Below are 57,671 nucleotides of genomic sequence, written 5' to 3' on the forward strand. Positions count from 1 at the left end.
CGACCAATACGACACACGTTAATTTAGATGCGTGTTCCATCCGCCTCACTTTGACGAGCCTCCGGAGCCAACGGCGGATTTGCCGCAGGAGGCTGCTCGATAACTACACCTGGCTCGTTCGCCATCGCATCCTGCATAATGATCTGTCCATCTTCTATATGCACCAATCTGTCCGCCAATTCCATCACGCGCCGGTCGTGGGTGGAAAAAATAAAAGTGGTCTTGAATTCGACGTTAATATTCTTCATTAATTGGAGAATGCCTTCACCGGTCTTATGGTCAAGATTGGCGGTCGGCTCGTCAGCCAACACAATCTTTGGTTGTGTCGCCAGCGCACGCGCAATCGCTACTCGCTGTCGCTGTCCGCCACTCAGTTGGTTCGGACGATGACGAGTAAATGAAGACAGCCCTACGATGGCGAGGTATTTCGCCACCCGGGCGCGACGCTCTGTTGCGCTCAGCTCCTTGAATTGCAATAGGGGATATTCGACGTTTTCTTCAGCCGAAAGAACCGGCAGGAGGTTGAATGTCTGAAAAATAAAACCAAGCGTTCGAGCCCGGAGATCGGAAAGCTCGTCAGGTTTCTTGCCACTGATATCCTGGCCATTGATGAATATTTTTCCGGATGAGGGGGTATCGATGCAACCGATAAGGTTGAGCAGCGTGGATTTGCCGCTGCCGGAGGGACCGGCGATGGCAAGAAAGGCACCATCCTCAATATTCAGGGTAATGTCCCTGAGCGCCTGGACTTGTTGTTCCCCGAGGGTGTAGTCTTTGAAAACATTTTCGAGGTGTACAATGCTCATGAGAAACTCCATAAATATTTAACCCCACCGCGGTAACGGCATCTCGCGACAGGAACTGAAATGCAAGTAAAAACTTTGCAATACCTGCTTATGGTGATTTTCATGTTTTTCACTATGGCATCGATCGCGTCCGAGGATGCGGAATTAGCTCAAGGCATCCTGGAAAAGGCTGACCAGATACGCTTCCCGCGTGAGAGCTTCCAGGTAGACGTCAATATCAATACGACGGCTCCTGATAAACCAGCCGATAGGCGCAAATACCAGGTTCTATCCAAGGGAAACGAGAACAGCGTGGTGATGACCACCGAGCCCGCTTCCGAGCGCGGGCAAATTTTACTGATGAAAGGGCGCGATCTGTGGATATTCATGCCGGAGATTTCGCAACCTATACGCCTTTCCATGTCGCAACGGCTAACTGGCCAGGTGGCCAATGGCGATTTGGCGCGCGCAAACTTTGCTGGCGATTATAACGCCACAATTCTGCGCACAGACGCCATTGACGGGGATAAGTATTACGTACTGGAGCTTATTGGTGTCGATCGAAGCGTTACGTATCATAAAGTCTTATACTGGGTACGGCAACCGGATTTCTGGCCCTACCGCGCCGAGTTCTACTCATTGTCGGATCGCTTGCTTAAAACCGCTCGCTACGACAACTTTCAGATGATACTGGGCAAGAAGCGGCCCACCCGCCTCGTGATGACCGATGCGTTGCGCACGGGTGAGGAATCCGTGCTTGAATATACAGAAATGAAACTCCGCGATCTACCCGACAAGATTTTTACCAAGGATTATCTGAAGAAGCTCGAATAAATGAAGTGACGAGCTGTGAACGTATTTGCAGAAAACATGGTTTGCTCCGCTGGCAAGGTCAGGAAACTGAAACCGTGCTGAACAACGCTGAGCTTAGTGCCCCCGCACAGTTTACATTCATATTCCAATTCCACATCCGGGTTCAAATCCCGGCTTGTACCCGTAGTCCTGCAATAGTGACATTTGTGTTTAATGTCGTTTTTGCATGACCAAATCCGCCTGCCTGTATTCCAATTGAGGCTCATCAATCTGAAAAGCATGAGAAGAAATAAAAGGAGTAGTTCTAAAGTTGGCATCCCGGTCTTCCGTAAATATATAGGCGGGTATGGACCCTGGGGGACTTGGCCTCGACGCTGTGCTGTTACGTAAATCCACAAAACCGGCCTCGAATCAGCTAGTAAATTCCGTCCTGTGATTCAAGGACGCGCGCGTCAATTACTTTATACTCCTACAGGAAACAATCTTATTTCCAGATATTTCTTCACCTTCCAACATCGCTCCAGCAGAGGGTCTCGGGAGATCAAACATGTTCTCATCAAAAATATTCAATCTGGGTAATGCCTTCAAGCAGCACTTCGAAATCGTACCTGCATTCTCTGACGCGCTGAAGGATGAGGTCTACCGGGTGCGCCATCAGGTTTATTGCGAAGACCTGAAATTCGAGCCCGCCAGGCCAGATAGACGCGAAACCGATGAGCACGACTCCAATTCTCTACATCTCCTGATGCGTAGCATAAAGACCGGCGAATTTATCGGTTGCACCCGTATTGTCCTGTCGCGGCCGGAGGATCCCTGCTACCAATTACCTTTCGAAAAGACTTGCGCTACCGCACTGGACCGATCGATCATCGATCCATCCAAATTACCCCGGAAAGACATCGCCGAGGTATCACGCCTCGCCGTTATCGCTGCGTTTCGCAGACGCAAAGGTGAGGCAAACAGCGCGGTTAGCATCTCGGGCAGGGATTTTGGCACGCCGGATCAGCCACGCTTTCCATTCATCCCGATTGGCCTGTACCTCGCCACGACTGAACTCGCGCGCTTGAACGGAATTGATACAGTATTCGTTCTGACGGAAAAACGGCTGGCGAGTCACTTCAGCAAGTTAGGCTTCGACCTGCAATATATTGGCAGCCCGATTGAGCACAACGGCGAGCGTATTCCCTCGATGATGAGCGTCAGCGCCACCATCAATAATATGCGGATTAATTTACATTCCCTTTACCACGCCATTGCAGTGGATATAAAACGAAATCTTCCAAAGGAAGTATTGTGCTTCGGGAAGACGAATGATCAAGAATTAGCGTAAACGTATCGTTTCTGTATTTTGAAGGAATTATCGGAATCGGATGGATGATGTGTAGTTGGCACCAAAATGCCTGCAGCCCCCAATGATGCTAAGTTCTCCAGCCATCTTCGCGTAGTCAATGTATCAATAGTAGGAAAAAGGCATCCTGGTGCTGGTGCCTGGAACTCATGCGAAACCCTTTTCTCACTTTCAAGAACTGCCTGGAGAGCCGATTGCGCGCCGTTGCGGAAAGGGTATCGTTCAGCCGGCGTGAATAAATCCATTGCCTAGTATGTTACCGGAATGATTCTCAATTAATTTTGCATCGGCTATTCGTTGCGGTTGAGGTTATAATGGAAGGGGATGTGATCCGTCTATCGAAGTAATCCGGTCTTTCAATCCTCGTTTTCTCGCTGGATGATTATGGTAATTTACAGCTTGCTCAGGTAGAAACTGGCCCTTGCCGGGATTTTTGCATCGCATGTTATCCTTTATCTATGATGAAGCCTTTTCGAGGAACATCGGCTGGCTAACCCAGCGGGAGCAGGATCAGTTGCGCCATAAACGGGTGGCGATTGCCGGTTTGGGGGGTGTCGGCGGACTGCATCTATTAACGCTTTGCCGTCTGGGCATCGGCAAGTTTCATCTGGCCGATTTCGATACATTCGATCTGGCGAACTTCAATCGTCAGGCGGGCGCGACTGTAAGCGCCTTGAGTCATTCGAAGCTTGAGGTAATGACTCAGCAAGCGCGGGACATCAATCCCGAGCTTGAAATCACGGGATTTGCCGAAGGGGTGACCGCCGGCAACCTGGATGATTTTTTGAATGGGGTCGATATTTATATCGACGGTCTGGATTTCTTTGCTTTCGAAGCTCGTCAGCAGGTTTTTGCAGCCTGTGCGGCAAGGCGCATTCCTGCTGTGACTGCCGCGCCCCTGGGTATGGGCGCCGCGGTATTGAATTTTTTGCCGGGTAGCATGAGCTTTGATGATTACTTTCGCCTGGACGACGGTCCTGAGCGAGAAAAGCCCCTGCGCTTCCTCATGGGCCTGGCGCCTGGCCGCCTGCAAATGGGCTATCTGGTCGATCCTTCGACGGTTGATCTGGCCAATCGCAAGGGACCATCCACCATTATGGCCTGCCAGTTGTGCGCGGGTGTGGCGGCGACCGAGGCTTTGAAAATCCTTCTCGAACGGGGTCCGGTCCGGGCCGCGCCCAAGGGCTATCATTTCGATGCCTATCGCAACAAATTGGCGTTGACCTCGCGGCCTGGCGGAAATCGCAATCCTCTGCAACGTCTTGCTATTGCTTTCGCAAAACGCAAATTGGGTCTTTAGATGCGCCAGATCTCCCAGTTCATCTCGAATATTCTCGAACTCGCCCGCTGGGCGCCCAGCGGGGATAATACCCAGCCTTGGCGGTTCGAAATCATTGACGAACGCCACCTCGTCATTCACGCCTTCGATACGCGCGACCATTGCATATATGATCTGGACGGGCACCCCAGTCAGATTTCGCTGGGAGCGCTACTGGAAACTCTTGCTATCGCCGCCAGTGCGCATGCTATGCGAGCTGAATTTCGGCACAACCCTGAATCGCTCGATACGCGCCCCGAGTATTTTCTGGAACTGATCCCTGACAGCCACCTGCAGCCGGATTCGTTATTGCCTCACGTCAAGCATCGTTCTGTGCAGCGGCGGCCCATGCGTACCATTGCCCTCACCAAGCCACAGAAGCAAGCGCTGCAACACGCGGTCGGGAGATCCTATACCATCCGCTGGTTCGAAGGGGGAATACAACGCTGGTGCCTGGCGAAACTGATGTTTGATAATGCCAAGCTCAGGCTTACCCTGCCGGAGGCTTATGACGTTCACCGCAAAATCATTGAATGGAATACGCGTTTCAGTGAAAACAAAGTGCCCGATCAAGCGCTGGGGCTGGATCCCATGACACTCAAATTGATGCGCTGGGTCATGGCCAATTGGCAGCGTGTCGATTTTTTTAACACTTATCTGGCGGGACACCTGGTTCCGCGAGTTGAAATGGATTTGCTGCCCGGCCTGTTCTGTGCGGCCCACTTTGCCATTCTGGCTGACAAGCCACCCGAGACTGTGGACGATTATGTTGCGGCAGGCCGCGCGGTTCAGCGCTTTTGGCTTACAGCGACGGGTCTTGGGCTGCAATTACAACCAGAGCTGACCCCTTTGATTTTTACACGCTATGTACGCGAAGGCAGACCATTCAGCCGTCTGCCCGGTGCCATGGATACCGCGATCAGGCTGGGTAATCGCCTTTCGAGGTTACTGCAGAACGATCCGGTAGAACAGGCGGTTTTTCTCGGACGCATCGGCAGCGGCAACGACGCGACCAGCCGATCCCTGCGGTTGCCCGTTGAGAGATTAATAAGTTTGGAATAAATAAAAACCACACTTCAATTCGCTGGAAATCCGGTATTTGAATCAAACGCGCCGACAGTTGTTCCCCTACTGCTTTCTTCCTCGAAAAAAAGATGGTCCAAGGTATAAGGTGTAGGGTAGTTTCATAATGAAATATATTTCAGATATTGTGCCGCAGCGCGTCCACGACCTGCAGGCGCGACGCGCGGCGCGCCGGAAGCACGGCGGCGACCACGGCCGCCAGTATGCCGGTAGCCGCCGCTATCACAAGCGTCCAGGGCACCAGGCGAATCGTTGCGGTGTAGCCAATGCTCGACCCAGGCGGGGGTGGCATGGCTATCCCGATAGCGGAGATCACGCTCGCAAGCACAACCCCCACGATCACGCCGAGCAGACTGCCAAGCAAACCCATCAGCGCGTTTTCGAGCAGTACGAGCTTGAAAATCTGGCGTTGACGCAGGCCCAGGGCGAGCAAGGTTCCGAACTCGCCGGTGCGTTCATAGATCACCATGTTGATGGTGCTGGCTACGCTCAAGACCAGCATGATCAGTATGATGGCCTGTAACGCTCCGAACTGGCGCCGGTACAATGCCTCGGTCTTTTGATAAAAATCCGCCAATTCGTGCCAAGGTTTCACTTCATAGCCGAGCGGCTCCAGCCGCGCTCTGATAATCCCGGTCACGATATCGGTTGCGCGGGTGTCATCCAGCAACACAACAACACTATGAGCCGATGGGGTAAACAGCAATTCCTGGGCGGCTGACAGCGGAATGCGTACGGCCCGGTCATCATATTCCTTGGAAAAAGTGCGGAATACGCCGACGATTTCATATTCAAGCGTGTTCAGCGCGCCTTCCGGCGTATTGACCATCAGGGTCATGAAATTGCCGGGGCGCAGATGCAGAGCGGACGCGACGCCCTCGCCGATTACCGCGCCGAATGCATCCGAGTCTCGCAATCGACGGCCATCAACGATGGCTGTTGCCGTTCCCAGTTGTGCTTCCATATCCGGTTCGATGCCTTCGCCGATTATGGATAAATCAGCGCGGCTGTTGTTGGCAAGACCGGAAAAATTCACGCGGGTCATGACGGCCTGCACATGCGGGATAGATTGTACCGAGTCAACCACGACCTTTGGCTGCGTGATCATATAATGCGCCGGCTCGTGCCGCCCGTACTCGATATAGCCGCGCCGGAAAATCTGCAGATGCCCTATACGGGAGTGAATTGTCGTCTCGCGCAGTTGCACAAACACATCCTCGACAAAGCCGCCACTGATGATGATGGCAACCACGCCAGTGACGATCGCCGCCAATGTCAGTGTCGTGCGTAAACCATTGCGGAAAATATTGCGAAAGGCGAGCCTGAACATGTGGCTTCCGAAGTTCTAAATGTTATGACGCAACGCGTCTATGATCGGCAGACGCGATGCCTTCCATGCGGGATATAAACCCGCCAGCACAGGGGTCACAAATGCGATTAGAAACGCATTCATCAACACGCTCGATGTAACCCGGATTTGCCCAGTGTAACCTTCTTCCATGCCGGGGGGCGGCGGCATGGGGATGCCGATCGCAGAAATCAGTTCGGCCAGTCCGTAACCAATCGCCAGGCCCAGGGATGCCCCGGCCAGTCCGAGTACGAGCCCTTCGATGGCGAACAGATAAAGGATTTTTGTCCGCTTGAAACCGATGGCCAGCAACGTGCCGATCTCGCCGGTGCGCTCGAGTACGTTCATCACCAGCATGTTGGAAATGCTGAGCACAATGATGCAGCCAATGATCAGCCGCAACACGTTCATCTGCTGAGAGAACAGCGCTACCGTTTTATTGTAGAAATCCGCTTGCTGGTACCATGGCACAAATTCCAGTTTGTTCTCTGGCGCGGGGAAACGGGTACGGAACTGCGCGAGATAGTCGTCAGTGCGTTCGGTATCATCGAGCAGCACGAGCCAGACATGCGCGCCGTTGACACGCAGCAGTGATTGGGCCAAATTAATGGGCAAATGCAACGCGGAATCGTCGTAAGCCTGATTGGTACTGACAAATATTCCGGCGACTTCTACTTCCACGGCATTGACGCCACCCCCGGGAGTGGTTGCCAGCAATGCGACGGTGGCGCCCGGGTGCACGTCAAGATTACGTGCCAGACCACGGCCCAGGACTACCTCTTTCGCTGATGCAGCCGCGAGATTCCGGCCTTCCGCGATACGCAAGGCCTTGCTCAGCTCCGCCTCCTTTTGTTTTTGTGGATCGACACCATCCGCCACAAATGCGACTGTTGTCTCGCCATGGCTGATAAGGCCGGTTACCGAAAGCCGCGGCGCGACCAGCTTGACGCCCGGCGTGGACTCGATCTCTCCGCGCTGCGGCAGATTCTCAGGCAACAGATAGGCGTAAGGATCGGCTGCGCCTGCGCTGAGGTAGCCGGGCCGCATTACCTGAATGTGACCTAACTGAGACTGAATGGTGGCCTCACGCATACCCCAGAAAACCCACTGGATAAAGCCATCGGCAAGTATCAGGGAGGTTGCGGCGACAGCTACCGTAAGCAGGGCTACCAGCGCCCGCCTTCGATTACGCGCCAGATTGCGCGCGGCAATCAGCAGGTCAACCATGGCACTCCAAAATCATAGAAGATTTAACCTAAATCCGGTAGTTGGACGGGGAGAAGTGTACGGCTTTTGGGGCGCAGGGCAAGGGGAGCCACGGTCACCCCGGGCCTTCCGGCTGTTGGGAACGGATGCCACAGCTCACGCATCTGTCACTCACGGCTTTCGCTCTTATTTTAACGGTTGGCCGTGGTGCATCTGTAAAACCCGCGCTAATTTTATTGCGTAGCCATGATACAAAATAATCCACGTGTTATGTTATTGCTTTCCTTGGAGTGGATGTAATGCAAATGCGAAAGCCAGTCGTTCTTCTTGTTGCCGAGGCGGTCACGCTTGCGCATTTCGCGCGAATTTCAACGCTGGCAAAGGCGCTCGATTCGCCTGCATATGAAATAGCTGTCGCGTCAGACCCTCGCTACGCCGATCTGGAACCATCCCTGGGATGCGCATTTCATCCTATTCGATCGATCCCGTCTGCCGAGTTCTCGCATGCCCTTGCCCAGGGTAAGCCGCTGTACGGTGTCGAGACGCTCACTCAGTATGTTGAAAACGACCTGGCATTGCTCGACAGCCTGAAACCCGATCTGGTCATCGGCGACTTCAGGCTATCGCTGGCTGTGAGTGCGCCCTTGCGAAAAATACCTTATGCCGCAGTGGTCAACGCCTACTGGAGTCCGTTCGCGGACACCGATTATCCAGTACCTGACCTGCCCATGACGCGAATTCTGGGTGTGCACCTGGCGCAAAAATTGTTTAATGCCGTCCGGCCTATGGCTTTTGCCCAGCATGCGCGACCCCTGAACCGGGTGCGCCGCAGCTATGGGCTACCACCGCTGGGGCCGGATCTCAGAAATGCCTACACTTGGGGCGATTACACATTGTATGCCGACATCCCGGAAATGGTGCCGACCTGCAATCTGCCGGCCCACCATCGCTATCTCGGTCCTGTGCTGTGGTCAACCCATACTCAATTGCCCGAGTGGTGGAATCACCTGCCCGACGACAAACCGGTGATTTTTCTCACCTTGGGCAGTTCGGGGCAGGCCAACCTCCTGCCCATGGCGCTCAATGCCCTGTCACGGTTACCCGCTACGATTATCGTTGCCACTGCCGGCAAAATTGCGATTGCCGATGCGCCTGCCAATGCCTACATTACCGATTACTTGCCCATGGATATCGCAACCCGGCGCTCGAGATTGGTGATCAGCAACGGTGGCAGCCTGACCACTTATCAGGCGCTAGCCCATGGTTTACCGGTTATCGGCGTGTGTTCCAACATGGATCAATTGCTGAACATGGGGGCGGTGGAACGCGCAGGCGCCGGTCTCGCGCTGCGCGGTGCAGAGATATCTTCTGATGATCTGTTTTCGGCGGCAAGTGTCATGTTGGGAAATTCTCCTCATGCTCAGGCGGCCAACCGGCTCAGTCGGTTGTTGCAGCAGTATGATGCGGGGCAGCGCTTAAGGGAAATTGTAGCGGAGATACTCGCTAAAGAGAGACAACAATCTTCATTGGATCAACTTCCGGCGTAGCAGCAGAGACGATCCGCTTTTTTATAGGTAGGCTCAAGCAATGTCGGAAAATATTACACTCGCCGCCCAGGCACTTCCGCTGAGTGCGGATGGGCCGTAGATAGCCGATGCTGAATTAAAAAAAGGCAAGGGTTTTACCCCTTGCCTTTCAAGACAGCCAATGGGAAACGCTCATGCCTGCTTGCGGCGGCGGGCGAAGAAGCTCATGCCGAGCATTCCCAATCCCACCAGCGCCAACGTCGCCGGTTCGGGCACTTTTTTATCCACGACCTGGGATTCTTGCGTGAACAGGCTGATGGTATAAGCGCCCGCACCCAACGGGTTGGTTATTGCGTCGAACCGGGTGAAAGCAGCACCAGGCGAGTAAATCGCGGCGCTACCATCGGCAATGAGATCATTGATGCTGTTGTTCAGACTCTGGCTATCTATGTTTTCCGTCCCGCCAGTTATACCCCCCGGAGAGCCGTCCGGAGCCCAGCTGAACACGACGGCGCCTGTGGCATCATTACGGATGGTGATGTTGTTATCCAGATTCGCTGCGGCCAACGAACCGGCCTCATGAATGAATGCTTCCAGGTAAGGATTTGCCTCAAACGTAAATTGTAGCGTGCCGCCGGTGGGCAGGTCTGCCGTCATTGTCAGGATCGAGTTAGAGCTGTTTTCGGCGCCCGACGTGGCGGAGCCGGGCGCGTCGTGGATATTCCCCTCGGCGGCGTTGACGACTTCGATCCGGCCGCCAGCATCGTCCTGCTCGCTGCGGGTATTGCCATCGGCCCAGGAGTATGAAGTCCCGATGCGGCCGAATGGCGTGTAGCCGTTATCAGTGATGAGAGGGGTGCCGCCGACTGTCTCGTCGAGTCTCACGGGACCCCCCTGGGTCGCAGGAAGCGCATTCGGCGCTGAGCCAATAACGAGATCTCCTGCACGGGTTACCGGCAACGGCGTCCCTGTTGTGCTGGTTGAGGAACTGGAATTAGTTAAAACGGCCGTGCCCCCCGTCACGTTGATAAAGCCGTCCCGAATATGATTATAGGAGAAGGCATAGGCGCCGGCCTGGGCTTGATCGGAAAGGACCAATCCCCCAGCCAGCAGGCTCGCCGACAGTGTAAGCAGCTTGAATTTCGTTTTCATAATTAGGACTCCTGAGTTGGGATCTGAGTTGGATAATCTTGTGAAACCGAAGCCAATCAAAAGCAAGACAGTCGCTCTAGCTCGACAATTTGTAGTCTCGCTCCCACTATTTTTGAAGCAATGTGTATGCCAGTGTAATATTATTATTTGTTTTCAGTGGCTTAGCATACCGTTTCGCAAAGCCTGGGATGAGAACGCGCCTAAACTGTAAGATAATTCGACACTATTAGTTCGCGGTACACGCCTGCAGAAGTTGGTCGGATATTGTAAGACCGCTCAGGCTGCCAATCTTGTTATCCTGCTGCCGCGCCAACTTCGTAAACTTGTAGCGCCATGGCTGCCAGGGAACATTGGTATTGGAGAAGCGTGGGAAAGCGAGCAGAAAGAAGCGCCGCGCTGTTCGCTTCACCTCAGGGAATTCCCTCAGGTAAACCCAAAATCAACAGGCGGAAACTATGCGCCCGCGTAGGATTTACGCAGAGATTTCTCCAGGATCAGCTTCAAAGGGAGCGATAGGATAAGATTGAGTTTCTGTATGAGCCAATTCCAGACCGTTGGCCTGGAATTTTTGCCTGCTTGTGAGCGCGTGCTTGTTGACCGCGCATGGGTCGCAAGGAAAGGCATGCACAATGAAAAAAGGGCAAGGATAAAACCCTTGCCCTCTAGATGCGAGTAGGAGCGCTTATACTTGCTTGCGGCGACGGGAAACGAATCCCATGCCAGCCAATCCCACGCCGAGCAGTGCAAGGGTTGCAGGCTCAGGAATTAAGGCAACCCGGCTGACAAGACTTACCCGTTCCGATTGCTCTGCTGTAACGTTATAGGTGCCCACTGGTAAAATGCCGGTGGTCATCCGGAACACTCCAAGGGGGTCATCGATTTGGTTGGATCCTGCGAGAAACTGCGAGAGCGTCTTGTTAAGGCTGTAAGGATCAGACTCAACAGTTCCGCCGATGGTACCCCCTATCGAACCATTACCGTTTGGCGCCCACGAGACGACGGTTTCTCCAGTCAGGTTATTTGTAATCGTCAACGAAGCTGTCAGAATAGCCTGAGCAAGAGAACCAGGCAGGATATCAGCGCTGAGCGCTACGCTAAGTATCGGATCAAAGGTAAACTCGAATGTTGCGGTGCCGGCCGCCGAAACTATAAAGTCGACATTGAAGAATGTTCCCGAAGAGTTATTCCCCCGCGCTTCTGCCGTACCGTTGAGGTCGATGTTGGCCTCAGCGACGTTTGCCGACTGGATGCCTTCTCCGGCCCCTATGCCGAATTGCTCCTGAGTAATCGCCGCGTCGCCTCTTGAGTAGGTGCCGATGCCCTGACCTAACGGTGTCCAGACGTTCGTTCCGGTGGCGGTACCCAGATTGGCGGTATCCGCATCCTGGAGTCCGGTTCCTACAGCGGAAAACCCGGCCGAAGGCGAGCCCGAAAGGGTCGCTGAATCGGCGGACGTGTTGACGGGGGCTCCAAATACATTCGCGGTATTGTTAGAGATAAAAAAACCATCAAGCAGGCTATTCTGCGAATAGGCGTAGGCCGCTGCCTGCGCGTTGCCGGCTAAACCCAGCCCCATTGCAAGGGCGGCTGCCGCCAACGTCGCTAATTTAAATTGTTTCATTAAAATCTCCTGGTGCGCTGCGTTAAAAATCTTGATTTACGGTCTCCGTCATCTACGGGTTCCCACTAGAGGAAAAGCACGAACCGTGCCAGGTCGTATCTATCATTATTTTCCTAGTATATACAATGACTTATCAGTATAGGCGGTCATATTATGCTCAGCCGTGTAAAGTAACCCGACAATCATCATGCTTGTGATAACAGATAACAGATAACAGTCTCATTCGATCTATACTTTTACTGCCTCTGGCGCTTGAGCAGTTTGGCCGGGACGCCTCCCCAGACTTCACCCTCTCCGATGCTGCTACCCTTGGTTACCACAGCGCCTGCCGAGACTATGGCGCCATCATGGATGGTAACCCCGGACATCACCACAGCAGTTGCGCCAATAGTCACATTGTCTCCGATATGAATTGCGGAAAGTGAAAGTCGCCTGCCTTCTATGGCATGGGAAAACAGCACTGCATCATGGCCAATAATGCAGTTGCTGCCGATATAAGTCAGCGGAGGGTCGAGGATGACTCCTGCGCTATAGGTGTTGTGGCCCAGGCGTGCACCAAGCGCAAGGTAAACCAGCCGAAGCAGCGGCACCGGCAGGAAGTGCGTTCTGATGAGAGAATTGAACAGGATAAGGTAGAACAGTATATTGACTTGCGCCGCAAACTCTTCTTGAGAACCCTCCGCAATATCGCCCTCCCGCAAGGGTAAAATGCGCAGAAACAGCCGATATACCGCAAAGGCATAAATATACACCCAGAACAGGGCCGCGCCTGTCAGCACTACACCGCGGAAATCTCCCAGCGATAGCGAACCAAAAAGCAGCCAGGTAGTACCAAAGCCAAGAGTGAGGATTAATACGAGCAACAGCAGGAAAGTGAGAATTTGACTTGGCGTGATTTGTCGCATATCGACTAAACGCGAGATGATTGGTAAGACGGCCGGTGGGAACGCGGGCTTGCACGAATGGTCGGAGGGAAATAGCTGGGCTCGGTATCTGGTGCCACGATAAACGGAAACGGCAGGTCAGCAGCCGTTGCATCGAACCGCGTTGAGCGTATCCATTGCTGCAAGCACTTTCGCTCCAACGGCGATTTCTATCGGCTTTATACTCGCTAAAGCCGGTGTAACGTTTGAATGTTCGGGATCAGCGAGACAAGCGTACGTCAAATTATAAAATTGGATTCCCCGTCTGTCTAATCCTGTGAAGAGATAACCGATACGTCCCGCTTATCCCGTTCTGACCTCATGCAAGGACCGATTCGGTAAGAGGCACAGTAAAAGCCTGAAAAAATTCGGAGTGAAGTGTGAAAAAAAGAATGCGTTTTGGCTTAACCGCACAGGGCAGCAAAATCGAAAGCGGTTGTTTTGTTAATGTAATTGATCCTCTTGGCTACTTTTTTTTCCTCATGCTCAGGTAAAAAATAGGGGTAGAGCGACCTTTCCCGGGGCTCCCGCGAGCCCGCCAAGGAGGAAACCTGGGCGTCCACGTAATCCAGTTCCAAATGCAGCAGCACGGCCGGGGCATTAACACGCTGGCAGTTGCGGGTTTCGCCGAGCTGGTTAAACCCTAGCATGCGCTTATAGTATCCTGTATGGCGTGGATTAACCTCGATAAAGAAATCCGTCGCCCTGTGAATGATGCGACCGCATATGTATGCAAGGTTGAACAGGCATGCAAGCAATTCCTTTGAACTGAACTGAGGATCGATAGCGAGCTTTGACAGTTCGCATACTTTCCTGTCCTTTGCCCGAAATGTGCTGATTTTCTCTGCGTAAAGTTCGTCAGCGAGCAGCCCATGTTCCGAATCAAACCTTAACGAGAGCGTGCCAACGAGATCTTCTCCGCTGAACGCCTCCAAGGTGGTCTGATTGGGGGAAGATACAGCAGTTTGCTCGGTGGTATTATAGCCACGCCAGGAATACATGCGCTTGATGAGCGCGCTCACCTCACTGCTTCGCCCTGGTGAATCCGCCAGGCGGATACTGTAATCGCCACGCCTCAAAACACACTGATCAGGGGTTTCATTCCGCAAGCCTTCTTTTGGGTGCGCATGTGACGCCGGCATTAATCGCAGCGCGGTGCGATTTCCACTTGTTCCCGCGGATGAGAAAGGATGAGCTCTGTTAAAGCGAGGACTTTCGTCATTATGTAATAGCATGGTAGTGTCCAAAAATTTAATCGGATTGACTCAAGTTTGAAGTACGCAACTTTTGCAGTATGGATATCGACCGGCTCTGGTCAGTCTTTTGATGTGCTGCTTAATGCAACACGTGAGATCAAGTTGAGCAATTGATGGGTCGAACGTGATGGCTTGAGATTACGTTATACGTTATGAGAACTCGTGCACGCCTGGAATAGTTAACCGGGACGAGCTTGGTTGCATTAGCACAAAGCATAATTCGTGCCAGATTATTTTAGTTGTATATAATCAAGCAATAACAAAATTTAGAAATACTTACGCTGTCGCCAAGCGCAGCCGAATATTCTTCGTAATATGATAACTTGCTGAAAATTAGAGTTTTTTTTTGTCGCTAGAAAGCGACAATTCGATCGTGGAGATTTGTTCGTGAAGACAGGAAAGCGAATGGAGAAGCTTTTGAATGAAAGCTGGCGAAAAAAGAGCCTCGGCAGAAATCATTAAACTTTTCTCTGCCCGGGTGGACGGCGTGGGACCATAAGGAATTGATACATGGCAAGAGGACGTGCGGATGGCTTCCCCCTTGGGGTCATCTTATTTCTGTGTTACTGGCTCAAGTATCTGCTTGAGCCAGTAACATGCATACCCATAACAACATCACCCTATAAGCGCGGCGTATCGCGCACATGCGGGATGCCCATACCAAGGGTGAAACCCATCAATTTACAGACATGCATCAAGTCAAGGTGAGCCTGCACATACCGGTAGCCTGCCTACCGCATCTGTTTCAGCAATGCTCTAGCCTCATCAATGCCAGGAAAATCCTTCCCTGCGCTTAGCAGTTGTTCGAGTTCCTTACGAGCGCCTGCCTTGTCGCCTGATTTGTCAAGTCCGACCGCAAGATGGTAGCGGAATTCGGCTGATTCAGGCATGAGGGACGTTGCCTTCACCAGCAGCGGCAGACCTCGTGTAGTATTGCCTTGTTCCACCAATACCCATCCCAGCGTATCCAATACCGTCGGATCGCTGGCGGTCACCCGATAAGCCTTCTCCGCATATTCCAGGGCGCGCGGGTCTTTTTCCTGTTGATAGAGCCAAGCCAGGTTATTCAGTGCGGGCATAAAATCAGGGGCTTGCTTCAAGATAATCTGATACTGCTCGATGGCGGCTGTATTCTGCCGTTCCGCCATATAGCTTTCAGCAAGGTACATGCGGGTGGCTGCGTCGGCAGGGTGTTGCTTCAGCCACGCAGCCAGCCGGGGGGTTGCTTCTTTCCCTTTTCCAGCCTCGCTAAGTGATGCATGCAATTTCGTCAATAGCGGTCCGCTCTTGCTGAGAGCGAACGCCTGCTCGTACGCCTTCGCAGCAGCGGCGGGATCCTTTTGCTTCATCAGCAAATCGCCTTCCAGAATATAACCCACGGGCGACTTTCCCTGCTGTTTCTGGATCTGCCTGGCGATAGCGAGAGCTTGCTCATGATTACCTTTGCGTACCTCTAGCGCAGTTTGTGCCAATTGCGCATCCACATAATCCGGCTTGATGACCAGCGCTTTTTTAAGCGCCTCCGCCGCTGCCGACGGGTTCTCCATCGCCGCATAAATCGAGGCGATACGCAATTGAGCAACCGCGTATTCGGGCCTCATGGCGACGAGTTTCTTATAACTCTCCAGCGCAGCCACCTTGTCTTCATTGGCGAGTTGGGCTTGCGCCAGAAGTTCCAGGACACCCGGATCGTTGGGGTTGCTGCCTTGGAGTTTTTGCGCAAGGGTCAGAGATTTCTGTTTTTCTCCCAAACGAAGATAATGATCCGCCAGAAGCATGGCTGCCTGCTGCGATTCAGGATTCTCCTGGCTTGATCGTTCCAGCCATGTAGTGGCCTCCTTGTTCTGTTGCTGGCTGAGAGCGAGGCGCGCTAGTGCGGTCATGGCCTGAATGTTTTTCTTGTCTTTTTCCAGAATGGCTTCAAAGCGTTTTTTGGCGGCGTCCGGTTTTTTTTCCAGCAAATCAAGTTGAGCCAGGTTAGCTATAGCCGGAAAGTAAGTCGGCTGGAGAGAAAGTGCTTTCTCAAAGCTGGTGCGTGCGTTCGCGACATCGTTTTTGCCCATGTAGATGCCGCCTTTCAGATTTTGAACGAGTGGATTGTCCGGATCTTCCTTTTCAACTGTTTTCACAGCGGCGAGCGCCTTGTCGAATTCTTTAAGGCGAAGGTGTGTCATGACCAGCAGGATCCCCACCTGGGATGATTTGGGGTCCAGCTTAGCCGCGGTTTCCAGTTCGGCCACTGCGCGGTTGCTTTCGCCTTGACCCAGTTTGCTCATGCTGAGCGCGGTATGGAGCAGTGCGCTTTTCGGTGCAAGCTGGCTGGCTTTTTCAAAATTTTCCGTTGCTTTGACGAAATCTTTAGCCTGCATGTAGGCCTCGCCCGCCAGAGCGAGCAATTGGGGATCCTGTTGCCCGCTTTTGAGGGCCGGTGTCAATACGTCGATTGCCCGCTGAGGCTGGCGGCTTTTCAAAAAGCTGGAAGCCAACAACTTGCGTGCATAAAGGTTTTGCGGATCCTTCTCCAGATATTGTTTCAGATGTTGCTCTGCTTGTGGCGCCGATCCCAAAGCGTTTTGGACTGCTCCAGCAAGCAATAGGCTGGGCATGTGGTCAGGTACTCTGCTTAATACCTGCTGCAAAGATTCCAGCGCGGCGCCGTGTTTGCCCTCATTGAAGTCCAGTAGCGCCTGGGTATAAAGGACCATGATGCTGCCGGGAGCTACCTTGCGTGCCGCATCGATATCCGTCTTCGCAACTTCGAATTTCCTCGTGCCGATTTCCAGGAATGCTTTATTGAGGTACGCCATTGAGCTGTTTGGCTTCAGTTTTATAACCTGATCATAGGCAGCCAGCGCGGAATCCACTTTACCCTGGATGCGCAGCAGATCGCCTTTGTAAAGCCAGGCACCGGAATCATCCGGATTTTTCGTTACCGCTTGCTCCGTGAATTGCGTTGCCGCTTCAAGGTCTCTATTCGCCAGCGAATATTTGGCCAAACCGATCAGTGCGTCCGGAAAATCGGGTTTGTCCTTGAGCGCGCGCTCGAACAGACCCTCGGCCTCTTTAATTTTCCCCAATGCCAGCGAAGCGTCTCCGCGCAATGTCAAAATTTCGGCTGAAGGCTTATCTTCGGACAGCTGCTTCGTTTTATCCATTATCTGCTGGAATTCGCCCAGGCCAAGCAGGGTTTGCCCCAACTCAGGTATTACCGTTGCAGGACTCATTCCCAGGCTTAAAGCCTTCTGCAGCTCTTTCTCCGCCGACCGTAAGTCCCCGGTCTTGTTGTAGGCCGTACCCAGAAGGTAGCGCGCTTCGGGATCATCCGGATTTTTCTGCAGCGCGTTCTTGAGCTGGATAATGGCAGCCTTGTCGTCCCCTTGTTCCTGATACTGCCTGGCGTCGGAAATCAGGGTTTGGGCGTTCCCTGATTTATCGCAACCTGCTGTGCCGGCACCAATCAGTGCCGCAGAGACCATAAGCGCCAATAGATTTTTCGTCGCCTTAAACTTGCTTACATTACGCATATAAAATTTCCCTTCTCTGCATTAGCGTTTCTCTTGAGAGCGGATCTTGGTGCAAGCTGATCGCGGCAGGTCTTCAATAAATAAATCAAGAATCCAACGGATATTTCTGTGGGTGGCGTCGAGCCAACAGAGTTGGGAGCCAGCATGGAATACCTCATTTCAGTTAATTACGGCTGGTGTGCAAGAAAGATTAGTCCTTGAAATAAGGGCGTCACGATACTCGGATCACCGAATGGTTATAGGAACGCAGGACGCAAGTGGCAGAGATCGAGCTGCGAGTTGCCCACTATATCCATGATTTGCCATGGCTTCAATAAGTTGTGCCGGAAGAAAGCATTAATATATTTAATGAGCTTCCTTGTATCTGTTCGACCGACACAATCAAGCGTGGGCGAACCGCTCGAATAAGCGAGTCAACTTGCCCAAAAAAATGAGCTGAATCCATTGAGCAAGGAAAACAGATCTCGCAGCCTCGATTTCAACCGGAGTCCAGCTATCCCGGTCGACCGAACCAGGGGTTGGCATATTATGATCAACTAACGATGTGCTCGCACCCAGTCCCGCCACTGGATAAACAGGCCCAAGTCAAGCGCAGCGATGGCCGAGCGCTGCCAGAGCGGCTCGGCCCAGAAATCATCTTTATCAAGACCACACATGTGTCCCCCGGCCTCTTGCAGAATAAGGCTGCCTGCAGCGTAGTCCCACAGTTTTTGCCCGCCGTGCAGGTACAGGTCAAACCGGCCGGCAGCGGTGTAACACCATTCCAGCGAGCAGGCACCGTAATTCCGATAGGAAGAAAAAGGGCGCAAGGTGCAGACGCTTTCTGCAAGTTTGGGTGTAAGCCGCTTAAAATCAACGTTCGCCATCGCGCCGCGCAAAGCTGAGACATGCTCCTTGATCGGCAGCTTTTCACCGTTCAAGTAGGCGCCTTTGCCTCGCTCGGCATAGAACATTTCGTCTGAAACAGGATTATAAACCACGCCGAGCACACTTCTGCCGTGGCGCATCAGCGCCACCGAAACCGCGAAATAGGGTAGTCCGTTGACAAAATTCGAAGTGCCGTCTATCGGGTCCATGCACCACAGTCCGGCATCACCCGCATGCCAGCGATCGACTTGTTCGCGTTCCGCCATTTCTTCCCCAACCACGGGGCCCGAATAAATCTTTCGTAATTCCTTCGACAATGTTTCCTGCGTGGCGAGATCTGCTTCGGTAAACAGGCTACCGTCCGCCTTGCGTTGCCGTGCCACCTTCAAATAGCGCGGCAGTATTTCCTGCTGTGCAACCGCTTTGACCGCAGCGATGACCGCGTCGAGCACCGGTTATTCCGCCTGCCACTTGATCGAACACCCGATGCTGGGAATCTGTTCGTCAGGCCCCTGCCCGGTTCGGGCAACCTGGAGCATTCCTTCAAAAAGTTCGCGTCGCGCGCCAGGAGGGGCGGCCTCCTTGCGGGAGGCGTCCAGCCGGCCACGATACTGCAATTCGAGCCGGTCATTCAAGCCGAAGAAGTCGGGCGTGCAAACCGCTCCGTATGCTTTTGCCACTTGCTGGGTCTCGTCCCAGACATAGGGAAAAGAAAAATCGCATTCCCTGGCGATCCGCGCCATGTTGTCGAATGAGTCTTCCGGATACTCGACAGGGTTGTTTGACATGATCGCGATGGCACCTATACCGTGCTGGCGTAACTCCGCCACGTCCCGGACAATGCGATCCCGGATCGCTTTGACATAAGGACAATGGTTGCAGATGAACATCACAAGCAATCCTTTTTCGCCTTTTACGGATGCGAGGTTGTACCGTTTTCCGTCCACCCCCGGCAAGTCAAAGTCCGCTGCCTTCCAACCGAAATCGCAAACGGGTGTTTCCAGGCTCGCCATATTTTCTCTCCGGAATTAATAACAAAATGAATTGAGGTCTCACTGCACTTTAAAAATCAACGGTCGCAGCACCAATGAATATAATTTCGCATGCCAATATGGATTGATATAAAACGGTAAAAACCTCGAACAATATCGTTCTGCGAAATACAAGTCTGTTGATGCGCCATTATATTATCATGGGTCTGATTATTGGTTCTTCCTGCTCACTCCTCCTAAGCGATGGCACTCCCCCGTTTTTTTTCCCCCGAAAGAATCAGTGCAGGCCAGGTCATCGAACTGCCTGCGGTTGCGGCGCATCATGCCTCACGCGTGTTAAGACTCCAGCAAAGTGATGAATTGATTTTATTCAACGGCAACGGCGGCGAATATAGGGCGACTATTGAGCTTATCAATAAAAGCGGCGTTACGGTGGTGGTCGAAAAGTACCTTGATATCGAGCGTGAGTCGCGACTCGACATCACGTTAGCGCAAACAGTGTGCGCCAGCGAGAAAATGGACTGGATTGTCCAGAAGGGGGTGGAGTTGGGAGTAACACGCATTCAGCCTCTGGATACAAAACGGGGAGTGGTGAAACTATCAGACGAGCGTGCCGAAAAACGCATAAGGCACTGGCAACAAGTTATTATTGCCGCTTGTGAGCAGTGCGGTAGAAATCGCGTTCCGCCGATGATGCCGTTGGTATCGATATCCAGATGGCTGGGCAATCAGGTTAACGAGCGCAAGAATTCAAGCAGCGATTACCCTCCTGGCTCATGTTTCATGCTCTCACCCGCAGCAAAAAAAGGCTTGCGCGATTTTCCCGCATCTCTTGCTGCCGCTCCGCTAACGCTACTGGTCGGGCCCGAAGGTGGGTTTACCGCGGAGGAAGAGGCTGCGGCCCAAGTGGCTGGATTTGTCCCGTTACGGATGGGTGAGCGCATACTTCGTACCGAAACCGCTGCATTGGCGGCAGTGGCAGCAATGCAGGCGCTATGGGGTGATTATTGAAATCCGGGATTCAAATGGTAGCATGTGCATGTGCATGTGCATGTGCATGTACATTCGGTTTTGAGGCTTTGATTCAAGCATTGAACCGTAAGATTAGTGCAATACCCGCTTCATTTCTATTACATAATTGAGCAGTGCATCTCCAACATGAGGCTAGACACGGATTTTGTAAGCTGGTTCCGCTCGGTAGCGCCCTACGTTAACGCTTTCCGCCATAAAATCTTTGTTGTCGCCTTTGGTGGCGAGGTCGTGGCTGATGGCAAATTTGTCGAGCTTGTTCATGACCTCAATTTGCTGGCAAGCCTGGGCGTACGCCTGGTGCTGGTCCATGGTGCGCGCCCGCAGATCGAATCGCGGCTGGATGAAAACAACCTGCAGACGATATACGTCAGGGGGATGCGCGTCACCGACGGCGCGGCGCTGCAGTGCGTAAAGGAATCAATAGGGCGCGTTCGGGTTGAAATTGAGGCGCTATTGTCAATGGGTTTGCCCAATTCGCCTATGGCCAATGCCGCTATTCGCGTTGCCAGCGGAAATTTCGTCACTGCACGCCCGGTTGGAGTAATAGAAGGTATTGACCTGATGCATACCGGTGAAGTGCGGAAGGTGGATACCGCGGCTATCCGTTCGCGGTTGGAACAAGGGGAGTTGACGCTACTTTCACCACTGGGCTATTCACCGACGGGCGAGATTTTTAATCTGACGCTCGAAAATGTTGCGGCAGAAGCTGCGATTGCGCTCAAGGCAGAAAAACTGATTTTTCTGATGGATGCCGGAAGCATGGAAAAGGAATCTCCTGATACGTCGGAGACATTGCTGCCGCGTGAACTGACCGTGGCCGAAAGTAAGGCACTCCTGACGCGGTCTGCCGATGAATCCCCCAGGCTATCGGACGATGTCCGGTTGTATCTGCCGTTTGCGGTACGGGCTTGTGAAGGAGGTGTGTCACGCGTTCACCTCATCAGCCGGCACGTGGATGGCGCCATATTGCAGGAGCTATTCACGCACAGTGGTATAGGAAGCATGATATCGGATGGTCCGTTGCAAAATTTACGGGATGCGAGGATAGAAGATGTCGGCGCTATCCTGCAATTGATCGGGCCTCTTGAAGCTGATGGGACACTGGTACGGCGGAACCGCGAATTGCTGGAGATGGAAATCGACCGCTTCGTAGTGGTCGAGCACGATCGAATGATAGTTGGCTGCGCCGCACTCTATCCTTTTCCGGACGATAAGGCGGGCGAGCTTGCCTGTCTCACAGTGCATCCGGATTATCGTAGCGCAGGGTGTGGGGATGCATTGCTCAAGCGCATTGAAACCAAGGCCAGGTCCCAGGGAAGTAAAAAATTGTTTGTTCTCACTACCCGAACCGCCCACTGGTTTGTCGAGCGAGGTTTCCTCGAGACTGATGTCCATGAATTACCTAAAGCAAAACAGGGGCTATACAATTACCGGCGTCGCTCCAAGGTATTCGAGAAAAATATATAAGCGGTAGCTTGATCGACTGCTGTGCCGTTCATCGTCACGGAACCAGCGCTTTTGATTAATGGGCGAATACGGTTAAGGTTGATGTACCCGGCAAGTTTATCTACTGTCATACTTGGAGAAGAGCTCAAATGGCAAAATTCGTTAAATGCATCAAACTCGGGCGTGAAATGGAAGGATTGGATTTTCAACCTTATCCGGGGGAGTTGGGGAAACGCATATTCGATAACGTATCGAAAGAGGCCTGGGCCGGATGGATCAAGCATCAGACCATGCTGGTCAATGAGAACCGCTTGAATCTATCGGACATCAAGGCACGCAAGTATCTGGCGGAACAACTCGAGGCGTATTTCTTCGGGGCAGGGGCCGAGCAACCTGTGGGCTATGTGCCGCTGACGAAATAATAAATTCTAAAGTACGTCGTTCGCGAAAGATTCGATTTACCCACTACTGCCGAAGCCGTGCAGGCAAAAGCTGTTTTTCCATGACAAATACCCAAACTGTTAGTCCATTTCTCAACCGCGAGCTGGGCCAGATAGAGTTCAACCGGCGAGTTCTTGCTCAGGCTGGAAACAAGGATACGCCGCTTCTGGAACGCCTGAAATTTCTGTGCATAGTCAGCAGTAATCTGGACGAATTTTTTGAGGTGCGCATTGCCGGGCTAAAGGAGCAGATCAAGCTGGATACGCCTGGTTTCGGGCCGGATGGGATGTTGCCGCGCCAGGTATTCAAGCTCGTTTCCGAACAGGCACATGCACTCGTGGCGCGACAGTATCAATTATTGAATCAGGACGTTCTGCCAGGGCTTGCAAGTGAAGGCATCCGCTTTCTGCGCCGCGCCGCCTGGAACGAGGTTCAGCGCGAGTGGATCAAGGCGTATTTCTTTCGTGAGATGATGCCGGTTCTGACGCCTATAGGTCTTGATATTTCGCATCCTTTTCCACGCGTGCTCAACAAGAGTTTGAATTTTGCAGTTGAACTGGAAGGCAAAGATGCTTTTGGGCGCGGTTCTGGAACGGCCATCGTGCAAGCGCCGCGTGTGTTGCCGCGCGTGATTCCACTGCCGCCCGAGCTCAGCAGCAGCGAGTACAACTTCGTATTTCTGTCCTCAATCCTGCATGCGCATGTGGGTGAATTATTCTCCGGTATGAGCGTCCTCGGCTGTTACCAATTCCGCGCAACCCGCAATAGTAATCTGTTTGTGGACGAGGAAGAAGTCAAGAACCTGCGTATCGCGCTGCAAGGCGAGTTGCCGCAGCGACATTTCGGCAACGCGGTACGGCTCGAAGTGGCGGACAATTGCCCGAAACACATGTCGGATTTCTTATTGGAGCAACTTGGTCTCTCGCAAGATGATTTTTATCAGGTGGAAGGGCCAGTGAATCTGGTACGGTTGATGCAGGTTCCGGATCGGATCGAGCGCCCTGGCCTGAAATACCCACCTTTCATTCCCGGTCTGCCGCTAACGTTGCAGAAGAAAAAAGCTGTGGATATTTTTCAGATGATCCGGAAGAACGATATCCTCCTGCATCATCCGTATCAATCATTTCAGCCGGTGATTCATTTCATTCAGCAGGCTGCGGCTGATCCTGACGTCGTGGCCATAAAACAGACCGTATATCGTACCGGAACGGATTCGCTGGTCATGGCGGCACTTATCGCTGCCGCCAGCAGCGGCAAGGAAGTTACGGTAGCGGTGGAGTTGCTGGCGCGCTTCGATGAAGAGGCCAACATCAACTGGGCCAGCCGGCTCGAGGAAGTCGGTGCCCATGTCGTATATGGGGTGGTCGGCTACAAAACTCACACCAAGATGGCAATGGTGGTTCGGCGTGAGGAAGGCAAGCTGCGGCGTTACGTACACCTGGGTACGGGTAATTACCACGCCGGCACCGCCCGGCTCTATACCGATTTCGGATTATTCACATCCAATGAGGACGTCTGCGCGGACGTGAACGAAGTATTCACGCAGTTGACTGGTCTCGGCAAGGCCGGGAAATTAAGACATTTGTGGCAATCTCCGTTCAGCTTCCACAGCCAGATGCTGGCGGCCATCAATGGCGAAATTCAAAATGTGAAAGCAGGGAAGCCTGCACGTATCATCGCCAAAATGAATGCCTTGCTCGAGCCGGAAATCATCAAGGCGCTATATGCCGCTTCCGGCGCGGGTGTAAAAATCGATCTTATCGTGCGCGGCGTCTGCGCCCTGCGACCCGGCATCAAGGGGTTGTCGGATAACATCCGGGTGCGTTCGGTCATCGGACGGTTTCTCGAGCATACCCGGATTTTCTATTTTCGTAGCGGCGGTGCGCAAACCATCTATCTTTCAAGTGGCGACTGGATGGATCGGAATTTTTTTCGCCGGATCGAAATATGCTTTCCGGTTCTGGAGGCGAGATTGAAAAAGCGTGTGCTTGCTGAAGGCCTTAATATATACCTCAAGGACAACAGACAGGCATGGAACATGGATGGTGACGGTAACTATCGCCTCAAAACGACCCGCAGAGGCAAGCGACTTTGCGCTCAGGAGATGCTGCTCGCGGAATTGGCAACATCAAAACCAGGTTGAACCTAAATCCGGTAGTTGACCGCTCATTTAATAGATCAGTGTCATGATTAATAACAATATCTCATATTATTTAACGCCACTTTCCGGGTGAGGGCGCTACGGGGAGAATTGCACAGTTTTTGGGGCACATGGCTGCGTTGCAACTTCTTGGAATGGAACGGCGCCCCGAAGCGTCGCCCGAGGGACCCCGCGAAGCGGGGATCGGGCAGCGCAGGGGATGCTGCGATTGCGTTCCACACGCAAGGGGCACCGCATCCCGCTTCGGGGTCGCACCTTCCTGCGGAAGGCACTGCTCCGCCCTGCGTGGTCGCATTCCGCGTCGTTGCGCCTTGCCCTGCACCCCAAAAACCGTACACTTCACCCCGTCCAACTACCGGATTTAGGTTGAATCAGCCATGGAGCAAATCTGCAGGACCACAGTATGGCTACCGAAATCGAGCTGAAATTACGCTTGCCCTTGAACTGCGTTGCCCAAGTGCAGCGGAGTCCGTTATTGAAATCCCTGAGTATTTCGCCTTCCGTTACGCGAAATCTTTACACCGTTTATTACGATACTTCTAATTTGGATCTTAGAGGTAATGACGTGGCATTCCGATTGCGTCGTTCCGGTAGACGCTGGATACAGAGCATCAAGGGCGGAGGTAGTGCGGCAGCGGGATTGCATCAGCGATATGAATGGGAAGCGCCAGTACCGAAACCACAACCTGATTTCACCAAAATCTCCGATCCTTCTCTTATCAGGTTGTTCGATAACGCCGACCTGCGCGAGCAAATGCGCCCGTTGTTTATCACCGAGTGTAAACGCAGGATCCGCACATTGCGCTTATCGGGTGGCGGTGAGGCAGAGCTTTGCCTCGATCAGGGCAGGATCGTCGCTGGCGATGCCAGCATGTCTTTTTGCGAAATCGAACTGGAATTAAAATCAGGCAGTCCATTACCGTTGTTTCAGCTTGCGCTGGATCTGCTGCATACCATTCCCCTCAGACTGGAAAATGTGAGCAAGGCAGAGCGTGGCTATACGCTTGCTTCCGGCATCGAATCTCCGCCACTGAAAGCGACATCAGTTCAGCTTGTTGCCGAAATGAGCGTAAATGAAGCGTTCAAGGCAATCGCCTGGAATTGCCTTGGCCATTTGCACAGCAACGAAGCCGGCATGCTGTACGGTGGCGATATCGAATATCTGCACCAGATACGCGTTGCTTTGCGTAGATTACGTTCGGCTTTCAACATTTTTTCCAGGGCGTTTTCCAAGGCTGCGTTTGCGCCGATGGCACAAGAGTTAAGATGGCTTGCCGGGCAATTTGGTCCAGCCCGGGATTGGGATGTATTCGTGACGGAGACATTAGCCGATATTCTCCCGCATTTTTCCGACCACCCCGGCATCCTGCCGCTACAGGAGAAATGTGAGCAGATACGCTGCCGTCACAACGATGACGCGCGTAGCGCGGTGGAATCGGCGCATTATACGGAGCTGATGCTGAAGCTGGGCGCATGGTTGAGTGCGGACTCCTGGGTTACTTCGTCCGATCTGATGGGTTTGGATAATCGGGTGGGGGTTGATGGGCCTGGTGGTTCTGGCGGGCTCGGCGGGCCGGTGAAAGAATTCGCCGGAACATTACTGGCGCATCGGCACCGGCAACTGAAAAAGTACGGTAGAAAACTGGCGAAACTGAATCCGGCGGAATTGCATGCGGTGCGTATTCTCGCCAAGAAGCAACGGTACGCGGGGGAATTTTTCGCTGGATTCTATTCCCAAAAAAAAGTGAAAGCTTACATTAAATCCTTAGCGAAACTTCAAGATATCCTGGGCGTGGTGAACGACACGGCAATTATCGAGCAATTGCTGAGCGAAGTGCCTGGCACCCGTGATGAAAGAAGTGAGCATGAAGCAGTGGGTATTATCCGGGGTTGGGTCGCGAGCAAGGCGCTGGCGAAAAAGCTGGAACTGACAAATGCCTGGGCGAATTTCGATAAAAGTAGCCCATTCTGGTAAGGGTGTTCCCACGGTCCAGGTGGCGCCTGAGCCATACCGAAAGGATAGAACGGACGGCGAACTCGCCCCTTGCCAGCCCCACTTTTTTTGCCCAACAAAAAAGGCGGTCATTGACCGCCTTTTTAGCCTTGCTATCCCTCCACTCATCTTTTACGCCTAAAAGAGAGTGGCGTTTCCGGGTCAAGTATTGCTGCGCTACTTGATAACAGCTTTCAAGTCACCTTTAGCATATTTATTGGCCATATTATCCAGCATGACGGGTTTTATCTTGCCTGCCTGACCGGCACAACCAAACGCCTCAAACCGCGCTTTGCAAATATCCTTTGCCGCAGCGGTTGCATCCTTGAGGAATTTCCGCGGGTCGAATTCGCTTTTGTTCTGGGCAAGATGACGGCGGATTGCGCCGGTCATGGCGAGGCGAATATCGGTATCGATATTTATCTTCCGCACCCCGTGCTTGATGCCCTCCTGGATTTCCTCTACCGGCACGCCATAAGTTTCCTTCATTTCTCCGCCGTATTCCCGGATGATGTCAAGCCATTCCTGCGGCACGGAGCTGGATCCGTGCATGACAAGATGCGTATTGGGAATACGCTGGTGGATTTCCTTCACTCGCTCAATGGCGAGAATGTCGCCGGTCGGCTTGCGGGTGAATTTATACGCGCCATGGGAGGTTCCGATGGCAATCGCCAAGGCATCCACCCCTGTTTGCTTGACAAAGTCAGCAGCCTGCTCCGGATCGGTCAGCAATTGATCATGAGAGAGCTTACCCTCCGCTCCGTGGCCGTCTTCCGCCTCCCCCATGCCCGATTCAAGCGAGCCCAGGCATCCCAGCTCTCCCTCGACAGATACGCCTACCGCGTGCGCCATCTCCACCACCTTGGCGGTGACCGCGACGTTGTATTCGAAGGATGAAGGTGTCTTTGCATCTGCCTCCAGCGAGCCATCCATCATGACGCTGGAGAAACCGCTGCGGATCGCATTAATACATACCGCCGGGGATGCGCCATGATCCTGATGCATGACGACGGGAATATGCGGATAGGCCTCCACCGCTGCCGCGATGAGGTGGCGCAAAAAGGCTTCGCCCGCATATTTGCGCGCGCCGGCCGAACCCTGCATGATTACCGGGCTGTCGCATTCGTCGGCTGCCTGCATGATGGCCTGGATCTGCTCCAGGTTGTTTACGTTGAAAGCGGGCAGCCCATAGCCATTTTCCGCTGCATGATCCAAAAGTTGACGCAGTGATACGAGTGCCATTTGAGCCTCCTCCAAGTTAAAATCAGTTTGTCGTGTGTCGAGTGATGAGCTGTCAGTAATGAAAGGCAGAAAAATATCATGCCCGACCCGCGCTCAGAATCCCGGTTTTCGTTCATGTTTTCTGTGTTCTCCTACCTTGACGATCTTCATCGTGTTGGTCCCGCCGGCTTTGCCTACCGGCTCGCCAATAGTCATGATAATCAGATCGCCGTTGCGCACGACGCCGCGCTTGAGCAATTCATTTTCGGCATGATTCAGGATAATCTCGGGATCGTTCGATCCGCCGCCGAACTTAACGGGATAGACGCCGCGAAACAACGTCATTTTACGGCGGGTATCCTCTTGAGGGCTCAGCGCGAAGATAGGTACGTTGGAGCTTCTGCGCGACATCAACAATACCGTTCTGCCGCTCTGTGTGAGCGCGGCAATGGCCCGAATTTTCAACCCCCCCGCAGTGAACATGGTCGCACGTGCAATCGCTTCCTCTATCGTTTCTGGAAGGCCGCCCTGAAGCCGGCGGAGTTCGCTGCTCACCAGATACTCTTTTTCTGCCTCGAGGCAGACTCTTGCCATGGCTGCGACCGATTCGACGGGATACTGTCCCGCGGCGGATTCCGCCGACAGCATTACCGCATCGGTGCCATCCAGTACCGCATTAGCGACATCGGACACTTCCGCGCGGGTTGGAATAGGGCTGTTCACCATGGATTCCATCATCTGCGTAGCGGTCACCACGAGCTTGTTGTTGGCGCGTGCCGTGCGGATCATTCGCTTCTGCAAAGCCGGTACCACTGCGTCGCCCACTTCTACCGCAAGATCACCTCGCGCAACCATGATGGCATCGGAGGCTTCCAAAATATCATCCAACGCCAGAATTGCTTCGGAGCGCTCGATCTTTGCCATTAGCAGGCTTTTGCCGCCGGCATCGCGCATCACGTCTCGTGCCCAGCGCATATCATCACCGGAGCGCGGGAAGGATACGGCAAGGTAGTCCGCTTTAAGCGCTGCCGCGGTCTTGATGTCTTCCACGTCCTTGGCGGTCAAGGCAGGTGCACTGAGTCCGCCGCCCTTGCGGTTGATCCCCTTGTTATTGGATAGTACTCCGCCCTGCTCAACCACGCAGTACACCTTGCTCCCCTTGACCTCGGAAACGCCCAGTACAATGCGGCCATCGTCGAGGATAAGCGTCGAGCCCGTTCCCACGTCATTTGGCAGTTCTTTGTAATCCAGACCCACCCGTTCCTGGTTACCCAGTTCACATTCGGCGTCAAGTATGAATTTATCGCCAATTTTGAGCAGGATATTGCCCTTTTCAAATCTGCCGACGCGAATCTTCGGTCCTTGCAAGTCCGCCAGAACGCCCACGGCATGTCCTGCGGCACGTGCCAGCGAACGGGCCAATTCGGCGCTTTCTATATGCTCTTCCCTTGTGCCATGCGAAAAATTGATCCGCACCACATCCACCCCGGCATTTATCATTCGTTCGAGTACCTTGGGGTCTCTGGATGCCGGACCGAGCGTTGCCACAATTTTTGTTCTTCGAATCATTTTGAGGTAGGCGTAGCGTAGTGGTACGTTAAATCGTATGAATCACTGCGCTCGCTGTTCAAGTATTTCCACGGCAGGTAGTTTTTTACCTTCCAGAAACTCTAGAAAAGCACCGCCAGCGGTGGAAATGTAGGAAACCTTGTCATAGATGTCGTACTTCTGTATGGCGGCGATGGTATCGCCGCCGCCAGCCAGGGTGAAGGCCTTCGTGTGGGCAATGGCCATGGCGATGGTCCTGGTGCCGGCGCCAAATTGATCGAATTCAAACACGCCAACTGGCCCGTTCCATACGACAGTACCGGCTTTCATGATAATGTCCGCCAGTTCTTGCGCACTCTTCGGGCCAATATCGAAAATCATCTCGTCGTCGGCAACCGTATCGGCATCCTTCACCACCGCAGGCTCGCTGGCGTCGAATTTCTTTCCGACCACGACATCCACGGCAATAGGGATGGAAGCCTGACGTTCTGCCATTTTATCCATCAGCATTCTGGCGGTAGGGACGAGGTCATCTTCACATAAGGATTTACCGATATTTTTCCCGGCGGCTTTCAGAAAAGTATTGGCAATGCCGCCGCCAACGACCATTTGATCAACCTTCTCCGAAAGGGATTCCAATACGGTAAGCTTTGTCGAGACCTTCGAGCCGCCAACGATCGCAACCATAGGACGTGCCGGGTTCAGGAGTGCCTTGGTGAGTGCGTCCAGCTCTTCCGTCAGCAGAATCCCGGCACACGCAACCGGAGCATATTTGGCGATACCATAAGTCGAAGCTTGAGCGCGGTGTGCCGTACCGAAAGCATCCATCACAAACACGTCGCATAAACGCGCATATTTCTGGGCGGTTTCGTCCGAATTTTTCTTTTCGCCTTTATTGATGCGGCAGTTTTCCAGAACGACCAGTTCGCCTTCGGCAACCTCAAAATTCTCGTCTACCCAATCCCGGATCAAACGCACGGGTTTGCCCAGGCGTGCGGCAATATTGTCGGCGACCGGCTTGAGTGAATTCTCCTCGGACCAGACGCCTTCTTCCGGCCGGCCCAGATGGGATGTCACCATCACTCTTGCGCCCTGTTCCAGGCAGTGGTTAATGGTAGCCATCGAGGCGGTTATTCGCGCATCCGATGTAACTTTGCCGTCCTTTACCGGGACATTGAGGTCGGCGCGGATGAACACGCGCTTGCCTTTGAGATCAAGGTCGGTGACTTTAATGACAGACACTGGGAACTCCAATTTGTGCGGTGAAGGGATCGCTCATGAAAAATCCCTCCGATGGGCAATCGAAAGGCAGAGCGGAAGGTCGGAGAAGAGCCTGAAAATGATGCCATATCCAGGACTCTTCATTATGCCGCGACTATTTATTTGCCGGCAACGACACGAGCCATTTCCAGAATCTTGCTGGAGTACCCCCACTCGTTATCGTACCAGGAAACCACTTTAATGAAACTGCCATCCAGAGCCATGCCAGCCTCCGCATCAAAAATAGAGGTGCAACTCTCGCCGCGAAAATCGGTGGAAACGACCTTTTCGTCGGTATAGCCGAGTACACCCTTCATGGCGCCTTCCGATGCTTGCTTCATGGCTGCGCAAATCTCTTCGTAGGTCGCATCCTTATCCAGTTCAACGGTAAGATCGACCACCGAAACGTCGGAAGTCGGCACACGGAAAGCCATGCCGGTGAGCTTCGTGTTCAGCTCGGGAATCACCTTGCCGACGGCTTTGGCCGCGCCAGTCGAGGACGGAATAATGTTTTCCAGAATGCCGCGGCCGCCCCGCCAATCCTTGTTGGAAGGACCATCGACGGTCTTCTGAGTGGCAGTAGCGGCATGTACCGTAGTCATCAAACCCCGTTTGATACCCCAGGTATCGTTCAATACTTTTGCGATAGGGGCAAGACAGTTCGTGGTACATGAAGCATTGGAAATGATGGATTGGCCATCATACGTATTATCGTTCACCCCATATACAAACATGGGTGTGTCGTCTTTGGAAGGAGCCGACATAATAACTTTTTTGGCGCCGGCAGCGATGTGCTTCTGGCAAGTCTCCTTGGTGAGAAACAGGCCTGTGGACTCGATGACCACTTCGGCGCCGACTTCTCCCCATCTCAACTCGGCCGGGTCCTTGATGGCCGTCAGCCGAATCCGTTTCCCGTTGACGACCAGTGTATCGCCGTCGATAGAGACGTCTCCCTTGAAGCGGCCGTGCACCGAATCATGCTGCAGCATATAGGCCAGATAGTCCGGCTCAAGCAGATCATTGATGGCGACGACTTCAATATCCGGAAAATTCTGTACCGCCGCACGGAATACCATCCGCCCAATGCGGCCAAATCCATTGATACCGACCTTGATTGTCATGTTTTATATACTCCTTGGATAAAAAAAGGGGCTAGGCGAAGGAATTTTCTTCGCCTTGTTGTTCGTCACGACTGATTAGAATTAAATAACGCTGTTCACCGCTTTTACCACGTTCTCGACGGTGAAACCGAAGTGCTTGAACAGATCGCCCGCGGGAGCGGATTCGCCAAATGTATCCATGCCGACCACTGCGCCTTCGAGTCCGACATATTTACGCCAGTAATCGGTAACGCCCGCCTCTACCGCAACGCGGCCCACGCCCTTCGGCAATACGCTGCTTTTGTAGGACGGATCCTGGCGATCAAAAAGATTCGTGCATGGCATCGAGACCACGCGCACGTGGATACCCGCTTCGGCCAACGCCTTTTGTGCCATCATCGCCAATCCCACTTCGGAACCGGTAGCGATGATGATTGCCCGTGGCTTGCGGTCCGCAGCTTCGGACAGGATATAGCCACCCTTGTCGATCAATTTGATGGTGGCGGCATCACGTTTCTGGAATGGCAGATTCTGGCGGCTGAAAATAAGTATTGATGGACCGTCCCTGCGTTCAATCGCCCGCGCCCAGGATACGGTTGATTCAATCGTATCGCATGGCCGCCATACATCCATGTTGGGGATATAACGTAACGTCGCCGTCTGCTCTACCGGTTGGTGCGTGGGGCCATCTTCGCCTAACCCGATCGAATCGTGCGTGTATACGAACAGATTGCGAATTTTCATCAGGGCCGCCATGCGGAGCGCATTGCGAGCATATTCCGAAAACATGAGGAAAGTGGCACCGTAAGGAATGATGCCCCCATGCAGCGACAGCCCGTTCATTATCGCGCTCATGCCGAATTCGCGAACGCCGTAATAGATATAGTTGCCTCCGGCATCGCGGCCGATACCTTTCGAATTCGACCAGAGGGTAAGGTTGGATCCGGCCAGATCTGCGGAACCTCCAACCAGTTCGGGCAATTGCGGTGCCAGACCTTCAATGGCGTTCTGCGAAGCCTTACGGCTGGCGATAGTTTCTTCCTTGGCGTTCACGCGCGCGATCAGCGCGTCCACATGTTTACCCCAATCTTCAGGTAATTGACCCGATATCCGCCGGGTAAACTCGGCAGCCTCGGCAGGGTATTTCTCGGCATACTCGGCAAACTTGCGATTCCATGCCTCCTCCAGCTCTGCGCCTTTCGCGCGGGCATCCCACATTTCATAAACATCCTTGGGGATTTCGAATGGCGGATGGTTCCATCCGATATGAGGACGGGCTGCGGCTATTTCCGCGGTCCCCAGTGCGGCGCCGTGAACCTCGTGAGTATCGGCTTTATTGGGAGAACCCATGCCGATCACTGTCTTACAGCAGATCATCGAGGGTCGGTCGCCTGCCTGCTTGGCGGCCTCTATGGCGGCTTCTATGGCCACCGGATCGTGACCGTTGACGTTGGGCGCCACGTGCCAGCCGTAAGCCTCGAACCGCTTCGGTGTATCATCGGTGAACCAGCCTTCCACATGCCCGTCTATGGAAATGCCGTTATCGTCGTAAAAACAGATCAGCTTGCCCAGCCCCAGCGTACCGGCCAATGAGCAGGCTTCATGGGAAATGCCTTCCATCAGGCAACCGTCGCCCAGGAAAACGTAGGTGTGGTGGTTGACAATGTCAAAGCCGGGACGGTTGAAATCAGCGGCAAGTATTTTTTCCGCCAGCGCCATGCCCACTGCATTGGTTAGCCCCTGTCCCAGCGGACCGGTGGTTGTTTCCACCCCCGGTGTGTATCCATACTCGGGATGCCCCGGGGTTTTGGAGTGAAGCTGGCGGAAGTGCTTGATTTCCTCCATCGACAAGTCATAGCCGGTGAGGTGCAGCAAGGCGTAAATCAACATCGAGCCGTGCCCGTTGGATAACACGAACCGATCTCTGTCAGACCATTTGGGATTCGCAGGATTGTGGCGCAGGTGATGAATCCATAATACCTCAGCTATTTCCGCCATGCCCATGGGCATGCCAGGGTGGCCCGAATTGGCTTTTTGCACAGCATCCATGGCCAATGCACGGATGGCGCTGGTCAGGTCTTTGAACACCGGCGCGTCAAAATCTCTAAATGCTCCCATGAATACGGACTCCCTCGCTCAACAGATATATGTAGGATACAAAAACACCGCTCCCCTAACCCGGGTAGCGGTGCGGGTCGGCAAAACCAATATTATCGCTTAAGATACGATGTCAGACAACATGACAAATCTCGGGCCGTCCATATCGGATGTGTTCGCGCTCCAGTAATCGGGAAATGAGGCCGGATGATCCTGGCTTGGTCGCATTATCAAGTTGCTGATTACGGAAATATCGGCATCTCATCATTTTTCCGTATCAGTTATTCCGCAGTTTTATGCCCAGCAGTTTAAGTTTGCGGTAAAGATGCGTGCGCTCCAGCCCGGCTCGCTCGGCAACCCGGGTCATATTGCCATTTTCCTGATCGATGAGTTGTTCAAAATATACTTTCTCGAACATATCGCGTGCTTCCCGTAACGGCATATTCAACGGGACACCGGCGACCGATTGTGCCGGCGATGACGATGCCAGTATTTGCTTCACATCATCTGCCGATATTTCATCGCCGGCGCTGGTTAACGCAAGGGAATGCACTGCGCCGGTCAGTTGCGCAAGATTGCCGGGCCAGTCGTGGTTCCGTAAACAATTGAGCGCAGCGGTGCTGAATTGCCGCAAGGGCACTTCGCCTGATTCAATATAGCGCGAGAGTATCTGGGCCGCGAGCTCTGGGATGTCTTCCCGATGTTCCCTCAGCGCGGGAACATTGATGCAAAGACCGCTCAATTGCTCATACAACCTCGGCTCATAGACACCTTGCGCGGCGAGCCCCGCCAATGGTGTTGTGGTAACGCATACGAGCCGGACACTGTATTTTTCGAGTTTACCCAACAGTAGAAGCAGTCCTTTTTGCGACAACCTGTTGAGGTCTCCTATCTCCTTGAGAAACAGCAATCCGCCTTTTGCCTGTTCAAGCAAATCCAACGGCGCATTCGCCAGAGCGGAGAGCGTATCGGGCTCCACCCAGGGCGTGTTGGGACGATGCAAAAAGCGGGCGCATAGATCCACCCCGGTTCCGGGTTCACTGGTGAGCAGCAGCGGTGCGCGCAAGTTGACGACCTGTTCCAGCCGTTTTTTCAGATCTGCGATCAAAGGTCCCCTGCCTAAGCTGGCGAGGGGAAGCATTATGCTCGGTTTGACCTGCCCTCCGCGCAGCGCGCGCCCCACTGTGCTCAACAGTTTTTGCAACGGCACCGGTTTCTCGAGGTAGCCGGCTGCGCCCATGCGCGTGGCCTCTACCGCGGTGTCTATGGTCCCGTGCCCGGACATCATCACTACCGGCATGGTGAGCAGCCCGCCGCTGGCCCATTCTTTCAGCAGAGTGATCCCATCGGTATCCGGCATCCATATATCCAGCAGTACGAGGTCGGGCCGTGTTTGTTTGCGCCAGTTGCGCGCTTGACCCGCATTTTCCGCGAGGGCCACGCGATAACCTTCGTCCCGTAAAATTTCGGACAAGAGCTCGCGTATGCCGATTTCATCATCAACGACAAGTATGGTGTTATTGCTCATAATTCAGAAAATCAATAATACGTACGATTGTGGTGGAATTCAGAGCTGCCGATGTCCAGGTTACGATTATCAATGGATGCTCGCCGGCATGTTCGGTTCCTTTATCCTAAGTCCGGTAGTTGGACGGATTCACTCCGTAGCGCCCTCACCCGGAAGGTGAGTGTCAAATAATATGGAATATTGTTATTAATCATAACACTGATCTACTAAATGAGCGGTCGACTACCGAATTTAGGTTGTATGGCTGGTTAATCATGTGGCTGTTCGATAAGCCCTCAAATTGTCTTTCCCCGCAACCGGCAGAATCAGTGATATGCATGCCCCATGGGGTCGAATATTTTCAATTTGAATGATGCCGCTGTGTTCCTCGACTATTTTTTTGACAATGGGCAGCCCCAGCCCTGTGCCTTTGGACTTGGTGGTAACGTATGGCTCGAACGCTCGAGCCCTGACTTGTTCAGGAAAGCCTCCGCCGTTATCGCTTACGCTAAACCGTACACCGCCGGATGCGATTTCAGTGCGTACCATGATCGCGGGTTCTGCAACACCGATCAGCGTATCCAGCGCGTTCTGCAGCAGATTATGGATAACCTGGCGAAGCCGGGCGGAATCACCTCTCACCATCGGCAAGTCAGGAGCCAGGGCCAGATAAATATGTGGTTGGGGATTATCGGGTGCTGCGGCGCTTGCGGCTTCATATAGTGCGAGCACTTCCCGCACCAGTCCGTTGAAGTCCAGCAGATGAAATTCCAGTTCGGGCGCTCTCGCATACTCACTGAATTCATTGACCATTTTTTTTAATGCTTCCACCTGGTTGACGATAGTCTCAGTGGATCGCCGCAAGATTTGCGCATCATCGTTATCCAGCTTCCGGGCGAGTTTGTGCTGCATGCGTTCGGCGGAAAGTTGTATCGGCGTCAGCGGGTTTTTGATTTCATGGGCCAGGCGCCGTGCTACTTCTCCCCAAGCGGCCGTGCGCTGAGCCTGCAATAAATTGGTTACGTCGTCAAAGACGACGACACCTCCACCGCCCGAAACAGATGGCAGGCGTGTGCCGCGTAACAGCAGAACCTGGTTGGCCCCATCCCTCGATCGTTCCAGTTGGCACTGCCACTCGCCCTTTTTACCCGAACGAAATCCTTCAAGAATCTCGTTTTTGAAAGAACTTAATTGAGGTACACGCGTTGCGCATTCTTCAATGGTCAACCCCTCGAGACCCGATAGCGAAACATTCAGGATTTGTCCCGCGCTCAGATTTACCGTACGCATGCGCAAGTTTTCGTCAAACACCAGAACGCCGGACGAAAGATTGGACAGTACGTTTTCCAGGTAAGCCCTGGCGCTCTCGACTTCTTGCTGATGACGGTGAGCGGTCGTGCGGGCTTCTTCCAACTGCTGAGTCATGAGATTGAACGATTCGGTCAGTACGCCCAATTCATCCCGGCTCTGTACCGGGTGGCGCCTGCTGAAGTCACCCTGGGCCACGGCGCGGGTACCCTCAGCCAGCATGCCCAATGGTGCGCTCAGCCGTTCGCTGATAAGAAACGCGGCAGCCAAAGCAGAGAAAAGCGAGAGCAACAGCGCGATTGTAAGCGTTACACCGTATAGACTTTTCAATCCTTCACGAGATAGCAGCAGTTCCTGGTAATCGCGATACGCAGCCTGCACTATTTCCGCATCATCACCCAGTTGTTTCGGTACCTGCTGCAGCAGTTGCAAGATTTGGATATCTCCTTCCATGCCTGGTGCATCAATCGATACCAGTGCCTTCAAATACAAACCTTTGCCGGGAATAGACTCAACCGTGCCGTACCATTTCTCCGCTTTCACCTGGGACATCACGGCTGCACTAGGCGTTTCGGGAACCTGCCCCGTTCCATCAGCCCGTAAAAAAGCGATCACGCTGCCGTCGTGATTAAACAGCGTCGCTTCCTGCACCTGTGATTGCTTCACGAGGTGATCCAGCGTCGTCAATGGGGAACCGGGCTGCTCGGATAATGCAAGTGCAGCTGCGTTGGCCTTGCTGCGGAGATCCTCAAGAAGATTGTCGAGGATCGTGCGCCCCAGATTCAAGCCGCCTTCGAGCGCTCGATCCACTTTGACGTCGAACCAGGATTCGATGCTTTTCCCCAGAAATTGTACCGATATGCCATATACCAGCGCACCCGGAAGAATCGCCATCAGCGAGAAAATCAGTAACAGGCGCAGTGCTAGTCTAGAGCCGAACACGCCGGCCTTGAGCCTGCGCCGGAGTCTCCATAGCAGATACCCCACCACCGCCATGAGAAACAGGAGGAAACCGACATTGAGCCTGATCAGAAGCCGGTATTTGCGGTCAAAAAGCCCCGTATCGGCGCCTGCGGTCGCAAGCAGGAACAGCATGACTGCGCCTAGTGCCGCCGCGATGAAAATAACGTATTTCACGGCCTGTTGTTATCTTGAAGCTTTGGCATGGGCAGTTTCGTATTCCATCGCAGCAGGCCGGAGCTCAGATCCCACTCTTTCGACCCGAGCGTCTCTACCTGAAATGGTTTAGGCAAAGCCGATATGTCGAGCCGCATGCGCAATTCCACTGTATATTCCACATCCTGCCTTAATTCGGAACTGGCAATGATGGGTCGGTCGCGCACTCGGCTCAGGGCCTGCAAGGCTGCCCTCAGCGTGCCGAAATTCTGCGATAACGTACCGCGACTCAAACGGTATTGACGAGTGAGTGCATAATAACTCAGCCCTTCACGAACCCTGCTCTGGGCAATTCGCTCATCCAGCCAGTACCAGCGTGAATTCACCAGGTTAAGTTCCGTTACAAAATAAAGCACGATGCCTTTCTCGAGTGCATTTTCCAGCTTATGATTGAGCGTTATCTCGAAATCGGCGTCAAACTGATAACCTTCCTCAGTGGCTTCGAGCGTTACCGACGTTATCTGTATGCCACCGTCCGCATGCGCTGCAGCCGCCGGAAGCAGCGCCGCAGTCAGCAGTGCCATTGCGGTCACGCACACGTACAGCAGCCGCGCAAATGGATCAGGCTTTGTGAAGCAGGGCATAAAAAAAACCGTCGTGATGGGAATCCGGCAATAATTGCCCGTCAATTGCTTCAACCCCCGAAATAGGCACCAGGCGGGCATCTGCGTGGTGGCGCAAGAAATTTTCTACCTGCAGTTCATTTTCCTCGGTAAATACCGAGCAGGTGGCGTAGAGCAATTTACCACCCCTGGCCAGAATCTGCCAAAGGGCATCCAGGATTTCCCTCTGCTTCGCAACAAATTGAAAAAGATCGCTTTCACGCCTCAGCCACTTAATGTCCGGGTGACGTCGCGTCACGCCCGAAGCAGAGCAGGGAACGTCAGCCAGAATGCGGTCGAACGGCTTTTCATCCCACCACTCCGCCGGCTGGGATGCGTTGCCATGAATGATATGATTGGCCTTGAGACCCAGTCGCGTAAAATTTTGTGTTATGCGCGCGACGCGCACGATGTCATTGTCGACCGCGGTCAATTCTATGTCCGCCAGTTCCAGCAAATGTGCGCTTTTGCCGCCGGGTGCTGCACAGGCATCCAAAACACGCATGCGATCGTGTACATCCAGTAACCGCGCCGCCAGTTGTGCGCCCGCGTCCTGAACCGATATCAAACCCTCGGCAAATCCGGGCAATCGGTCCACCGCCACCGGTTGCCTCAGCTCGAGCGCATCATTTCCTGCCGGACATGCGTCCATGCCACTTTGGCTGAGGAGATCCTGATATTCCGCCATCATGATCCTGCGCCGATTGACTCTCAGAGTCATGGGGGGCCGTTTATTACTGTTCTCCAATACCGCCTCGTAGTTTTGAGGATATTGCGCGCGAAGTTTATCTATCCACCATTGCGGGTGGGAATACCGCCCTACCTCATTTTCAGCTACACGCTCGAGCAGAGCTGAGCGGTTACGTATGAAGTTGCGCAATACGGCATTGACAAGCCCTTGTACCCCCCGAGCACCCTTGCCGCTGAGGGTGCGGGAAACTGACACAGCATTATCCACAACCGCATGCGGGGCGGTCTTGCTGTATTCCAGTTGATATAATCCCACCAGTAATAAACAACGCAGATTCTGGTCCTTCAGCGGCTTTTTCAGCAATAAGCCAAGCAATACGTCGAGTTGGCCATAAAAGCGCAGTACGCCATAGCTTAAATCCTGAATTGCTCCACGCTGTTGAGCAGAGAGATCGGCATGGTTACGCCAGACACCCTGCAGCACGGCTGTCAGGCTCGAGCCTGACAGTACCTTTGCCACAATTGCGGCAGCCAAACGCTGAGTTTTGGTCATTCGCAGCTTTCAAAGCGATCGCCTGGCCGCAATGAATGACCCGAGAGAAATTCGGGGACGCTCAGCTTTTTTCCACCCGATTTCTGCACGATTTCCAGTACGAGCGAACCCTTGCCGCATCCCACCACAATGCCGTCGCGTCTTACTGCAACAATTTCACCTGGGTTGCCGGACACATCCGCGGCCACAGCGGCACGCCATATTTTCAAGGGCATTCCACACACCCGGGAATGTGCGCCAGGACGGGGATTGAATGCCCGCACTGTACGGCTGATATTTTCGGCGCTCAAGCACCAGTTAATTTCAGTTTCGTCTTTTTCCAGTTTGGGTGCGTAGGTGGCGTCAGCTTCATTCTGAGGAATGGCAAAAAGTTTTCCCTGGTCCAGACAGCCCAGCGCCTCTACGATGCAGCGTGCCCCCAGCAGGGAGAGCCTGTCGTGTAGAGTCTGGGTGGTGTCATCCTGTTCGATTGCGATACCTCTCTGCAATAAAATGGCGCCGGTATCCAGGCCCCGGTCCATTTGCATGATCGTGATTCCAGTTTCACGATCGCCTGCCAATATTGCCCGCTGGATAGGCGCGGCACCTCGCCATCTCGGCAGTAACGAGGCGTGGATGTTCAGGCAGCCAAACCTTGGAATGCTTAAAACAGAAAAGGGCAGGATCAGGCCATAAGCCGCAACAACCATGATATCGGCATCAATGGCTTCCAGTTGTGCTTGCAACTCGGGTTGCTTGAGCGAGTGCGGCTGCAATAAGGCAAGGTTTCGCTGCTGCGCCAGCGACTTGATTATGCCTGAAGTGGTTTTCATGCCGCGTCCCGCGGGACGATCAGGTTGGGTCAACACCAATGCAATTTCACGCCCGGCGTCTGCCAGGGCTTCAAGGGCAGGGGCGGCAAACGACGGCGTGCCCGCAAAAATGATTCTCATCGAAAATACACGAATTTACCCGGCGAAAAGCTGTTATCGCTTCGCTTCCTGATCCAGAGATTCCTTGGTTTTCCCACGTATTTGCCGATAATGGAAACTCGATGTCACATCACTTTTCGACGCTGCTTCTTGAATTTGGACTGAATACGCAATTGCTTCATTCGCGACCAGTATTCGACAAATACTTTACCTGACAAATGATCCATCTCATGCTGAATGCACACGGCCAGCAAGCCGTCTGCCTCAAGCGTAAATGGATTTCCATCTCGATTCAGCGCCTCGATGGTGACCTGCTCCGCACGTTGTACCTTTCCAAATACGCCCGGTACCGACAGGCAACCTTCTTCATAGTCAGACTCACCACTATGCGCGATGATTTCAGGATTGATCAGCACATGCAACTGATCATGTGTATCGGAAATATCGATCACGATGATACGCTGATGCACATCAACCTGGGTTGCTGCAAGGCCAATGCCGGGGGCTGCATACATGGTTTCCGCCATATCCCGCACAAAAGCACGAGTTTCCTCAGTAACTTCCGATACACGGCCGGCAACTGTATGCAATCGCTCATCCGGATACTGCAATATTTTTAGAAGTGCCATAAACGGGGCGAATCTTGAACGTTAACAGTCGAAATGCAAATTCAACCATATTGTTGCGATGTCGCATCACAACCTCTATAGGTAAGAGAAGGGTTTCCCGAATTCGATGCAGAGGTGCATTATATCCTGATTTGGGTATGAAATTCGGTTTCCAGCGCTTGACCGTTTTCCGATGGCAATATGAGGAACATCGGCGATAATCTGTCTCCCTTTCAAAAGATGATCTGACGGGAGCGTTGCCATCTCAGCTCGGAAACCATGGCTTTTCAGCATGCAGAAATACGGTCAACTCGCTAATTGCGGACGGGAAACGGTACACTGATGCGATGCGTCAAAAATGACGGGGTTGTCGCCGTATCGGGTTGCTCGAGTGTATACGAATAACTATGCACGCCTCGTGCCTCGTGCTTCGCCTGACCTCAATTAGTCATTGTTAACGCTCCGCCATGGTTTATTATTTAAATCTGCTATACAACGCAACGGTATCTCTGTCTTATTACGTTCAAAAATGATGAAATGAAACCCATGCAGGAAATAGAGTCATGGCTCGCCCTTGGATTGGTTGACGGCCTCGGCGGCGAATCGATGCGGCGCTTGTTGAGAGCGTTCAGTACTCCTGCTGAAATCTTTTCCGCAAATATCACCGCGCTGGAGCGCGTGGTAAAAAGAAAGGTGGCGTATAACATTGTTCAGGGGGTAGACCAAAAAAGAATAGCTGCCACCCTCAAATGGCTGGAGGAGCCAGCGAATTCGATTATTACACTGGCAGATCGCGATTATCCGTCGCTGCTGCTGAACATACCGGATCCTCCCCCGCTTCTCTATTTCAAGGGAAGGCGTGAATTGCTGAATTCGCATACCTTGGCCGTTGTGGGCAGCCGCAATGCGACGCCTCAAGGTCTTGCCAACGCCGAGGCTTTTGCCGAAGCGGCAAGTAACGCCGGTCTTTGCATTGCAAGCGGTATGGCATCCGGAGTGGACGCTGCGGCACACCGTGGCGGGCTACGTGGTAGCGCCGCTAGCATTGCGGTAGTGGGAACCGGCCTGGATATCGTGTATCCGGCCGGTAATCGCCAACTTGCTCATGAATTGGCGGAAAAGGGCGCACTTATTTCCGAGTTCCCGTTGGGCACGCCCGCCATAGGCAGCAACTTTCCGCGCCGCAATCGCATTATCAGCGGCATGAGCCGCGGCTGCCTCGTGGTGGAAGCTGCATTGCGAAGCGGTTCCCTCATTACCGCCAGACAGGCATTGGAGCAGGGTCGGGAGGTATTCGCCGTTCCCGGTTCGATTCATTCGCCCCTATCGAAAGGTTGTCACGCACTCATCAAGGAAGGGGCGAAACTGGTCGAAAGCGCCGACGATATTCTGTGCGAGCTCGGTTATCGGTTCATGCAGAGTGCCACGCTTGAAGCTGATCGACCGGAGGGCGAAGAATCGGTGCTATTGGCGCATCTCGGCCATGACATCACCAACATCGATACCTTGTGCGTTCGGAGTGGCTTGACGGTGGAAATGGTATCAGCGATGCTATTGGCGTTTGAATTGGATGGCGTTGTTGCAAGCCTGCCGGGCGGGCGCTACCAGCGGCTTCGGTAGATCGCCGCGACATGTGGCCATATAGTTATCTATAATAAAAAACAACTGAGCCGCAGACAATGCATACAATGTAAATAATTTGTAACGTCAGCAAAAATAGGCTGGTACCGGTGGCGGCAGGTGCGCTATCACGGTTCAGCTTCCTGCTATCCGGCAGGCTTTATTATCATGCGTGCTGATCGCAGCAGTGGCCCAGGGATTTATCCACCTGTTCGCACTGCTGAATTATTCGCGAATGTTCACTGGAGTTTCATGGGTAAAACATTAATTATCGCCGAAAAGCCTTCTGTCGCCGCCGACATTGCGCGTGTCCTGGGCGGGTTCAGCAAGCATACCGACTATTTCGAGAGCGATAAGTACGTGTTGTCTTCAGCTGTGGGGCACCTGCTTGAGCTGGCCGTTCCGGAGCAATACGAGGTAAAACGCGGAAAGTGGAGTTTTGCCAATTTGCCTATTATTCCGCCACATTTTGATCTCAATCCCATCGAGAAAACTGAATCGCGGCTGAAGCTCTTGACCAGGCTTATCAAGCGCAAAGATGTGGACTCCCTTATCAACGCATGCGACGCAGGACGCGAAGGGGAACTGATCTTCCATTACATTGCCCGTCACGCTGGAAACAAAAAACCGGTAAAGCGGCTTTGGTTGCAATCGATGACACCGGCCTCGATTCGGGAAGGGTTTACCAAATTACTCGACGATGAAGCCGTACAACCGCTGGCGGAGGCAGCAGTAAGCCGCTCCGAAGCCGACTGGCTGGTGGGCATCAATGGTACTCGCGCGATGACCGCATTCAATTCGCAGGAAGGCGGGTTTCATAAAACCACTGTAGGCCGGGTGCAGACGCCTACATTGGCAATTATCATCGAACGGGAAGATATCATAAAGAAATTCGTATCCCGCGATTATTGGGAGGTCCATGCCACGTTTGCCGCAAACGCGGGAGAATATAACGGGCGCTGGCTGGACGAGAAGTTTACCAAAGACAAAAAGGATAGTGAGCAAAAAGCCGAGCGGTTATGGGATCAGGAAAGTGCCGAGATTATCCGCGCCAAATGCCAGGGCAAACCCGGTGTCGTCAGCGAAGAAAGCAAGCCCACTACGGAAATCTGCCCGCTGCTGTATGATCTCACCAGCTTGCAGCGCGACGCCAACGGGCGCTTCGGTTTTTCTGCCAAAACAACACTTGGACTGGCTCAGGCGTTATACGAAAAGCATAAAGCGCTCACCTATCCGCGTACTGACTCGCGAGCGTTGCCGGAAGACTACGTCATGACCGTCAAGGATGTGCTCGGTTCGCTCGAGAAAACCCGCTATGGTATTTTTGCCAGGCAGATTCTCAAAGCGGACTGGGTGAAGCCCAACAAGCGAATATTCAACAACGCAAAGATTTCCGATCACTTCGCCATCATCCCGACTTCCCTCGAGCCCAGCGGGCTGAATGAAGCCGAAGCAAAGATTTACGACCTCGTCACCAAGCGTTTCCTCGCAATTTTTTTCCCCGCCGCCGAATTTCTCGTGACTACCCGCATTACGCGTGTCGAGAACGAGCCGTTCAAAACAGAGGGTAAGGTAATGGTCAATCCTGGTTGGCAGGCGGTTTACGGCAAAGACGTGCAAGCTGCCGGCGCCGAGGGTGACTCGACATTGGTTAAACTGAATCCGGGGGAAGCGGTTCTCGCCGAAGAAGTAAGGGTTGTTTCCAATCACACTCGGCCGCCGGCGAGATTCAATGAAGCGACGCTGCTGTCAGCCATGGAGGGTGCCGGTAAACTCGTGGAAGACGAGGAACTGCGAGAAGCCATGAGCGCAAAAGGCCTGGGTACGCCCGCAACCCGCGCATCGATCATAGAAGGTCTGGTATCGGAAAATTACATGCAGCGTGTGGGGCGGGAACTGCATCCCACGGCCAAGGCGTTTTCGTTGATCACCTTATTGCGTGGATTGAAGGTGCCGGAACTCACCTCACCGGAACTGACTGGCAATTGGGAATTCAAACTACGCCAGATCGAGCAGGGCAAACTCAAGCGTAACAATTTCATGGAAGAGATCGCGGGCATGACGAGCCATATCGTGGAACAGGCGAAGAGTCATCGCGGGGAAACCATCAGCGGCGACTTTTCCACGCTTGAATCGCCTTGTCCAAAATGCGGTGGTGTCGTACAGGAAACCTACAAAAAATTTCAGTGCCGGAAATGCGATTTTGCATTATGGAAAATTCTTGCGGGGCGGCAATTTGAAACAGCTGAAATGGAACAACTGATCACTCGGCGCGAGGTAGGTCCACTACAGGGGTTTCGAAGCAAGATGGGGCGGTTGTTCAATGCCAACGTCAAACTTACTGATGAGTTTGAAATGAAATTCGACTTTGGCGAGGATACGGAAGAGGATGCGGAGGAGCTTGATTTTACCGGACAGGAACCGCTGGGAAAATGCCCCCGCTGTGGCGGCAGGGTATTCGACCACGGGATGAGTTATGCATGCGAGAAGGCTTTGGGCTCGGCGCGCACTTGCAATTTCAAGACAGGTAAAATAATCCTCGCTCGCCCTATTGAACGCGAACAAGTCGTCAAGCTGTTGCACAGCGGTAAAACAGATTTGCTGTCAAAGTTCATTTCAAAGAAGGGAAGACCTTTTTCGGCTGACCTGGTCATTGGTGCGGGCGGAAAAGTGGGGTTCGAGTTTGAGCCGAGAAATACAAAGCAAAAAACCACGACACCCACTATGGAAGCAAAAATCGCAAAACCGAAAACCCGTGCCCGTTCGTCGAAAGATTCCCTCGCCGGGTAAAAGTGAGCTTTGGGATGTGGATAGGTGGATTTTGGCCCCGTCACGTACACCTACGCTTCGGTTTTCTCATTCGTCAGAGCGATTCTCCTAGCGGTCATACCCTGGGAGCGCCACCTTCAAGGCGCCGTAGCCTGGTGCTTTTCGATATAGGAAATAATATCTCCGACACTGCTGAATCCCTTTGCTTCCTCACTGTCGAAATTGATTCCGAAAGCATCTTCAGCATCGAATAAAAGCTGAATCGTATCCATGGAGTCAAGCCCGAGCTCTTCAAATTTCGAAGACCTGTTTATCGTGGATGCATCCAGATTCTCAGCTTTTGTAGCGATAAACTGTATGACCTTCGTTTCGATATCTGCTGTGTCCATCTAATCTCTTCCTTCGTTCACGGGTTTGTGAAAATGATGCTCGCATTGTTGCCCCCAAATCCGAAAGCATTGCATAGGCCGGTACGGGGGTTTCTTTGTTGTGCGCGGTTTGGCGTGTAATCGAGATCACACTCCGGATCGGCCTCGTCAAGATTGATGGTCGGATGTATCGTGCCGGTGTGAAGCGCCATGATGGTGGCAATGCTGCCGATAGCCGCCGAAGCGCCAATCGAATGCCCAACCATCGACTTGGTAGCGCTAATGGCAATATCCCCGGCCCGGTTTCCAAAAACATGTTTAATAGCCCGGGTTTCCACGATATCTCCAAGCGGGGTGGACGTCGCGTGCGCATTGATGTGGTCGATGGAATCGGGCTCCAGGCCGGCGTCCTGGATAGCCGCTTGCATGGTCGATATCTGACCCTCGATGTCGGGCATTACAATATGCTTGGCGTCGCACGCTTGCCCAAAACCAGCGAGTTGCGCGTATATTTTTGCCCCCCGGCGTATGGCCTGTTCTTCCCTCTCCAGAATGAGTATCCCGGCACCCTCGGACATGACGAAACCTGCCCGGCTTCTGGCGAAAGGCCGTGATGCGCCCTCCGGGTCGTTATTGGAACTGGTAGTTAACGCATGCAATATTTCAAAGCTCGTCATGGTCAACGGCAATACGCAGGCTTCCGCACCGCCGGCAACGACGGCGTCGGCTCTCCCGGCACGCAAGAGATCGAGTGCCATGCCGATCGCATTGGCTCCGGATGAGCACGCTGTGCTGCAAGTCAGATTGACTCCTTTCAGCCCATGTTTGATTGCGACCCACGCAGCCGCGGAGTTTGCCATCGTTCGAGGTACCGTGAAAGGAGGTACCGGCTGATTCTGGAACCTGCGCGTGGCAGAAGACTCAAACGTGCCGAACCCGCCCATTCCCGACCCTATGCTTACCGCCACCCGTTGTGGTGCATAGGTATCGAGTTTACCCGCATCTTCAAGAGCGAGATTGGCAGCGAGCAGCGCCAGTTGCGCAAATCTGTCCGTTTGATCTATGTATTTGGCCGAGAGAAAGGTCGCGGGATCAAAACCGGCCACTTCCCCGGCTATTTGCGAACGCTGCTTGGACGCATCGAAGGCGCTGATTCTTTTAATCCCGCTCACGCCATTGACCGCTGCCGACCAAAACTGGTCAGTGCCTATGCCAATCGGGGAAACAATCCCCATTCCCGTAACGACTATACGCATACGCAACCAGAATGACTCATAAAGAAATTCAGGAGCACCAGGTTTTTCCAAAAACCCGGGGCGGTAGGAAGACTTGTTTTGGCAGCGCTCAGCTTTTCCTGTCTGCTCGCCCCGGCATTCTTCAGCCCGAGCGTATATCCAGCCTTACTGTGCATTAAACATCATGGGAAACAGGTATCTCAATATGCCTCCCATGATCCAGATAAGAAGTATCAAACTTGAGATTACAGCCCCGCCTTCGATAAGTGCCGAAAGGAGCGTCCCTCCCAGGCTGTCGAATTCCTGCTGCCCATCTTCATTCCGCCGGCCCAGGCGGCGTTTTTTCACCCATATCTGCATTCCGATGACAACCGGAATAAGGGCGAGGGCAATTAGCAGATTATATTCAGGAGTACCCATTAATAATTAACCTTCCATAAATTATTGCTACAGAAATCTTCAGGTGGGTAGCGTTCCTTTCTGTCCATGCATCGGCAAAAACCGATGACGCATCAACAGCGCTTCTTTGACGCTGCTCGCCGGCTAATCAAGCTGTTGCCACAAATGATGGTAAATCCCATAATGGTAACGTTCGCTATTTATATCGCCTAACGACCCTATCCATAAACAGAGTCCATTATGTCTAATGCGTACTCCGCCACGCAGTAAATTATTGAAATCCGCGCTACGTTTCAAACCAGCAATTATAATATGATACGACATCAACGTGTCGAGTTAACGAATTTTTGCCTATCACCCAACTTTACACCACGCGCTGAGGTTCAGCGGATTTCATGCAAATACGGTTACAAACGAGAAGGGATATTGCCACACTCCGTGCAGATTGAATCAAATTTGTTTTCTCTTGGGCTGGACATTATTTTAGCGAACTACTCGCATCCGTCGACGCTATCTCATGGATGATTCCTCCCAGCCAGCCCGCCAGACGGTCACCGCCCATCCGGTTAAGAGTCGAAATGACATTGGCGTGTTTATTGATGTTCCCTGGCGCATTTACGCCGATGATCCCATGTGGGTGCCGCCATTGCGCCTGGAGCGACGGTTTCATTTCTCAAGATTCAACCCATTCTTCAAGCATGGTGAATGGCAGGCCTGGATCGCCTACCGGGATAACCAACCCGTGGGAAGGATCAGCGCGCAAATTGATCAGCTTCATCGGCAGCGCTATGGCCCGGAAACGGGTCATTTCGGATTGTTCGAGTGTATAGATGATGCGGAAGTGGCCACCGTATTGGTGCGTGCCGCTGAGGAATGGCTGGCTGCCCGGCATACCAGGCATGTAACCGGGCCGTTCAATTTATCCATTAATCAGGAATGCGGCGTCCTGGTGGATGGTTTCGATACGCCTCCAATGGTAATGATGCCGCATTCGCGCCGGTGGTATGGCCGGTTACTCGAAGAGCGGGGCTATCAACCGGTAAAGGATATGCTCGCCTACTGGGTGGAGGTGGACTTCAAGGTGCCCCGCTTGATGAGTGCCCTGATCGCAAAGTTTTCGGATCAGGTACGTTTGAGGCCGCTACGTCGCGACAGGTTTAACGAGGAAATGGAAATACTGCGTGATATATTCAACGATGCCTGGTCGGAAAACTGGGGATTCGTTCCTTTCACCAAGGCTGAGTTTGCCGAACTTGGTACCAGCCTTCGTCTGCTCGTACCCGATGATTGCATTCAGATTGCCGAGGTGGATGGCGTTCCATCCGCATTCATGGTGGCATTGCCGAATCTGAACGAAATTTTCGCCGAACTTGACGGAAGCCTGTTCCCGTTTGGCTGGGTCAAGCTGAGCCGGATAAAATCCAGGGGAGCGGTACGCACGGGCCGGATACCTTTGATGGGAGTACGCAAGCAGTTCCATAATACCCCGCTCGGCATGGCGCTGGCTTTTATGGTAATCGATGCGCCCAAGAAGCTGGCGCGCGCAGTGGGCGTTGAGGCGGTTGAATTGTCATGGGTACTCGAGGATAACAAACCCATGCGCGCGGTTCTGGATAGCTTGGGCTGCCGGCAGTATAAGCGTTATCGCATCTATGGAAAAACGCTGTGATCAACGCGCACGAACGCCAAATCGAACGCCAAATCAGGGATTCAAAATGAAAACGGATCAGTTTATCGCGCTGGTGCTGGCGGCGGACCGCGCTGCCAATGATCCCGTCGCGGGTAAAACCGGCGTGGCCTGCAAGGCAATAGCCCCCATTTGCGGCACGCCAATGATCATCCGCGTATTGGATGCGCTGGAAGCCAGCGATATGGTGAAAACAATCGTCATACTGGGTCCGCCGGCGTCGATTCTCCCCGACTGCCCGGAGTTGGAGGAACGCGTTAAAAGCGGGCGCGTTATCTGGCTACCGAATCTGGATTCTCCCAGTCGAAGCGCAAACAGCGGCCTCGAACAGATTGATCAGGATGCGCCTGTCTTGCTGACGACAGCGGATCACGCATTATTGACGCCCTCTATCGTGCAGTATTTTTTAAGCAAATCACTAACGTCACACAGTGATGCAACGGTAGGCGTGGTCAGGCATGAAGATGTCGCGGCCGCGTTTCCCGGCGTAAAACGAACCGTAATACGACTACAGGATGGCGGGGTCTGTGGTTGCAATCTTTATGCGTTTCTCAATCATCGGGGAAGGGGTCTGGTTTCGTTCTGGCAGCGTGCGGAAGATCTGCGCAAACGCCCGTGGTTACTGATCTCCCGCACTTTTGGGTTCATGACGGTCCTTTCCTATTTGCTGGGGATATTGACAGTTGATAAGGGATTGAAAGCGGTTTTAGCCAAAACCGGCATCAGAGTGCGACCGGTATTTTTGCCATACCCGCAGGCTGGCGTTGATGTCGATAAGGTTGAAGATATGCTGCTTGTGGAATCCGTTCTGGCGAGAGCGGCACCGCTTGCTCAAGAGCAGGCAGATTCGCATGACCTTATCTCCTAGCCTTAAAGGCTGTCTCATTACATAGCGGCAAAGAAATCCGTGAAGATAATCGATCGATACATCACGCGGGAATTGTTGATGCCGTTTACGGTAATAGCCGTAATCCTGTCGACATTGTTCTCGAGCTTCAGCAGTGCCAATTTTCTGGCCGGGGCAATGTCGGAGTCGCTCGGTGTTGGCGCCATGCTGAAGGTTGTGCTGCTTAAGACGGTGATCGCATTGGAAGTGTTGATGCCGATTTCCTTGTATGTCGCGGTAGTCATGGGGCTTGGGCGTTTATATAGAGATCAGGAAATCAGCGTCTTACGTTCCGCCGGTGTTAGCGAAAATCGCATAATCTTTGCCGTTCTTATCGTCGCCATTCCTGTGGGAATTGCCAGCGGGCTTCTTTCCATATTTGTGCGTCCATGGGCATATGAAGAAAGTTACATGATGAGCGCACAGGCAGAGGCGGAATTGAATATCGATCGATTCCAGGCTGGGCGTTTTTATGGGAGCGAGGGCAAAGGCAAGGGTAACGGCAGAGTGGTTTACATTCAAACCAAAGATGGCGCCGGTAAGCAAATGAAAGATGTATTCCACTACATGAATAAAGATGGAACCAGCGAAATTATAGTGGCCAAGGAGGCCTATCAGCAGGAGCCCATAGCGGGCCAACGGCCCCAGATACATTTGCTGGACGGTTCCATTTACCGGCTCATGCATTCAGGAACGAAGGACACCGTCGTCCACTTCGAGAAATTGGTCTATTTTACCGATAGTGGAAATATACTGAATTACAGACGAAAGGCGACGGCCACGGCCACATTGATGAAATCCGATCAGCCGCGTGACGTTGCCGAATTCCAATGGCGGATTTCACGTCCTATTGCTACGATTCTCCTGGCCCTTATCGCCGTGCCATTCAGCCGTAGTTCCCCTCGTCAGGGAAAAAGTGAAAGGTCTTTTTATGGCGCAGCCGCCGTTTTCGCGATCTACTATATCCTGAGTGGATTAGCCCAGACATGGGTCGAGCAGGGGACTATCAGCAGAGTACCCGGTGTCTGGTGGCTTTATATATTGATGGCCTTGTTTGCGTTCAGCCTGCTATCCACCGGGTTCCGGCAGAAGTTATTTCTGCGCAGATGACGATAATCAATCGCTATCTGGCGTTTCAGATTGTCATGGGTCTGGGAATCGCTACGGTGATACTCCTGCCGCTATTTGGTTTTCTCGACTTGCTTGATCAGCTTGGTGATGTCGGCAAGGGCACCTATCAGGTCAAGGACGCCTTCCTGAATACGGCGTTACTATTGCCGCGCAGATTTATCCAGCTTGCGCCTTTCATCGTGTTGCTGGGTAATGTTGTCGCATTGGGTCGGCTGGCGGTCGGGTCAGAGTTGACAGCGTTGCGCGTGGCAGGTCTATCTCCGACCCGTATCAGCCTTGCTCCACTTGCGGTTGGGCTGATCCTTTTATTGGTTACCATGGTACTGGATCAATTTGTTGCTCCCCAATTGCAGCAGAAGGCTATTTCGTCTCGGGCCGTTGCGCTTGAGAAGAGCGCCGCGCTTGGGAAGCAACTGGGTATCTGGACCCGGGACAAACGAAATATATTGCGTATCGGTGAGATGCTGCATGCGGGGAAAGCAGCAGATGTCGAGCTAATGCATTTTGACGATAATGGCCTTCTGCTGACCTATACCTACGCTAAATATGCAGTTTTCATCGACGGCGATCTGTGGGAATTTAACGACGTTACCACTAAAACGTTTACCGAAAACCGGATAGAATCCGCAAGCACGAATTCGATGCAGTGGAAATCATTCCTGAATCCGGATGATATTTCGACGCTGACGAAGCCTCCGGAGAGTCTCTCGCCGATCGATCTGTTTCTGCATGTCCGTTTTTTACGCGCCACCGGTCAAGAAGCGGATGCTTATGCACTTGCCTTATGGCGAAAGGTCGGCGGCGCATTGACGACAATTGCAATGTTACTGCTTTCGATACCGTTTGTTTTCGGATCGGTACGGGCCGGCCTTGCCAACAGGCTCGTCGTTGCGTCCATGCTCGGTATCAGCGTCTACCTGTTTGATCAGATTATTGCCAATGCGGGTTTGCTGCTGCACCTGAACCCGGCGCTAACCGCGCTATTGCCCGGGTTGGTGCTGATCGCTCTTGCGAGTTTCTGGTTGCGGCGGATTTTTTAGGGTTTCTTGCTTATTTTCCGCCATTAGGTTACAAGACCGCATCCATTTCTGATCATCTTCGTCGTGTTACCGATACTGCAATCTGCGCAATTTCCCAAGCCAAACAAATACGAAGGAATTCTGAACAAGTCCCTCTTGGGCGCGAGGATGTCTCAGTGGCATCGTGAGAATGTCATCTTCAGGCAAAAGACGTAAATAGTGCCAGCTTGCCTCGCTTGGAGCCTGATGAAGCAGACCGACCCCTATCCCATTGCACTGCTCTTCCTTCGGGTTTCGGTATCGGGCGTTCATTGCGCTTCACGTCCGGGCTTCTCAGGCCGATCCGCGGCCTTCATGTTCCTTTACGCCCTTTCCAGTTTTGGCCAGCTCGATTGCCACCCAAGCGCTCCGTAGAGGCTGTTCAAAATTTCTAAAACCAGACCACAATCAGACAAACAACCCGAAATATGCCAAAGTCAGTTTACATCTATATCGTCGGCGATAGTGAGACGAATATCTGGGGTTTGAGCGGCCGCGAGCGCTTGCAGCGCATGTTGAAGCCCTCTCCGCAGGCCCGGTTGGTCGATGACCCCGAGCAGATTCCGGTGCATGCATCGGCATTGTTGCTTCGTGCGGATCATCTATTCGATGCCCGAGTATTGGCGGCGTTGATTAACGCAAAAACAAACCTTGTGCTCGGAAGCAACCAGGGTCAACCCGTCGCGATCCGGGTTATCGAGGGTGATGTGCATCATGTACTGGCGGATTTTGTGGATGGAGGAGATGGGCAAACCTTTTCCGACTTTCCTCTTTATGCGCTGAAGGACCTCGATTTATCAAGCCTCCGGCAAAATCTCAAGAAAAGAGACCCTCCGTACGTTTTCCCTATCAACAATGATAACCGGCAAATGCTCGAATCCGAACTGTTTACGCGATCTTACAAGGGGGTGACCGATCTCGTGACAAAATGGCTCTGGCCGGTTCCCGCATTCTGGACTGTACGCTTTTGCGTACGCTTCGGTATACGGCCCAATCACGTTACGCTGCTCAGTCTTGTGTTTGCCGTACTGGCAGGCGTTGCGTTCTGGCATGGTTATTATGGTTCGGGTCTGGTGATGGGATGGCTGATGACCTTTCTGGACACCGTCGACGGAAAATTGGCGCGAGTCACTGTCACCTCAAGCCGCTTGGGAGATGTGCTCGATCACGGCCTGGATATCATTCATCCGCCGCTCTGGTATATTGCCTGGGGTGTGGGGTTGGCGACGGCGTTAACGCCGCCATTCACCCTGGCGGTATTGTTCTGGTTGATACTTATCGGTTATATTGGCGGCCGCTTGTGTGAAGGGGCATTCCAATTCTGGGTTGGGTCATTTGATATCTTCATCTGGCGACCGCTGGATTCTTTTAGCCGGCTCATCACTGCCCGGCGTAATCCCAACCTCATCCTGCTGACGTTCGGCTGGCTCATGGACAGGCCTGATATTGGCCTCTGGTCAGTGGTCATCTGGCATCTGGCCTCAACGGCGTTTCTTGCTCTCCGATTAATGATGGGTTGGCAAGCGCGGCGGCTTCACGGTCCTTTGCGATCATGGTTTGAGGAAATCGTGCCGGGTCGGGATGATGGAAAACTTGCTGTTCGTATTTTTGTACCTTTAACGGTTAAGGTAAATGATAGAAAAGTCACGCATGGATAGATTGAGGTCTGGAGCACCTGCGACCGGGTTGCTTTTCAATCCTCTTAGCGGACGTATTCGCAAACGCAAAGATGCGATAAGGCGAGCGCTCACGGCGATTCCGGGCGCTGTCTGCAGAGAAGTGACCAATGCACCGGAGATTAACGCATCGGTGGATGCCTTTATAGATGCCGGTATCGATTTGCTGGTAATCGTTGGCGGAGACGGTACGGTACAGGGCGTGTTATGTCACCTGTTTGCCACGCAACCCCTCGCAAAATGGCCCATGTTGACGGTAGTGCCAGGGGGAACAACCAACATGACAGCTTTGGATCTGGGCATCTGCGGCAGCCCGGAGTCCATTCTTCAGCAGTTGCGGGATTATCTGCTGAAGCAGACCCCCCCTTTGCTGCTGGAGCGCCATGTACTGTGCATTGAACAAAGCGGGGCGGCAAAGGTTTATGGAATGTTCTTCGGTGTCGGGCTTATTGCCCGGGCAGTAATATTCTCCCAGAGCAAAATAAAACAATTGGGTATCACTGGAGAAATTTATTCAGCTATCATCACCGTTGGATACATTATCGGTTTGATTTTAGGGCGGCGGCACGGAGCTTGGGCACCGGTTCAGTTGTCAATTATCGACAAGGGTATTGAGTTGCACCGCGGCACCTTCGCGTTTCTCTTCGCAAGTACCCTCGATCGATTGCTGTTCGGCATGCGTCCGTACTGGGGACAAGAGCAGGAACCGTTGCATGTGACGTTTGTCCGTCAGAAGTCGAAGCGCCCCTTACGCTCATTGTTTCAATTACTTTCGGGTCGCGGAGACCTCCTCAAGGAAAAAGACGGCTATCACAGTTGTAATACCAGAGTGTTGGAACTGCGGATGGATGACGTTTATATCGTCGATGGCGAATCCTACCGTGCGACGAGTCAAGATGGACCGCTGCGTATTACCGCAGCGGGTCCGATCAGCTTTTTGGTAGCGAATAGCGCAAACGCAGACTCATGATATGACAAGCAACACCTCAGTATCTGATCGGCAGCTCCCGGACGACTTGATCTCAGAGATGGCCTCGCTGAGTTCAAAAGTTGTATCGGCGGATTTTCTTATCCTCGTCGAGGCGTTGAAAACCCGCTTCGGGTCATCGCTGGAAGCGGTGCTTCTTTATGGATCTTGCCTGCGTTCCCACGAGATTGGTGATGGGGTGGTGGATTTCTACGCTGTAGTGAACAGCTACAGCGAAGCTTATCCAGAGCATTACTTGGCCGTTCTAAATGCCTGGTTGCCGCCAAACGTATTTTTTCTCGAGGCGTCTGCGCAGGAAAGGAAGTTCCGCGCCAAGTATGCCGTGGTTTCGATGGCAGATTTTGAGAAAGGCACCCAACACTGGTTTCACCCCTATCTATGGGCGCGTTTTGCTCAGCCCTCCCGATTGCTGTATGCACGTGACGAAACGGTTCGCATGCGGGTCAATCGAGCGCTGGCCCATGCGGTGATAACATTTCTCGAAGCCAGCCTTCCGTTGCTGGAGTCGCCGGCAGTGAGCGCCGAGGCAATCTGGACCAACGGATTGACCCAGACCTATGCGGCGGAATTGCGGCCTGAGCGGTCGACGCGCGCCCGCCAGCTCGTGGAGCTCAACCTGGATGACTACGCACGCTTGACCCGATGCGCCGTATCGGCATTAGCGGAAACGCTAGAGGTACTGCCGGACGGGAATTATCGATGTTTAACGGGGGCGGCAGAGCGGCGCGGCTCATTATGGCGTTGGCGATTACGCCGCTGGCAGGGGAAAATCCTGTCTGTACTGCGACTTTCAAAGGCGGCATTCACTTTCCACGACAGCATCAATTATGCCGCCTGGAAAATAGAGCGTCACACCGGGGTCCGTGTCGAGGTAACCCCCTTGTTGCGGCGCCATCCGTTGCTTTGGGGCCTGAAGGTTTCATGGAGACTGTTGCGGCGAGGCGTAATGCGTTAGCCTCGCTCAAGCGTCGACGCCGGGATTGGGCCTTATATGGACGAGTCAGAGATCATCCCAGATAATCCATTAGGACGCGAGATGATGGCGAGGCAGGTTGCGAGACAGTTTTGCCGGTTGAGAGAAGTCCATAGCTTGCTATGGACGCCGAGCAAGCGGCGAAAATGGCCGCAAACTGACCGCCAGCACTCGCGTAGGCTTGCAGAGCCGCCTAATGAATTATCTGGGATCATGAGTATGCCTCTGCTTCAGCAGGTCTGTAAGGTATCGTTTCGCTTGATTGAAGAATCAGATCGCAAACTTCGCGGACCGCACCATGGCCGCCAGAGTGCTTACAAACGTAGTGAACTTGCCGCAGAATTTCCGGAACGGCATCCGCTGGGCAAAAAGCACTACCCACCCGGCTCAAACACTTCAGATCGGTGAGGTCGTCGCCGATGTAGCCGATATTTTGCAGGGAAATGCCCCAGCGTTGTGCCAACTCCAGGAGAAGCGGGAGTTTATTCTGTACACCTGGATAATATTCATCAATGCGCAGTTTCTTCATTCTGGCTGCGACGGCAGGGCTATCCTCGCTGCTGATAACGCACACGCTGATCCCGTTTTCACGCAACAACTGCAAGCCATGGGCATCGCGCGTATTGAATTTCTTCAGTGTTTCACCGGCGGGTCCATAATACATTCCAGCGTCGGTCAGTGTACCGTCTACATCAAGCACCAACACTTTAACCTGTGAGGCGCGAGCTCTCCCCGATATCCGGTTTTGTTTCAACAAAAGCTGCTCTACAGCCGTCCAGGCTGCTTCATCGATCACCTCGATTGCAGTCTCAGCAGCCATTTCATGGATGCCGATGTGGCCACCTAAACGGCAGCCGTGATCTCTGAGCGATTTCGCCCCCGTTAGATAGAAAGCGCCATTTTCCACCAGATACCCTTCAATATTTTTGGGCACAGGGCGTTTCCGGGGGTCATGGTCAACCGGCGCACCTGCCGGGGTCCAAAAGAAGCGTTTGGACTGCACGGCGGTTAGAAGGGAATCCAGGTTTTCAGAGAGAAATTTATGCTTGGCGGCGCGAAAGTCTTCCGCCCGCGTGAGGGGCGAAGCGGCCTGAACCAGACATACGACATCAAAAGGAATCTTCTGTTGAAACTCAAGCAGCACGCTGTCCATGCTGCCGTCATCCTCCGCAGCGGAGTAATCCAGAACCTTTATCGTCTTATCAGACGCCGGAAATTCATCGGATATTTTTTTGCGAATCTCCACCGATGAGTCAGTAATGACATAAATAGTGTCGAAACACCCGGATGCAATGGCCTGCTCCAGGATCCAGGCGAATAACGGCCGTCCCGCAATATGGCGCGTAGCATTTCCGAGAATCGGGATCGATTCGAAATTTCCATGCAGAGGCAGGAGAGCTACCCAACGCATCAGTTGAAGTGAACTCCCTGCACGCGTTTGAGCTTGTCGCGCTGCGAAAGCTCG

The 57,671-nt window shown here is 53.1% G+C and carries 47 protein-coding genes (2 of these 47 running past the window's edge); 19 read left to right on the forward strand and 28 right to left on the reverse strand.

What is annotated here, in order from left to right; translation table 11 throughout:
- A protein-coding gene (locus BLP78_RS01915; protein WP_090455898.1) for a DUF1302 family protein crosses the window boundary here: on the reverse strand, positions 1-40 show its 5' portion. The gene continues 1,625 nt to the left of window position 1, outside the view; only the first 40 of its 1,665 coding nucleotides appear in the window; the start codon lies at positions 38-40; its stop codon lies off the left edge, out of view.
- A complete protein-coding gene (locus BLP78_RS01920) occupies positions 24-806 on the reverse strand; it encodes an ABC transporter ATP-binding protein (RefSeq protein WP_090455900.1) in 783 nt (260 codons plus the stop codon). Before BLP78_RS01920 ends, BLP78_RS01915 begins: the two co-directional genes overlap by 17 nt.
- Before the next feature lie 60 nt (positions 807-866).
- Here BLP78_RS01920 and BLP78_RS01925 point away from each other — a divergent pair, with 60 nt between their 5' ends.
- From BLP78_RS01925 to BLP78_RS01940, 4 genes are all read left to right on the forward strand, one after another.
- Positions 867-1,619, forward strand: coding sequence for an outer membrane lipoprotein-sorting protein (locus tag BLP78_RS01925; protein ID WP_090455902.1), 753 nt, complete (start codon positions 867-869; stop codon positions 1,617-1,619).
- 526 nt (positions 1,620-2,145) lie between these two features.
- Positions 2,146-2,928 (forward strand): PEP-CTERM/exosortase system-associated acyltransferase, encoded by a 783-nt coding sequence (locus tag BLP78_RS01930; protein WP_090455904.1) that lies wholly within the window; start codon positions 2,146-2,148, stop codon positions 2,926-2,928.
- Between the two features lie 460 nt (positions 2,929-3,388).
- Positions 3,389-4,246: a ThiF family adenylyltransferase gene (locus BLP78_RS01935; protein ID WP_090455906.1), complete on the forward strand. Its 858-nt coding sequence runs from the start codon at positions 3,389-3,391 to the stop codon at positions 4,244-4,246.
- A complete protein-coding gene (locus BLP78_RS01940) occupies positions 4,247-5,326 on the forward strand; it encodes a nitroreductase family protein (RefSeq protein ID WP_090455908.1) in 1,080 nt (359 codons plus the stop codon). It begins immediately after the preceding gene.
- Between the two features lie 139 nt (positions 5,327-5,465).
- Here the strand turns inward: BLP78_RS01940 and BLP78_RS01945 are convergent, their stop codons facing one another.
- Positions 5,466-6,677 (reverse strand): ABC transporter permease, encoded by a 1,212-nt coding sequence (locus BLP78_RS01945; protein ID WP_090455910.1) that lies wholly within the window; start codon positions 6,675-6,677, stop codon positions 5,466-5,468.
- Positions 6,678-6,692: 15 nt separating this feature from the next.
- Entirely contained in the window at positions 6,693-7,922 is a 1,230-nt protein-coding gene (locus BLP78_RS01950; RefSeq protein ID WP_090455912.1) for an ABC transporter permease, read from the reverse strand.
- A 278-nt stretch (positions 7,923-8,200) separates the two neighbouring features.
- Between BLP78_RS01950 and BLP78_RS01955 the strand changes: the two genes are divergently transcribed.
- Positions 8,201-9,448, forward strand: coding sequence for a nucleotide disphospho-sugar-binding domain-containing protein (locus tag BLP78_RS01955; protein ID WP_090455914.1), 1,248 nt, complete (start codon positions 8,201-8,203; stop codon positions 9,446-9,448).
- A gap of 171 nt (positions 9,449-9,619) precedes the next feature.
- Here the strand turns inward: BLP78_RS01955 and BLP78_RS01960 are convergent, their stop codons facing one another.
- The 8 genes from BLP78_RS01960 to BLP78_RS01995 all read right to left on the reverse strand — a co-directional run bounded on the left by BLP78_RS01960 (position 9,620) and on the right by BLP78_RS01995 (position 19,783).
- Entirely contained in the window at positions 9,620-10,579 is a 960-nt protein-coding gene (locus tag BLP78_RS01960; protein WP_090455917.1) for an EDSAP-1 family PEP-CTERM protein, read from the reverse strand.
- Between the two features lie 226 nt (positions 10,580-10,805).
- Positions 10,806-10,988, reverse strand: coding sequence for a hypothetical protein (locus BLP78_RS01965; RefSeq protein WP_090455919.1), 183 nt, complete (start codon positions 10,986-10,988; stop codon positions 10,806-10,808).
- Between the two features lie 273 nt (positions 10,989-11,261).
- Positions 11,262-12,200 (reverse strand): EDSAP-1 family PEP-CTERM protein, encoded by a 939-nt coding sequence (locus BLP78_RS15080; RefSeq protein ID WP_143002865.1) that lies wholly within the window; start codon positions 12,198-12,200, stop codon positions 11,262-11,264.
- A gap of 236 nt (positions 12,201-12,436) precedes the next feature.
- Complete coding sequence (locus BLP78_RS01975) at positions 12,437-13,105, reverse strand: acyltransferase (RefSeq protein WP_090455921.1); 669 nt, start codon at positions 13,103-13,105, stop codon at positions 12,437-12,439.
- 422 nt (positions 13,106-13,527) lie between these two features.
- Positions 13,528-14,265, reverse strand: a complete 738-nt coding sequence (locus BLP78_RS01980; RefSeq protein ID WP_218118896.1) for an N-acyl amino acid synthase FeeM domain-containing protein — start codon at positions 14,263-14,265, stop codon at positions 13,528-13,530.
- An 845-nt stretch (positions 14,266-15,110) separates the two neighbouring features.
- Complete coding sequence (gene prsT, locus BLP78_RS01985; protein WP_090455923.1) at positions 15,111-17,903, reverse strand: XrtA/PEP-CTERM system TPR-repeat protein PrsT; 2,793 nt, start codon at positions 17,901-17,903, stop codon at positions 15,111-15,113.
- 536 nt (positions 17,904-18,439) lie between these two features.
- Positions 18,440-19,222, reverse strand: coding sequence for an inositol monophosphatase family protein (locus tag BLP78_RS01990; protein ID WP_090455925.1), 783 nt, complete (start codon positions 19,220-19,222; stop codon positions 18,440-18,442).
- A gap of 3 nt (positions 19,223-19,225) precedes the next feature.
- Positions 19,226-19,783, reverse strand: a complete 558-nt coding sequence (locus tag BLP78_RS01995) for a thioredoxin family protein (RefSeq protein ID WP_090455927.1) — start codon at positions 19,781-19,783, stop codon at positions 19,226-19,228.
- Between the two features lie 222 nt (positions 19,784-20,005).
- Between BLP78_RS01995 and BLP78_RS02000 the strand changes: the two genes are divergently transcribed.
- The 5 genes from BLP78_RS02000 (at position 20,006) to BLP78_RS02020 (ending at position 26,817) form a co-directional block, all read left to right on the forward strand.
- The gene (locus BLP78_RS02000) at positions 20,006-20,773 is read left to right on the forward strand and encodes a 16S rRNA (uracil(1498)-N(3))-methyltransferase (RefSeq protein ID WP_090455929.1); all 768 of its coding nucleotides are present in this window, start codon (positions 20,006-20,008) and stop codon (positions 20,771-20,773) included.
- A gap of 147 nt (positions 20,774-20,920) precedes the next feature.
- Positions 20,921-22,261: an amino-acid N-acetyltransferase gene (argA, locus tag BLP78_RS02005; RefSeq protein ID WP_090455931.1), complete on the forward strand. Its 1,341-nt coding sequence runs from the start codon at positions 20,921-20,923 to the stop codon at positions 22,259-22,261.
- A 128-nt stretch (positions 22,262-22,389) separates the two neighbouring features.
- On the forward strand, positions 22,390-22,662 hold the full coding sequence (locus BLP78_RS02010; protein WP_090455935.1) for an oxidative damage protection protein: 273 nt from the start codon (positions 22,390-22,392) through the stop codon (positions 22,660-22,662).
- A gap of 80 nt (positions 22,663-22,742) precedes the next feature.
- Positions 22,743-24,824 (forward strand): polyphosphate kinase 1, encoded by a 2,082-nt coding sequence (ppk1, locus tag BLP78_RS02015; protein WP_090455937.1) that lies wholly within the window; start codon positions 22,743-22,745, stop codon positions 24,822-24,824.
- Between the two features lie 421 nt (positions 24,825-25,245).
- Positions 25,246-26,817, forward strand: a complete 1,572-nt coding sequence (locus BLP78_RS02020; RefSeq protein WP_090455939.1) for a CYTH and CHAD domain-containing protein — start codon at positions 25,246-25,248, stop codon at positions 26,815-26,817.
- A gap of 195 nt (positions 26,818-27,012) precedes the next feature.
- On the opposite strand, the gene fba is transcribed toward BLP78_RS02020, so the two are convergent.
- From fba to def, 11 genes are all read right to left on the reverse strand, one after another.
- Positions 27,013-28,077 carry a class II fructose-bisphosphate aldolase gene (gene fba / locus BLP78_RS02025; RefSeq protein ID WP_090455941.1) on the reverse strand — a complete coding sequence of 355 codons (1,065 nt, stop codon included), beginning with the start codon at positions 28,075-28,077 and terminating at the stop codon, positions 27,013-27,015.
- Between the two features lie 93 nt (positions 28,078-28,170).
- A complete protein-coding gene (gene pyk / locus BLP78_RS02030) occupies positions 28,171-29,625 on the reverse strand; it encodes a pyruvate kinase (protein ID WP_090455943.1) in 1,455 nt (484 codons plus the stop codon).
- A 42-nt stretch (positions 29,626-29,667) separates the two neighbouring features.
- On the reverse strand, positions 29,668-30,846 hold the full coding sequence (locus BLP78_RS02035; RefSeq protein ID WP_090455945.1) for a phosphoglycerate kinase: 1,179 nt from the start codon (positions 30,844-30,846) through the stop codon (positions 29,668-29,670).
- A gap of 137 nt (positions 30,847-30,983) precedes the next feature.
- A complete protein-coding gene (gene gap / locus BLP78_RS02040; RefSeq protein ID WP_090455948.1) occupies positions 30,984-31,985 on the reverse strand; it encodes a type I glyceraldehyde-3-phosphate dehydrogenase in 1,002 nt (333 codons plus the stop codon).
- 81 nt (positions 31,986-32,066) lie between these two features.
- The gene (tkt, locus tag BLP78_RS02045; RefSeq protein ID WP_090455950.1) at positions 32,067-34,082 is read right to left on the reverse strand and encodes a transketolase; all 2,016 of its coding nucleotides are present in this window, start codon (positions 34,080-34,082) and stop codon (positions 32,067-32,069) included.
- A gap of 256 nt (positions 34,083-34,338) precedes the next feature.
- Positions 34,339-35,589 (reverse strand): sigma-54-dependent transcriptional regulator, encoded by a 1,251-nt coding sequence (locus tag BLP78_RS02050; RefSeq protein WP_025041241.1) that lies wholly within the window; start codon positions 35,587-35,589, stop codon positions 34,339-34,341.
- 252 nt (positions 35,590-35,841) lie between these two features.
- Complete coding sequence (locus BLP78_RS02055; RefSeq protein ID WP_090455952.1) at positions 35,842-38,013, reverse strand: sensor histidine kinase; 2,172 nt, start codon at positions 38,011-38,013, stop codon at positions 35,842-35,844.
- Positions 38,010-38,636: a DUF4390 domain-containing protein gene (locus BLP78_RS02060; RefSeq protein WP_256329959.1), complete on the reverse strand. Its 627-nt coding sequence runs from the start codon at positions 38,634-38,636 to the stop codon at positions 38,010-38,012. The genes BLP78_RS02055 and BLP78_RS02060 overlap by 4 nt, the downstream gene beginning before the upstream one ends.
- Positions 38,614-39,897 (reverse strand): 16S rRNA (cytosine(967)-C(5))-methyltransferase RsmB, encoded by a 1,284-nt coding sequence (rsmB, locus tag BLP78_RS02065; RefSeq protein ID WP_090455955.1) that lies wholly within the window; start codon positions 39,895-39,897, stop codon positions 38,614-38,616. Before rsmB ends, BLP78_RS02060 begins: the two co-directional genes overlap by 23 nt.
- The gene (gene fmt / locus BLP78_RS02070; RefSeq protein WP_090455957.1) at positions 39,894-40,829 is read right to left on the reverse strand and encodes a methionyl-tRNA formyltransferase; all 936 of its coding nucleotides are present in this window, start codon (positions 40,827-40,829) and stop codon (positions 39,894-39,896) included. The genes rsmB and fmt overlap by 4 nt, the downstream gene beginning before the upstream one ends.
- A gap of 104 nt (positions 40,830-40,933) precedes the next feature.
- A complete protein-coding gene (gene def, locus BLP78_RS02075) occupies positions 40,934-41,437 on the reverse strand; it encodes a peptide deformylase (RefSeq protein ID WP_090455959.1) in 504 nt (167 codons plus the stop codon).
- Between the two features lie 516 nt (positions 41,438-41,953).
- Here def and dprA point away from each other — a divergent pair.
- Positions 41,954-43,036: a DNA-processing protein DprA gene (dprA, locus tag BLP78_RS02080; protein ID WP_090455961.1), complete on the forward strand. Its 1,083-nt coding sequence runs from the start codon at positions 41,954-41,956 to the stop codon at positions 43,034-43,036.
- 252 nt (positions 43,037-43,288) lie between these two features.
- Positions 43,289-45,826 (forward strand): DNA topoisomerase III, encoded by a 2,538-nt coding sequence (locus BLP78_RS02085; protein ID WP_090455963.1) that lies wholly within the window; start codon positions 43,289-43,291, stop codon positions 45,824-45,826.
- A gap of 116 nt (positions 45,827-45,942) precedes the next feature.
- Here BLP78_RS02085 and BLP78_RS02090 read toward each other — a convergent pair whose 3' ends face one another.
- The 3 genes from BLP78_RS02090 to BLP78_RS02100 all read right to left on the reverse strand — a co-directional run bounded on the left by BLP78_RS02090 (position 45,943) and on the right by BLP78_RS02100 (position 47,828).
- Entirely contained in the window at positions 45,943-46,194 is a 252-nt protein-coding gene (locus tag BLP78_RS02090) for an acyl carrier protein (RefSeq protein WP_025041233.1), read from the reverse strand.
- A gap of 17 nt (positions 46,195-46,211) precedes the next feature.
- Positions 46,212-47,429: a beta-ketoacyl-ACP synthase II gene (fabF, locus tag BLP78_RS02095; protein WP_090456030.1), complete on the reverse strand. Its 1,218-nt coding sequence runs from the start codon at positions 47,427-47,429 to the stop codon at positions 46,212-46,214.
- A 144-nt stretch (positions 47,430-47,573) separates the two neighbouring features.
- Entirely contained in the window at positions 47,574-47,828 is a 255-nt protein-coding gene (locus BLP78_RS02100; RefSeq protein WP_090455965.1) for a hypothetical protein, read from the reverse strand.
- Between the two features lie 496 nt (positions 47,829-48,324).
- Here BLP78_RS02100 and BLP78_RS02105 point away from each other — a divergent pair, with 496 nt between their 5' ends.
- The 7 genes from BLP78_RS02105 (at position 48,325) to BLP78_RS15880 (ending at position 56,188) form a co-directional block, all read left to right on the forward strand.
- Entirely contained in the window at positions 48,325-49,476 is a 1,152-nt protein-coding gene (locus tag BLP78_RS02105) for an N-acetyltransferase (RefSeq protein WP_090455967.1), read from the forward strand.
- Positions 49,477-49,522: 46 nt separating this feature from the next.
- On the forward strand, positions 49,523-50,362 hold the full coding sequence (locus tag BLP78_RS02110; protein ID WP_090456032.1) for a nucleotidyltransferase family protein: 840 nt from the start codon (positions 49,523-49,525) through the stop codon (positions 50,360-50,362).
- A gap of 39 nt (positions 50,363-50,401) precedes the next feature.
- Complete coding sequence (lptF, locus tag BLP78_RS02115) at positions 50,402-51,490, forward strand: LPS export ABC transporter permease LptF (RefSeq protein WP_090455969.1); 1,089 nt, start codon at positions 50,402-50,404, stop codon at positions 51,488-51,490.
- Entirely contained in the window at positions 51,487-52,551 is a 1,065-nt protein-coding gene (gene lptG, locus BLP78_RS02120) for an LPS export ABC transporter permease LptG (RefSeq protein ID WP_090455972.1), read from the forward strand. The genes lptF and lptG overlap by 4 nt, the downstream gene beginning before the upstream one ends.
- A 446-nt stretch (positions 52,552-52,997) precedes the next feature.
- Entirely contained in the window at positions 52,998-54,227 is a 1,230-nt protein-coding gene (locus BLP78_RS02125; RefSeq protein WP_090455974.1) for a CDP-alcohol phosphatidyltransferase family protein, read from the forward strand.
- A complete protein-coding gene (locus tag BLP78_RS15875; protein ID WP_256329960.1) occupies positions 54,202-55,215 on the forward strand; it encodes a diacylglycerol/lipid kinase family protein in 1,014 nt (337 codons plus the stop codon). The genes BLP78_RS02125 and BLP78_RS15875 overlap by 26 nt, the downstream gene beginning before the upstream one ends.
- Positions 55,216-55,273: 58 nt before the next feature.
- Entirely contained in the window at positions 55,274-56,188 is a 915-nt protein-coding gene (locus tag BLP78_RS15880) for a hypothetical protein (RefSeq protein WP_256329961.1), read from the forward strand.
- Between the two features lie 229 nt (positions 56,189-56,417).
- Here the strand turns inward: BLP78_RS15880 and BLP78_RS02135 are convergent, their stop codons facing one another.
- Entirely contained in the window at positions 56,418-57,617 is a 1,200-nt protein-coding gene (locus BLP78_RS02135) for an acylneuraminate cytidylyltransferase (protein ID WP_090455976.1), read from the reverse strand.
- Positions 57,617-57,671 carry the end of an N-acetylneuraminate synthase family protein gene (locus BLP78_RS02140; RefSeq protein ID WP_090455978.1) on the reverse strand. Its footprint extends 824 nt past the window's final position, so only the last 55 of its 879 coding nucleotides appear in the window; the start codon falls outside the window, past its right edge — the gene reads right to left on this strand; its stop codon occupies positions 57,617-57,619. Before BLP78_RS02140 ends, BLP78_RS02135 begins: the two co-directional genes overlap by 1 nt.

Source organism: Nitrosospira sp. Nsp1, from assembly GCF_900100985.1.
GTDB lineage: Bacteria > Pseudomonadota > Gammaproteobacteria > Burkholderiales > Nitrosomonadaceae > Nitrosospira.

Coding starts and splice junctions, on each gene's coding strand:
- BLP78_RS01920 (WP_090455900.1), bottom strand. CDS start 806: ATGAGCATTGTACACCTCGAAAATGTTTTCAAAGACTACACCCTCGGG.
- BLP78_RS01925 (WP_090455902.1), top strand. CDS start 867: ATGCAAGTAAAAACTTTGCAATACCTGCTTATGGTGATTTTCATGTTT.
- BLP78_RS01930 (WP_090455904.1), top strand. CDS start 2,146: ATGTTCTCATCAAAAATATTCAATCTGGGTAATGCCTTCAAGCAGCAC.
- BLP78_RS01935 (WP_090455906.1), top strand. CDS start 3,389: ATGTTATCCTTTATCTATGATGAAGCCTTTTCGAGGAACATCGGCTGG.
- BLP78_RS01940 (WP_090455908.1), top strand. CDS start 4,247: ATGCGCCAGATCTCCCAGTTCATCTCGAATATTCTCGAACTCGCCCGC.
- BLP78_RS01945 (WP_090455910.1), bottom strand. CDS start 6,677: ATGTTCAGGCTCGCCTTTCGCAATATTTTCCGCAATGGTTTACGCACG.
- BLP78_RS01950 (WP_090455912.1), bottom strand. CDS start 7,922: ATGGTTGACCTGCTGATTGCCGCGCGCAATCTGGCGCGTAATCGAAGG.
- BLP78_RS01955 (WP_090455914.1), top strand. CDS start 8,201: ATGCAAATGCGAAAGCCAGTCGTTCTTCTTGTTGCCGAGGCGGTCACG.
- BLP78_RS01960 (WP_090455917.1), bottom strand. CDS start 10,579: ATGAAAACGAAATTCAAGCTGCTTACACTGTCGGCGAGCCTGCTGGCT.
- BLP78_RS15080 (WP_143002865.1), bottom strand. CDS start 12,200: ATGAAACAATTTAAATTAGCGACGTTGGCGGCAGCCGCCCTTGCAATG.
- BLP78_RS01975 (WP_090455921.1), bottom strand. CDS start 13,105: ATGCGACAAATCACGCCAAGTCAAATTCTCACTTTCCTGCTGTTGCTC.
- BLP78_RS01980 (WP_218118896.1), bottom strand. CDS start 14,265: ATGCCGGCGTCACATGCGCACCCAAAAGAAGGCTTGCGGAATGAAACC.
- prsT (WP_090455923.1), bottom strand. CDS start 17,903: ATGCGTAATGTAAGCAAGTTTAAGGCGACGAAAAATCTATTGGCGCTT.
- BLP78_RS01995 (WP_090455927.1), bottom strand. CDS start 19,783: ATGGCGAGCCTGGAAACACCCGTTTGCGATTTCGGTTGGAAGGCAGCG.
- BLP78_RS02000 (WP_090455929.1), top strand. CDS start 20,006: ATGGCACTCCCCCGTTTTTTTTCCCCCGAAAGAATCAGTGCAGGCCAG.
- argA (WP_090455931.1), top strand. CDS start 20,921: ATGAGGCTAGACACGGATTTTGTAAGCTGGTTCCGCTCGGTAGCGCCC.
- BLP78_RS02010 (WP_090455935.1), top strand. CDS start 22,390: ATGGCAAAATTCGTTAAATGCATCAAACTCGGGCGTGAAATGGAAGGA.
- ppk1 (WP_090455937.1), top strand. CDS start 22,743: ATGACAAATACCCAAACTGTTAGTCCATTTCTCAACCGCGAGCTGGGC.
- BLP78_RS02020 (WP_090455939.1), top strand. CDS start 25,246: ATGGCTACCGAAATCGAGCTGAAATTACGCTTGCCCTTGAACTGCGTT.
- fba (WP_090455941.1), bottom strand. CDS start 28,077: ATGGCACTCGTATCACTGCGTCAACTTTTGGATCATGCAGCGGAAAAT.
- pyk (WP_090455943.1), bottom strand. CDS start 29,625: ATGATTCGAAGAACAAAAATTGTGGCAACGCTCGGTCCGGCATCCAGA.
- gap (WP_090455948.1), bottom strand. CDS start 31,985: ATGACAATCAAGGTCGGTATCAATGGATTTGGCCGCATTGGGCGGATG.
- tkt (WP_090455950.1), bottom strand. CDS start 34,082: ATGGGAGCATTTAGAGATTTTGACGCGCCGGTGTTCAAAGACCTGACC.
- BLP78_RS02050 (WP_025041241.1), bottom strand. CDS start 35,589: ATGAGCAATAACACCATACTTGTCGTTGATGATGAAATCGGCATACGC.
- BLP78_RS02060 (WP_256329959.1), bottom strand. CDS start 38,636: ATGCCCTGCTTCACAAAGCCTGATCCATTTGCGCGGCTGCTGTACGTG.
- rsmB (WP_090455955.1), bottom strand. CDS start 39,897: ATGACCAAAACTCAGCGTTTGGCTGCCGCAATTGTGGCAAAGGTACTG.
- fmt (WP_090455957.1), bottom strand. CDS start 40,829: ATGAGAATCATTTTTGCGGGCACGCCGTCGTTTGCCGCCCCTGCCCTT.
- def (WP_090455959.1), bottom strand. CDS start 41,437: ATGGCACTTCTAAAAATATTGCAGTATCCGGATGAGCGATTGCATACA.
- dprA (WP_090455961.1), top strand. CDS start 41,954: ATGAAACCCATGCAGGAAATAGAGTCATGGCTCGCCCTTGGATTGGTT.
- BLP78_RS02085 (WP_090455963.1), top strand. CDS start 43,289: ATGGGTAAAACATTAATTATCGCCGAAAAGCCTTCTGTCGCCGCCGAC.
- BLP78_RS02090 (WP_025041233.1), bottom strand. CDS start 46,194: ATGGACACAGCAGATATCGAAACGAAGGTCATACAGTTTATCGCTACA.
- fabF (WP_090456030.1), bottom strand. CDS start 47,429: ATGCGTATAGTCGTTACGGGAATGGGGATTGTTTCCCCGATTGGCATA.
- BLP78_RS02100 (WP_090455965.1), bottom strand. CDS start 47,828: ATGGGTACTCCTGAATATAATCTGCTAATTGCCCTCGCCCTTATTCCG.
- BLP78_RS02105 (WP_090455967.1), top strand. CDS start 48,325: ATGGATGATTCCTCCCAGCCAGCCCGCCAGACGGTCACCGCCCATCCG.
- BLP78_RS02110 (WP_090456032.1), top strand. CDS start 49,523: ATGAAAACGGATCAGTTTATCGCGCTGGTGCTGGCGGCGGACCGCGCT.
- lptG (WP_090455972.1), top strand. CDS start 51,487: ATGACGATAATCAATCGCTATCTGGCGTTTCAGATTGTCATGGGTCTG.
- BLP78_RS02125 (WP_090455974.1), top strand. CDS start 52,998: ATGCCAAAGTCAGTTTACATCTATATCGTCGGCGATAGTGAGACGAAT.
- BLP78_RS15875 (WP_256329960.1), top strand. CDS start 54,202: ATGATAGAAAAGTCACGCATGGATAGATTGAGGTCTGGAGCACCTGCG.
- BLP78_RS15880 (WP_256329961.1), top strand. CDS start 55,274: ATGGCCTCGCTGAGTTCAAAAGTTGTATCGGCGGATTTTCTTATCCTC.
- BLP78_RS02135 (WP_090455976.1), bottom strand. CDS start 57,617: ATGCGTTGGGTAGCTCTCCTGCCTCTGCATGGAAATTTCGAATCGATC.